The sequence below is a fragment of the Pirellulales bacterium genome, assembly GCA_035546535.1.
Lineage (GTDB): Bacteria > Planctomycetota > Planctomycetia > Pirellulales > JACPPG01 > JACPPG01.
On the sequence record DASZWQ010000185.1, the window covers coordinates 1 to 57671 of the forward strand.

At 62.5% G+C, this 57671-nt stretch carries 39 protein-coding genes (1 of these 39 running past the window's edge); 24 read left to right on the forward strand and 15 right to left on the reverse strand.

The window, feature by feature from the left end:
• From VHD36_21490 to mnmA, 4 genes are all read left to right on the forward strand, one after another.
• Window positions 1-317: archease (locus VHD36_21490; protein ID HVU89919.1), on the forward strand; the 317-nt coding region annotated here is incomplete at its 5' end.
• A 48-nt stretch (window positions 318-365) separates the two neighbouring features.
• Window positions 366-1826, forward strand: a complete 1461-nt coding sequence (locus VHD36_21495) for an RtcB family protein (GenBank protein HVU89920.1) — start codon at window positions 366-368, stop codon at window positions 1824-1826.
• Window positions 1827-1934: 108 nt separating this feature from the next.
• Window positions 1935-2573 carry a hypothetical protein gene (locus VHD36_21500; GenBank protein HVU89921.1) on the forward strand — a complete coding sequence of 213 codons (639 nt, stop codon included), beginning with the start codon at window positions 1935-1937 and terminating at the stop codon, window positions 2571-2573.
• Window positions 2574-2596: 23 nt separating this feature from the next.
• Complete coding sequence (gene mnmA / locus VHD36_21505) at window positions 2597-3724, forward strand: tRNA 2-thiouridine(34) synthase MnmA (protein ID HVU89922.1); 1128 nt, start codon at window positions 2597-2599, stop codon at window positions 3722-3724.
• Between the two features lie 240 nt (window positions 3725-3964).
• Here the strand turns inward: mnmA and VHD36_21510 are convergent, their stop codons facing one another.
• On the reverse strand, window positions 3965-6385 hold the full coding sequence (locus VHD36_21510; protein ID HVU89923.1) for an MMPL family transporter: 2421 nt from the start codon (window positions 6383-6385) through the stop codon (window positions 3965-3967).
• 150 nt (window positions 6386-6535) lie between these two features.
• Window positions 6536-7981 (reverse strand): excinuclease ABC subunit UvrC, encoded by a 1446-nt coding sequence (locus tag VHD36_21515; GenBank protein HVU89924.1) that lies wholly within the window; start codon window positions 7979-7981, stop codon window positions 6536-6538.
• Between the two features lie 320 nt (window positions 7982-8301).
• On the opposite strand from VHD36_21515, the gene VHD36_21520 reads away from it, so the two are divergent.
• The 3 genes from VHD36_21520 to VHD36_21530 all read left to right on the forward strand — a co-directional run bounded on the left by VHD36_21520 (window position 8302) and on the right by VHD36_21530 (window position 11034).
• Window positions 8302-8757: a hypothetical protein gene (locus tag VHD36_21520; protein ID HVU89925.1), complete on the forward strand. Its 456-nt coding sequence runs from the start codon at window positions 8302-8304 to the stop codon at window positions 8755-8757.
• 288 nt (window positions 8758-9045) lie between these two features.
• A complete protein-coding gene (locus tag VHD36_21525; protein ID HVU89926.1) occupies window positions 9046-10398 on the forward strand; it encodes a DUF1501 domain-containing protein in 1353 nt (450 codons plus the stop codon).
• Between the two features lie 225 nt (window positions 10399-10623).
• Window positions 10624-11034 (forward strand): hypothetical protein, encoded by a 411-nt coding sequence (locus tag VHD36_21530; GenBank protein ID HVU89927.1) that lies wholly within the window; start codon window positions 10624-10626, stop codon window positions 11032-11034.
• 272 nt (window positions 11035-11306) lie between these two features.
• On the opposite strand, the gene argS is transcribed toward VHD36_21530, so the two are convergent.
• The 5 genes from argS to VHD36_21555 all read right to left on the reverse strand — a co-directional run bounded on the left by argS (window position 11307) and on the right by VHD36_21555 (window position 19460).
• Entirely contained in the window at window positions 11307-13301 is a 1995-nt protein-coding gene (gene argS / locus VHD36_21535) for an arginine--tRNA ligase (GenBank protein ID HVU89928.1), read from the reverse strand.
• 220 nt (window positions 13302-13521) lie between these two features.
• Window positions 13522-13986, reverse strand: a complete 465-nt coding sequence (rsfS, locus tag VHD36_21540) for a ribosome silencing factor (protein ID HVU89929.1) — start codon at window positions 13984-13986, stop codon at window positions 13522-13524.
• 163 nt (window positions 13987-14149) lie between these two features.
• On the reverse strand, window positions 14150-15598 hold the full coding sequence (locus VHD36_21545) for a DUF1501 domain-containing protein (GenBank protein ID HVU89930.1): 1449 nt from the start codon (window positions 15596-15598) through the stop codon (window positions 14150-14152).
• Between the two features lie 119 nt (window positions 15599-15717).
• Window positions 15718-18804: a PSD1 and planctomycete cytochrome C domain-containing protein gene (locus VHD36_21550; GenBank protein HVU89931.1), complete on the reverse strand. Its 3087-nt coding sequence runs from the start codon at window positions 18802-18804 to the stop codon at window positions 15718-15720.
• A 305-nt stretch (window positions 18805-19109) separates the two neighbouring features.
• Window positions 19110-19460, reverse strand: coding sequence for an STAS domain-containing protein (locus VHD36_21555; protein ID HVU89932.1), 351 nt, complete (start codon window positions 19458-19460; stop codon window positions 19110-19112).
• A 447-nt stretch (window positions 19461-19907) separates the two neighbouring features.
• Between VHD36_21555 and VHD36_21560 the strand changes: the two genes are divergently transcribed.
• The 5 genes from VHD36_21560 (at window position 19908) to VHD36_21580 (ending at window position 32209) form a co-directional block, all read left to right on the forward strand.
• Entirely contained in the window at window positions 19908-20957 is a 1050-nt protein-coding gene (locus tag VHD36_21560) for an LOG family protein (protein HVU89933.1), read from the forward strand.
• 323 nt (window positions 20958-21280) lie between these two features.
• On the forward strand, window positions 21281-23746 hold the full coding sequence (locus tag VHD36_21565) for a DUF1549 domain-containing protein (protein HVU89934.1): 2466 nt from the start codon (window positions 21281-21283) through the stop codon (window positions 23744-23746).
• A 427-nt stretch (window positions 23747-24173) separates the two neighbouring features.
• Window positions 24174-27272, forward strand: a complete 3099-nt coding sequence (locus tag VHD36_21570; protein ID HVU89935.1) for a PPC domain-containing protein — start codon at window positions 24174-24176, stop codon at window positions 27270-27272.
• A gap of 41 nt (window positions 27273-27313) precedes the next feature.
• On the forward strand, window positions 27314-30391 hold the full coding sequence (locus VHD36_21575) for a c-type cytochrome domain-containing protein (GenBank protein HVU89936.1): 3078 nt from the start codon (window positions 27314-27316) through the stop codon (window positions 30389-30391).
• A gap of 351 nt (window positions 30392-30742) precedes the next feature.
• On the forward strand, window positions 30743-32209 hold the full coding sequence (locus tag VHD36_21580; GenBank protein ID HVU89937.1) for a BBP7 family outer membrane beta-barrel protein: 1467 nt from the start codon (window positions 30743-30745) through the stop codon (window positions 32207-32209).
• Window positions 32210-32231: 22 nt separating this feature from the next.
• On the opposite strand, the gene VHD36_21585 is transcribed toward VHD36_21580, so the two are convergent.
• The 3 genes from VHD36_21585 to VHD36_21595 all read right to left on the reverse strand — a co-directional run bounded on the left by VHD36_21585 (window position 32232) and on the right by VHD36_21595 (window position 36476).
• A complete protein-coding gene (locus VHD36_21585) occupies window positions 32232-32453 on the reverse strand; it encodes a hypothetical protein (protein HVU89938.1) in 222 nt (73 codons plus the stop codon).
• Window positions 32454-32538: 85 nt separating this feature from the next.
• Complete coding sequence (locus VHD36_21590; GenBank protein ID HVU89939.1) at window positions 32539-32721, reverse strand: hypothetical protein; 183 nt, start codon at window positions 32719-32721, stop codon at window positions 32539-32541.
• 176 nt (window positions 32722-32897) lie between these two features.
• A complete protein-coding gene (locus VHD36_21595; protein HVU89940.1) occupies window positions 32898-36476 on the reverse strand; it encodes an aminotransferase class I/II-fold pyridoxal phosphate-dependent enzyme in 3579 nt (1192 codons plus the stop codon).
• Between the two features lie 736 nt (window positions 36477-37212).
• Here VHD36_21595 and VHD36_21600 point away from each other — a divergent pair.
• The 3 genes from VHD36_21600 (at window position 37213) to VHD36_21610 (ending at window position 39938) form a co-directional block, all read left to right on the forward strand.
• Entirely contained in the window at window positions 37213-38562 is a 1350-nt protein-coding gene (locus VHD36_21600; protein ID HVU89941.1) for a PQQ-binding-like beta-propeller repeat protein, read from the forward strand.
• 113 nt (window positions 38563-38675) lie between these two features.
• A complete protein-coding gene (locus tag VHD36_21605; GenBank protein HVU89942.1) occupies window positions 38676-39128 on the forward strand; it encodes a hypothetical protein in 453 nt (150 codons plus the stop codon).
• Window positions 39129-39218: 90 nt separating this feature from the next.
• Window positions 39219-39938 carry a hypothetical protein gene (locus VHD36_21610; GenBank protein HVU89943.1) on the forward strand — a complete coding sequence of 240 codons (720 nt, stop codon included), beginning with the start codon at window positions 39219-39221 and terminating at the stop codon, window positions 39936-39938.
• 12 nt (window positions 39939-39950) lie between these two features.
• On the opposite strand, the gene VHD36_21615 is transcribed toward VHD36_21610, so the two are convergent.
• On the reverse strand, window positions 39951-40586 hold the full coding sequence (locus tag VHD36_21615; protein HVU89944.1) for a histidine phosphatase family protein: 636 nt from the start codon (window positions 40584-40586) through the stop codon (window positions 39951-39953).
• Between the two features lie 128 nt (window positions 40587-40714).
• Complete coding sequence (locus VHD36_21620; protein HVU89945.1) at window positions 40715-41092, reverse strand: STAS domain-containing protein; 378 nt, start codon at window positions 41090-41092, stop codon at window positions 40715-40717.
• A gap of 255 nt (window positions 41093-41347) precedes the next feature.
• Between VHD36_21620 and tpx the strand changes: the two genes are divergently transcribed.
• From tpx to VHD36_21635, 3 genes are all read left to right on the forward strand, one after another.
• Window positions 41348-41869 carry a thiol peroxidase gene (tpx, locus tag VHD36_21625; GenBank protein HVU89946.1) on the forward strand — a complete coding sequence of 174 codons (522 nt, stop codon included), beginning with the start codon at window positions 41348-41350 and terminating at the stop codon, window positions 41867-41869.
• Between the two features lie 514 nt (window positions 41870-42383).
• Window positions 42384-43946: a sigma-70 family RNA polymerase sigma factor gene (locus VHD36_21630; GenBank protein HVU89947.1), complete on the forward strand. Its 1563-nt coding sequence runs from the start codon at window positions 42384-42386 to the stop codon at window positions 43944-43946.
• Window positions 43947-44499: 553 nt separating this feature from the next.
• Window positions 44500-46146: a hypothetical protein gene (locus VHD36_21635; protein ID HVU89948.1), complete on the forward strand. Its 1647-nt coding sequence runs from the start codon at window positions 44500-44502 to the stop codon at window positions 46144-46146.
• Window positions 46147-46278: 132 nt separating this feature from the next.
• On the opposite strand, the gene VHD36_21640 is transcribed toward VHD36_21635, so the two are convergent.
• Window positions 46279-46788 (reverse strand): hypothetical protein, encoded by a 510-nt coding sequence (locus VHD36_21640; protein ID HVU89949.1) that lies wholly within the window; start codon window positions 46786-46788, stop codon window positions 46279-46281.
• Between the two features lie 521 nt (window positions 46789-47309).
• On the opposite strand from VHD36_21640, the gene VHD36_21645 reads away from it, so the two are divergent.
• The 3 genes from VHD36_21645 to VHD36_21655 all read left to right on the forward strand — a co-directional run bounded on the left by VHD36_21645 (window position 47310) and on the right by VHD36_21655 (window position 51980).
• Window positions 47310-49040: a M2 family metallopeptidase gene (locus VHD36_21645; GenBank protein ID HVU89950.1), complete on the forward strand. Its 1731-nt coding sequence runs from the start codon at window positions 47310-47312 to the stop codon at window positions 49038-49040.
• Between the two features lie 635 nt (window positions 49041-49675).
• A complete protein-coding gene (locus tag VHD36_21650) occupies window positions 49676-50716 on the forward strand; it encodes a hypothetical protein (protein HVU89951.1) in 1041 nt (346 codons plus the stop codon).
• Between the two features lie 4 nt (window positions 50717-50720).
• On the forward strand, window positions 50721-51980 hold the full coding sequence (locus tag VHD36_21655) for a hypothetical protein (protein ID HVU89952.1): 1260 nt from the start codon (window positions 50721-50723) through the stop codon (window positions 51978-51980).
• Between the two features lie 85 nt (window positions 51981-52065).
• Here the strand turns inward: VHD36_21655 and VHD36_21660 are convergent, their stop codons facing one another.
• Window positions 52066-53190, reverse strand: a complete 1125-nt coding sequence (locus VHD36_21660; GenBank protein HVU89953.1) for a DUF1559 domain-containing protein — start codon at window positions 53188-53190, stop codon at window positions 52066-52068.
• Window positions 53191-53452: 262 nt separating this feature from the next.
• Window positions 53453-54757: a dockerin type I domain-containing protein gene (locus VHD36_21665; protein ID HVU89954.1), complete on the reverse strand. Its 1305-nt coding sequence runs from the start codon at window positions 54755-54757 to the stop codon at window positions 53453-53455.
• Between the two features lie 619 nt (window positions 54758-55376).
• On the opposite strand from VHD36_21665, the gene VHD36_21670 reads away from it, so the two are divergent.
• The 3 genes from VHD36_21670 to VHD36_21680 form a co-directional block, all read left to right on the forward strand.
• A complete protein-coding gene (locus tag VHD36_21670; GenBank protein ID HVU89955.1) occupies window positions 55377-56525 on the forward strand; it encodes a PEP-CTERM sorting domain-containing protein in 1149 nt (382 codons plus the stop codon).
• 280 nt (window positions 56526-56805) lie between these two features.
• On the forward strand, window positions 56806-57492 hold the full coding sequence (locus tag VHD36_21675; GenBank protein ID HVU89956.1) for a response regulator: 687 nt from the start codon (window positions 56806-56808) through the stop codon (window positions 57490-57492).
• A 3-nt stretch (window positions 57493-57495) separates the two neighbouring features.
• Window positions 57496-57671, forward strand: the beginning of a protein-coding gene (locus tag VHD36_21680) for an ATP-binding protein (GenBank protein HVU89957.1). It continues 1570 nt past the right edge of the window; only the first 176 of its 1746 coding nucleotides appear in the window; the start codon lies at window positions 57496-57498; the stop codon falls past the right edge of the window.

Genomic DNA, 57671 nt, shown 5'->3' on the forward strand with positions numbered 1-57671 from the left:
TTTCGATCATCATCGCGAACCTGGACGAAGTGCGACTCATCCAGGAGAAGAAGATCGAAGTGTCGGCCGCTGCTCCGGATTATCTGCTGTTCGACTGGCTCGGCGAGCTTTTGTACCTCTTCGAGACCGAGCACCTGGTACTGGCCGATTTCGAAGTGAAAGTCACGAAGGAGGGGCTGTCGGCCGTCGCGCGCGGCGAATCGTTTGATCCCGCGCGCCACGTGCCGGCGCACGAGGTGAAGGCTATTACCTACCATGCGTTGAAGTGCGAGCCTATGGCCAACGGTTGGATGGCCGAAGTGATTGTCGATATTTAGCGATTGGATTTAGCGCCCGGAACCCGGCGCTTCAAGAGGTTACCGATTATGGCAGACGCCTATCGCGGACCGCTCGAGCGCGTCAACGATCATTGCTGGCGCATTCCGAAAAGCTATAAGCCGGGCATGCGCGTCGATGGGCTGATCTACGCCGATGACGCCATGATCGAGCTGATTCGCGGGGACTCTGCGCCCGAACAGGTGGCGAACGTCGCCTTTTTGCCCGGCATTCAGCTCGCCAGCCTGGCCATGCCCGACATTCACTGGGGTTATGGTTTTTGCATCGGCGGTGTGTGCGCGACGGATCCCGAGGAGGGGGGCGTGATTTCGCCGGGCGGGGTCGGTTACGACATCAATTGCGGCGTGCGGTTGATGCGCACCAGTCTCAGCTTCGCCGATGTGCAGCCCCGGTTGCAGCCGCTGGTCGAAGAGCTGTTCCGGCAGATTCCGGCCGGCGTCGGCGGTGAGGGGCGCTATCGTTACAGCCCACAGGAATTGCGGCAGTTGATGGCGGAAGGTCCGCGCTGGCTCATTCCGCGCGGCCTGGCGACCGAAAGCGATATCGACCATACCGAGGCGCATGGTTGCCTGGAGGGCGCTCGCTCCGACCTGGTCAGCGCCCGGGCGATCGAGCGCGGCCGTTCGCAGTGCGGAACGTTGGGCGCGGGAAATCACTTTCTGGAAGTGCAGGTCGTCGACGAAGTGTTCGACGAGCAAGCCGCCGAGACGATGGGACTCGCCCAAGACCAGGTGTGCGTGATGATTCACTCGGGGTCACGCGGCTTGGGCTACCAGGTGTGCGACGATGCGCTGCGCGACTTGCGCGGCGCGCCTGAAAAGTACGGTATCGCGCTACCGGACCGGCAGCTTGTGTGCGCCCCGATCGACAGTCCCGAGGGAGAACATTACCTGGGCGCGATGCGCGCCGCGGCCAATTACGCCTGGTGCAATCGGCAATTGCTCATGCAGCAGGCCCGCGAGGTCTTTCAAACCGTCTTCGGGCGTTCGTGGGAATCGCTGCGCATGAGCCTGGTCTATGACGTGGCGCACAACATCGCGAAATTCGAGCAGCATCACGTCGGCGGCAAGACCAAGCGCGTGTGGGTCCATCGCAAGGGAGCAACCCGGGCGTTTCCACCGGGCCATGCCGAAGTGCCGGACATGTACCGCGCCATCGGCCAGCCGGTGATCATTCCCGGCGACATGGGGCGGGCCAGTTGGGTGCTGGCGGGGCAGGATGGTAGTATGCAGCAGACGTTCGGTTCGGCCTGCCACGGCGCCGGCCGGATGCTGAGCCGCACGGCCGCGGCGAAGCTGGCACAAGGCCGCCGCATCGACGCCGAACTGGCCGAGCGCGGCGTCATCGCCCGGGCACGCAGTTGGAAAGGACTGGCCGAGGAACAGCCCGCGGCCTACAAGGACGTGAACCACGTCGTCGACGTCGTACACCGTGCGCAGCTGGCGAAGAAGGTCGCCCGCATGCGGCCGATCGGCGTGATCAAAGGCTGAGCGCGAAGCGATGAGTGATGAGTGCGGAGTGATGAGTGATGAGTGCGGAGTGATGAGTGATGAGTGATGAGTGATGAGTGATGAGTGAGGAGTGATGAGTGATGAGTGATGAGTGATGAGCGGAACGAACGGCGCGACGACGTTGCGCTGCAATTAGGAGGGGCGAGGGCCACCATGCGATCCTTGCGTTGCGTCTTGGTGCTTAGTGGCGTTGTATTGGTGTTTGGCGGTCGCGTGCGCGCGGAAGAAGCGGACGCTGCTCTTCAGCAGGAGGCCAAAGTGGAAGCCGCACTGCGGACGTTCTATAGCGGGATCGCAAACCGTGATGCGGATGCGGTGCGGTCGGTGATCGATCCGTCGAACATCATGATCGACCATCTCGTCGAGGGGGGTGCGCCGTCGGTTAGGCTGGAAAAGATTGACATTGCTGATCCCAAGTCTTTATTGCCCCCAGAGGGCAATCACGACTGGGAAAACGTGCAAATCAAGGATGTCAAAGTCGCTATCGCCAGGCCCATGGGGGCTGTCGCGCATGCGAGTTTGATCCTGTTCACCCCCGTGGACGACGAGCAGATTGCGACGTGGAAATCGATACTGGATCGCGAGGGCAAGGAGATGCGTCCCACGGATCGAGAGGAACTGAACTGGTTTATCACCGAGCGCGCCATAAGCTTCGAAATCTTTGCCACGCTTGTCAAAAAGGGGGACGGCAAGTGGCGGATCATCTGTCTTTCGTTTCCGAGATAGCATCATTCTGTTAGGGCAAAGATTTGGCACGTGTCGTTTTAGCAATGTCGGGCGGGGTCGATTCCAGTGTGGCTGCGCACTTGCTGCGCGCGGCCGGGCACGAGGTGATCGGCGTCTTCATGCGGCATGGCGAAACCGCCGAAGCGTCGTGCGCGACTGATGCGGTCAGCGCGGGCGCTCAAACCGGCGGGCAGTTGCCGATTCTCTCCACACGCCTTGGCCACAAGCAGGGGTGCTGCACAGCGAGCGACGCTGCCGACGCGCGCCGCGTGGCCGATCGGCTGGACATTCCCTTCTATGCGCTCGACTTTCGCGACGACTTCGGCCGGATCATGGACTATTTCGTCGACGAGTACACCGCCGGCCGCACGCCCAACCCGTGCGTGATGTGCAACAACTGGCTGAAGTTCGGCACGCTGGCCGATTACGCCGATAGTGTCAGCGCCGATTTCATCGCCACCGGGCATTACGCGCGGCTGATTCGCACCGATGAGGACGCCCTGCCGGCGCTCGTGCGCGCGGTCGACCCGAGCAAGGATCAGTCGTACGTGCTGTTCGGCATCAATCGCGAGATTCTCCGCCGCGTGCTCTTGCCGGTCGGCGATTTTCCCAAGAGCGAGATTCGCGCCCGGGCGCGTGAGCTGGGCCTGCGCGTGGCCGACAAACAAGACAGCCAGGAAATCTGCTTCGTCACCGACGACTATGCCGACTTCGTCCGCCGCCGGCGCGGCGACGTCGATCTGTCGGGCGAAATCGTTACGACCGACGGCCAGGTCGTCGGCCGGCACGAGGGGATCGAAAACTTCACGATCGGGCAGCGCAAGGGGTTGGGCATCGCGTTTGGCACGCCGCGGTACGTCGTGCGGCTGGAACGAGACTCGCGCCGCGTCGTGATCGGGACGCACGAAGAATTGGCCTGCCGAAGCCTGGCGGCGCGTGACGTGAACTGGCTTATCGAGGCGCCGCGCGCGCCCTTCCGCTGCCACGTGAAGATTCGCTATCTCAGCCAGCCGGTGGCCGCCACGGTCGAACCATGCGGCGACGATCGCTTCACCGCGCTACTTGATGAGCCGAAGCATGGCGTCGCCCCGGGACAGGCGGCCGTTTGCTACGACGGCGACCGCGTGCTCGGTGGCGGCTGGATCGAATAGCTGCTGATTTGCAGCCGATGAAAAGACAATGCCACAGAGGTCTCCGAGGGCACCAAGAGAAGATGGCAGAGTTTCAGCTTGAAAGTGATGAACGATGAGTGCTAAGTCATGAGCGAAAGACATTCGTCTGGTCGCCCAAGCCGTCGGCATTCGGAGCTTTTCCGAGTCCAACATTCACCATTCATTTTTGCATTCATCATTTCTTCTCGGTGATCTCTGTGCCCTCGGTGGCAAATCTTCTCAGCTATCCACGGCGGCCAGCGACTTCTCTTCGGCCGGCACTTGCTCCGGCTGCCGGCGGATGCCGTGCGTGAAGAAGCGCCCCAATGGCCCCGCCAGGATCGCGGGCATCAGCACCAGGTCCGCGAATAGACCCCACGAGAGCAAAAGCAGCATCAAGAGGCCGAACATACGTGTCGGCACGAACGAGCTCAGCCCGAAGACCGATAGCCCGAGGCCGACGATGATGGAACTTTGCGCCATAGCCACAGCGGCGTTGCGGTAGGCGTAAATCGCGGCGGTGCGGCGGTCGTATCCTTTGGCGATGCCGAAGCGAAACCACGTGATGTAATGCGCGGCATCATCGACCGAGACGCCCATCGCGACGCTGGCCGTCATCATGGTGCCGATGTCGACCACCACGCCGCCGTATCCCAAGATTCCGAATACCAGCGCCATCGGCCAGACGTTGGGAAACATCACGAGCAAGCCGGCGGGCAGGCTGCGATAGACGACCGCCATCACGGCCGCCATGATCACGAAGGCCATGAAGAAGCTTTCGACCAGCCCTTCCAGCAGCGACCGCTCGGCCTTGTAGACGACGGGCGTTACGCCGGTGACCACGGCCGAGATGCCGTCGACCTTGGCTTCTTTCTCTGCATCGAGGTAGGGCTGCACCTCGCGATCGATGACGTGGACGAACTGGCCGTAATCGATATCCTCGCTGCCCACCAGGCGCAGGCTGATGCGCCACAGATCTTCATCCAAGCCGTCGGCTTTTTCATGGCTCAGATAATCGCCTAACTCGTACTCGCGGCGATGCTCGGCGAGCTGCTTGTTGAAGACGTCGCGGCGGACGTACTCGGGATTGCGCATCAGCAGTCGGCCGAAGGCCCCCCCCGTGGTGCGGCGCGACGTCTGCGCGGCCGACTCGTTCTCGGGCAGTGGAGGCGTAAACGTGGCCGCCGACATGGTGCTCGACACCTCGGGCAGCGATTGCAGATGTTGCTGGATGCGATCGACCAGTTCCAGCCGCTCGAGAAAGCTGAGCTTGTTGGTGTGGTTGTCGAATACCAGCACCACCTCGGTCGGTACCAGCCCGCCCAAATGCTGCTCGAGCCAATCGTAGTGCTTGACCACTTCGGCATCGGGCGAGAACAGATTGGCAATGCTCACCGAGGTGCGGATCCACCAGGCGCCGATGCCAAAGCCGACCAGCGTCACGGCAAACGCTACGCAGACCCAACCGTTGTGCCGGACGATACCCCAGGCCATCCGCAGGCCGACGCGATTTAAAAACTTCGGGTGTCGCGACATTTCCAACGGATCCGCCGGCGGAGGGGGCGCGAGCCTTGGGGGCCACAGCTGCAACGCGGACGGTACGCACGAGAACAACAACGTCAGCGTGGCCATCACGCCGATCGAGGCGTAAAAGCCGAACGACCGAATCGGCACGAGCTCGCTGGTGCACAGCGAAGCCAGGCCGATGGCCGTCGTGCCGGCCGACAGGGTGCAAGGAACCCAGGCACGCTTGACGGCGCGTTCGGCGGCGCCGGCCAGCCCACCGTCGTGCACCGCGTTGCGGTAGTAATTGATGATGTGGATCGCGCCCGAGAGCGACGCCGTATAAACCACCGGCGGCATCGTGTACAGGATCGCGTCCATCGAGCTGCCGGTGAAGTACACCAGCGACAGCGAAATCACGGCGCTGTACACGGCGCAGGCGATAATCAGCACCGTCAGATACATTTGCCGCATGCACCAGTACGAAAGTCCCAGGCCGACCAGCGCCGAGAACAGCGCGAGTTGTCGCAGAGTCTTCTGTCCTTCCAGGTCGATGGCCACGTTATCGACCGGCGGTCCGCCCATGTAGATTTCGCTGCGTGGCAGGCCCGTAGCCAACTCGGCGGCGCGATAGAGCTCGTCGAGCGTGTAGTGCAGCTTGTCCTGGGCGTGTTGCGTGAGCGATACGACGGCACTGGTCTGTTTTCCATCCTTACCGACCAGCAAACCTGACAGACGCTTGATGGCTTCGGAACGCGGCAGATTAGTGGGGGGATCGGTCAACCGCCGCACCAGTTCGGGCCCGGTGAGAACGCTGGAAAAGAGCGAAGTGTCGATCGGCGTCTGGTCCTGCTCGGACCGCGGCGCGACGAGCCGGGCGAATTTTTCGACGCGCGGATCGTCGAGCGTTGCGCCCTGCCAACTGACGAGGACCTGCGTCTCGTTTTCGAAATGCGCTTGGAACCAGCGATAATCCTTGGTTTCGGAGAACGTGGCGGGCAGCCAATCCTTGACGTCGTTGCGATTGGTCTGCGCAGCCCGATTGGCCCCAAAAATGAGCACCGGGAAGACGACCAGGACCGTGGCGAGAATCGCCCGGCTATAGCGCTGATAAAAGGTAGGTTTCGCGGCGGATGCAAGCTGTTGCGGCCGATTCATGCGCGCACTTTTGGCCAAGCGTGAAAGAAAACGAGCCCGGGCGTCAATGTTCCCGCTGCAATCGTCGCGCCAGGCAGCCACGAATTTCGACGGTCAGCTTAGCAAATCCGGCCTGCGGCGAATAACCCAAGTCCGCTGTGCCCCGACGATTCACTCGCCGAGAGTGCTTTTGCGCCGCAGAATGTGATGATAATGCTGGGCGAAGCGGTGCGCCTCGTCGCGCACGTATTGCAGAAGGCGCAGCGCGTAAGAATGGCGGCTTAGCCGTAGCGGATCAGGGGCGTCACCCAGGTAGATTTCTTCCTCGCGCTTGGCCAGCGAGATGACTACCGGCGGTTCGATCGACAGCTCGCGAAACGCGGCCAGGGCCGCGTTGAGCTGGCCGCGGCCGCCATCGACCAGGAGCAGATCGGGAAATACTTCGCCCTCGTCTTCCAAGCGCTTAAAGCGGCGCGCGACCACCTCGTGAATGCTGGCAAAGTCGTCGATGCCCCCCACGCCGCGGATCTTGTAGCGCTTGTAGCCCGGCTTGAACGGCAGGCCATCGATGAATTGCACGAGGCTGGCCACGGTCTCGCCGCCGCCGAGGTGCGCGATGTCCACGCCTTCGATCGTGCGCAGCGTCTCGTCCAGCTTCAGTACTTTCTTCAGGCCCGCCAACCCCTTCTTCGGGTCGATGTAAAAGACCTCGGGCTGCACGTGCGTATCGAGCTCGCCGCGGCGGTCGAGCGTTTCCAGCGCAAAGATCTCGTCGCGCAGGCGAGCCGCCTTCTCGAATTTCAATTCCGTGGCGGCGGCCGCCATCTCGGCCCGCATCTCTTTCAAGAGCGATGCCTTTTTCCCTTCCAGGAACATCCGCAGCCGGGCGATGTCGCGACGATATTCTTCCTTCGAGATGCGCAGGTTGCACGGTGCCGTACATTGTTGAATGCTGTGCAACAGGCAGGGCCGGAACCAGCGCCATTTGTCGTCGCCGTCTTCGATGTCCAGGCTGCAAGTGCGGAACTTGAAAATCTTCTGCAATACCTGGATCGCGCCGCGCAGGCTGCCGGCGCTGGCGAACGGGCCGTACAGCTTGGTGCCCCGGTCCTGCGGCTCGCGCGTGAATTCGACGCGTGGGAAATCCTCGCGAATGAAGATTTCCAGATAGGGAAAGCTTTTGTCATCCTTCAGGTCGCGGTTGTATTTCGGCTGCACGTCCTTGATCAGCCGCGATTCGATCAACAGCGCGTCGACCTCGCTGTCGGCCTCGAGGAAATCGATATCCGCGATCTCGCGCACGAGATCCGCCGTGCGCTGGTCCTCGGCGGCCGCCTTCAGAAAGTAACTGCTGGCGCGCGAGCGCAAATTGACCGCTTTGCCGACGTAGATCACGACGCCGGCCGCATCCTTCATCAGGTAGACGCCAGGCGTTTGCGGGAACTCGCGCACCTTGCCGGCGGCATAGGCGAAACCAAGCGGCTCACTCGGCGCGGCCGCTTCCTGCTCAGGCTCATTGCCGGCCGAAGGCGCGTTCTCCCGGCGCTCGACGGGCTCGGGAGTGCCGTCGGCGGGTACGTCGTCAAGCGGCGGTGTATTTCCCCCGGGCCTGGCCATGCCTGATGTTTCAACTCCGGTCGTCGAACGGTGCAGAAGGGAATCCTATGCGGCGCATCCATTATATCCGGTCAGCGAATTGTCGCATTTCCGATCGATCTGGGGAGGCATGCTTGATGGATTGCTCGCGCCGGCTTCGAGCGTGCTTTTGCGCACGCCGTTTGCAGTGACGTCGGAAAAATCCGTTATACTTGAGGTATCGAAGTATGTTCTCAAATAGCTATCGCGATAGTGCGTCGGGGCGATCAAGCGGGCATTCGGTCGAAGACCAGCGCGGTGGTCAGCCATCCACCAGCGCCGTACTGGAAGAAGGTGCACCGATGAATCAACGCGACATCGCTCAACAGACCCTGCTCGAACAGAATCTTTTGACCAACATCACCCAGGCCATTCGCACGACGATCGCTTGGGAGCCGCGCGGTACCGACCTGGGCGGCAAGCTGCGCAGCTTGCGGTTCATCACGGCCTCGCTGGAAAGACATCTCGACCACCTGATGGACCTGGAAGAGTACGACGGCTACATGTCGGCGGCGCAAGAGTCGAGCCCGAACCTGGCCGAGAAGATCACCGCGCTGCGTGATGAGCACGAGCACTTCCGTGACGGCGTACACCGCCTGGTCGCCAAGCTGGACCGCATCGACAACGACGATCGGACCGGCCTGGAAAAAGTGTGTGTCGAGGTGGGCGATCTGCTCAGCCGCATCGACGAGCACACCCGTCGCGAGGCCGACCTCTTGCAGGAGGCCTTCCTGCGCGACGAGGGGGGCGAGGGCTAACCGCCGCCGCTCCTGCGAACCGGACAATTTGGCAGGCACAGCCTAGCTCGGGCATGTTCCCCTCCAGGAGAGGTCGGACGCCGGCCGATGAACCGGTTAGCCAGACGCTAGCCGGGCCGGAGCGCAAACCGCTCGTTTTTCGCTGCGCGCCACGTAGACTCGGCCGACACGCTTTGGCTACAATTCGTCCTAGCGGGGGTTATCGTTTCCCACCAGGGTGCCTGCCTCCCTCGAAAGCCCCACCGCTCGCTGGCGCAACCATCCACCGGCACGATCAGGAGCGTTACGATGCTCACCCTCTTTGGCCGCGCGTCACGATACTGCGATGGGGTCGACCGCCGCAGCTTCTTGCGCGCGGGAGCCTTGGCAATCGGTGGTCTGTCATTAGCTGACCTATTGCGATTGCAGGCCACGGCAGAAACCAATCGTAGCCTGGCGACCGATCCGCATGAAAAATCCCAAGCGCGATCCGGCAAGGCGGTGATCTTCGTCGAACTCGGTGGCGGCCCGTCGCACTTCGAAACCTATGACCCGAAGCCGAATGCTCCGGTCGAATTCCGCGGTCCGCTCGACGCCGTCGGAACCAACGTGCCCGGCGTTTTCCTCAGCCAGTACATGAGCGAACAAGCGAAGCTGCTCGACAAGCTGGCCATCGTCCGCTCGGTGCGGCATACGTCCAACGCCCACGATCCGTCGAGCCACCTGACGCAGACCGGCTATCTGAAGCGCGGGCAAAAAGCCGGCTTGAACGAGATGCCGTGCTTCGGTTCGGTCGCCGCGCGCGTCGTTGGAGCGAACGCCCCCGGTCTGCCCGCTTATGTCGCCCTGCCACGTCTGATGCGAAATGGCGGCGCGGCCTACCTGGGCACGGCTTACAACCCGTTCGAGACCATTACCGACCCGGGCAAGAAGAATTTTTCGGTCCGCAACCTGGCCCTATCGACTGGCCTGAGCGTTGACCGGCTGGAAGATCGCCGCACGCTGCTGACGGCGCTCGATTCGCAGCGCCAGCTGATGGATCTGGAACGGTCGAGCGAAGCGATCGACGATTTCACGCGTCAGGCACTGGAAATGGTCACCGGCCCACGAGCCCAGGCTGCCTTCGACATTAAGCGCGAGAAGGACAGCGTCCGCGAGAAATATGGTCTGACCGAGATCGGACAGTCGCTGCTTCTGGCGCGACGCCTGGTCGAGGCCGGCGTTACTTGCGTCACCGTACGATTCCCCGGCTGGGACAACCACCAGCGGATCGCCAAGGCGATTTCAGACCGCGGACCCATGTACGACGCCGCGATGGCGGCCCTGATCCGCGATCTCTTTAAGCGCGGGCTTGACCGGGACGTGCTGCTCGTGGCGATGGGAGAATTCGGCCGCACGCCGCGCGTAAATCGCAACGCCGGCCGCGACCACTGGGGATCGGCCATGAGTGTTCTCTTGGCCGGCGGCGGATTGAAGACGGGTATCGTCGGCGCCACCAACAGCAAGGGCGAGCTGCCCGTCGAGGCGCCGTACGGTCCGGAAAACATCCTGGCCACGATCTACCGGCATCTGGGGATCGATGCCTCGCAGACGTTCGTCGATCTCTCCGGCCGCCCACGCTACGTGCTGGAAGAGCGGCGCCCGATCGAAGAGCTGATCTAGCACGCGGCAGCTTGCGTTAGATTGGTGCCATGGTTTTTCGGCGCAGCCGAATAAGCATGGCCGTTTCGGTAAGCATGTCGTTCGACTGTGGGCCCGGCTTATTGCACCTTGACGAACAGGTTCATCGCTATGGGCACGGCTTCCCATGTTTTACTAGCTTTGCTTTGCACTATCGTAGTCTCTTCTGCCGAGGAGCCCAAAAAGTTCGACGGCAGCAAGCCTGAAGTGGTTACGCCGGCGGCTGACCGGTCGCTGACCCTGCCGGCCAGCAAGTGCGAAGTGTACGGCAAGACGCTCCAGTACATGCCCGAGGATCGAGCGCTGGGCTGGTGGAACAGCCCGAACGATCATGCCGTGTGGAAACTCGCGGGCCTGACCTCCGGCAAATACGAGGTGTGGTTCGAGTGGTCGTGCGCCGACAAATCGGCCGACAACACGTTCGTCGTCGCGGTCGGAAAGCACGAACTGAAAGGCAAGATTCCCTCAACCGGCTCTTGGCAGACGCACAAGAAAGCCAAATTCGGCACGATCGAGCTACCCGAGGGGGGAGCCAATCTCGAACTTCGCTCCGAGGGGAAGATCAAGGAGGCGCTAGGTGATTTTCGGGAGGTACGCCTGGTGCCGGTGCGACGGTAGCCGAACGAGCGCGCTTGTTTGCGGACGGCGCGCTGCAGGAACCCTCTCCCTTCCAGGGAGAGGGCAGGGTGAGGGTGAAGACCCCAATTCCCAATGCCGTGGCGAACGTCAATGTCGCTGAAGAACACCACCCTCCCTTAATCCCTCCCTAAAAGGGAGGGAGATTCGAGCAGGTGCATCGGCACCTTCCTGCATCGATCGTTGATTCTACTTCAGTGTCTGCTGTGGCAGATTGTGCCGGCAGCGAAATAGCGGCCGGCATCCTGCCGCGTTTACATCTGTTCGACCACGTCGATCCCCAAGAGCGCCAGTCCCTGCTTGAGCGTGCGCGCGGTCAAATCGCAAAGCAGCAACCGGCTCGTGCGCAGCTCGGGCGTTTCGGCCTTGAGAACCGGGCATTGATCGAAGAAGGTCGAATATCGGTTGGCGAGCGCGAACAGGTAGGCTGTTAGTTGATTCGGTCGGTAATCGACCAGCACCGCATCGAGCGCTTCGGCGAAGCGCAGGATTTCCAATCCCAGCGACCGTTCGGCCGGGGTAGATAGGAGAATCGGCGCCTGCTCGCGTCGCAGCTTTTCGATGTCGATGTTGCCGCGCCGGAAAATGCTTCGCACCCGGGCGTAGGCGTACTGCATGTACGTGGCCGTGTTGCCGTTCATGGCCAGCATCTTGTCGTAGCTAAAGACGTAATCGCTGGTGCGATTCTGCGACAAATCGGCATATTTCAAGGCGGCGATGCCCACCGTTTCGGCGATCGCTTGTCGCTGCTCGTCCGCAAGTTCGCGACCGTCCGGCTTGGCATCGTCGTTCTCGGCCACGATCTTATACGCCCGCTCGACCGCTTCGTTGAGCAGCCCCTCGAGGCCCACGGTATCGCCCGAGCGCGTTTTGAACGGGCGGCCGTCATCCCCCAGCACCGTGCCGAAGCTGACGTGGGCGAACTCGACGTTTTCGTAGCCCCACCGCCGCGCGGTGGCGAACAGTTGTTCGAAGTGCAGACTTTGCCGATGATCGACCACGTACAGAAGCGCGTCGGGATTCCACTTCTCACGGCGATAAGCGATCGTGGCCAGGTCGGTGGTGGCGTACAGAAAGGCGCCGTCCTTTTTGCGCACGATCATCGGCGCCGGCTGCCCTTCCAGAAACACGCAGGTGGCTCCGTCGCTCTCGCGGGCGATCTGTTTGGCGAGCAAGTCGTCGACGACCGGCTGCAATCGGTCGTGATAGAAGCTTTCGCCCAGCGTTTCGTCGAACGACACGCCCAGCCGGTCGTAAATATGTTGAATGGCTGCCATGCAGGCGGGCATGAACTCGCGCCATAGAGCCAGATTCTCGGCATCGCCCGCGTGGAGCTTGGCCGTTTCGGCCAGTACGGCAGCGCCGATTTCGGGATGTTCTTTGGCCAGCGGGCCCAGCTTGGGATCGGCTTCGAGCGCCGCCAGCTTGCGCTCGAGATCCGCGAGCGCCGCTTTCGTCTCGCCGACGTCGGCTTCCGCTTTGCGAACGGCCTGGGCCTGCTTCTTGTCGGCCTTGGCATCGCCGCTGGCGGGTACCGCCTTCGCCACGGCCAGGCGTTCTTCGGCGGCATGAATCTTCTTTTCCAGCTCCGCCAGTTGCGGCCGGCTATCGTGATAATCGACCAACTGGTTGACCATTCGATAGAGCCGCGCCAGCTCGTCGACGCGCGAGCGCTCGTAGGCCGCCGCGTCGCGGAAATGCTTGTACCCGTAAATGATCATCCCGAACTGCGTGCCCCAATCGCCGATGTGGTTATCGCCGATCGCGCGATGGCCCAGGAATTTGAGCGTGCGATAGATACTGTCGCCGATCACGGTCGAGCGGATGTGGCCGACGTGCATCGGTTTGGCCACGTTCGGCGCCGAATAATCGACGATCACGGTACGCGGACGCGCGACCGGCGGAATGCCAAGGCGCGGATCCTCCACCGCTTCGCGCAATCGCGCGGCCAGCCAATCATCGCGCAGCGCGAGATTGATAAAGCCTGGTCCGGCGATTTCGGGCGACTGGCACAAATCAGCGACGTCGAGCCGCGCCTGGATCGCCGCCGCCACGTCGCGCGGCGGCTGGCTTAGCTGCTTGCCCATCGGCATCGCCATGTTGGCCTGATAGTCGCCGAACTTGGCGTCCTGGCTTTGCCGCACCATGTCGACCAGCTCGGTCGTGGCGAGGTTTGCCAGGCTCTGTTCGGCCGCCAGTTTCGCAAGCGCCGTGGCAAAGCGATCTCGCAATTCGCGTAGGATGTTCATCAAACAAATCGATGGGCCAAGGAACCGAAGAGCATTCCGCGGAGCCGCGGTCATTTCGGCGGCTCAGGCGCTTGCGAGATAGTGTAGCGGGCCGGTGGGAAAGCCTGTAGGGTGCCCTGTGGGCACCATAACCCGAACAATTCGTTCGTGGTGCGCAAAGCGCACCCTACAACCCCGGGCTCATAGAGCCCGGCTACAGAAAACGGGAGCGTCGAAGCAATTACTTGCTCAAGCGCAGCGAGCTGCGTCGGCCATCCTCACCGTCGTCGCTTTTCCCCTTGTCGGGCTGCGACAGCTCGGTCGGCACGCGCTTGGCCGTACACCACAGCTTTTCCAGCGAGTAGTAATCGCGAGCTTCGTCATCGAACAGATGGATCACGATGTTGCCGTAATCGAGGAGGATCCACCGGCTCTCGACGTAACCTTCGACCCCCAGGCGATGCTCACCCATCTCGTCTTCAAGGCGATGGTCGATCTCCTCGCTCATGGCGTGGAGCTGACGCCGGCTGGTGCCGGTGGCGACGACGAAGTAGTCGAATTCCGGAGTCACTTCCCGCATGTCGAGGACCAGGATGTCACGTCCTCGATTGTCAGCCGCGGTTTGGGCTGCTGCCAGAGCAAGCTGCAAAGCCCGATTGGAGTCACGAGATGTTTCCACGTACCGGCTGACGCTGGATGTCGCCACGTGTGTGCTTCTCCGGATGAGTGAACCGTCCGACGCGCCTTTATTCTACACCCGAACAGACGCCGGAGCCAACGGCAGGGTTCGGCCGACGGTCCGAATTTCGGCCAGCGGGGGCCCTCATATCGAATGTTTGCATTCGAAGGTCGAAAGAAGCCCGAACCGGCTAGCCCAAGAGCGGCCGGATCAACTGACCGCCGACGTCGGTCAGGCGGAAGTCCCGGCCCTGGAACCGGTAGGTCAGCCTTAGGTGGTCAAGCCCCAACAGGTGCAGAATCGTGGCCTGCAGATCGTGGACGTGGATTTGCTCGTGCGGCTCGGCAGCGCCAAAGCCGAGTTCATCGGTCGTGCCGATCGTTTGCCCGGCGCGGATACCACCGCCCGCCAGCCACATGGTATAGGCTTCGATGTGATGATCCCGGCCCAGCGAGCCGCGGTCTTCGCCCATCGGCGTGCGGCCGAATTCTCCGCCCCACACGACCAACGTATCGTCGAGCATGCCGCGCCGCTTGAGGTCAGACACCAGGGCCGCCGTGGGTCGATCGGTCTCCTGGCAGATATTTTCCAGCGACTCTTCCAGGTTTTCGGTGCCGCCGTGATGGTCCCACTCCGTGTGAAAAAGCGTCACGAAGCGGACGCCCCGCTCAACCAGCCGCCGCGCCAGCAGGCAGTTGTTGGCGAACGAGGCCTTGCCAGGCTCAGCGCCGTACAGGGCCAGCGTCTCGGCCGACTCGCCGGCCAGATCGACCAGCTCCGGCGCGCTTCCCTGCATCCGCTCGGCCATTTCGTACGAAGCGATGCGGGTCGCGATCTCGTCATCGCCGGTCGCGGCCAGCCGCTCGCGATTCAACCGGCCGATGGCCTCGATCGTGCGTCGCTGCTGGGCACTGGTCACGCCTGGGGGCGTTGTCAGGTTGAGTATCGGGTCACCGGAATTTCGTAGCGGCACGCCCTGGTAAACGCTCGACAAGAAAGCGTTCCCCCATAGCGCCGCACCGGAGCGCGGCCCGCGCGGCCCGGATTTCAACACCACGAAGCCCGGCAGGTCGTGCGACTCGTTCCCCAGGGCGTACAGTACCCAGGAGCCCATGCTCGGCCGGCCGAACTGCGGCGTACCGGTGGCCAGCATCATCTTGGCCGGACCGTGATTGAAAACGTCGGTCTTCATCGTCCGCAGGATGGCCAGGTCGTCAGCCAATGCGGCGGTGTGCGGCAATAGCTCCGAGATCTCGTTGCCTGACTGGCCGTGCCGCGTGAACTTCCGCCGGCAGCCGAGCAATTTGGCGTCGGGCTTGATGAAGGCGAACCGCTTGCCGTCGGTGTACGACGGCGGGATCGACTGGCCGTTCAGCTCATTGAGTTTTGGTTTATTGTCGAACAATTCCAACTGACTAGGCCCGCCGGCCATGAAGAGTTGAATGACCGCCTTGGCCCGCGGCGCGAAGTGCGGCGGCCGGACGGCCAGCGGATCGGTACGCGGCGGCTGTGGCGCGGCGGCGCGACCCTGGTTCTCCATGAGCGCGGCCAAGGCAATGCCCCCCAGGCTCAACCCGCAATCGCTAAAGAACTGCCGGCGGCTGGCCAGGTTGCTCTGACTGTTGCGTGGCTGCGTCATGTGATTTTTGCAGGGTGCCCTGTGGGCACCTGGGAAGTTTTACAGCGGCCAATCTGCGGATATTTTTGCTCGGGCGCCGCTGGTGTCCCTGGTGGCTTGTCCCCCAGTGCAGCGATGCGTCACTCGCGGGTCATAAACTCGTCAAGGTTCAATAGCGCGCGGGAAACCGTGGTCCAGGCCGCGAGCAAGCGCGGATTGCGAAAGGCCGGCACCGGTTGGCCGGTCGATTCTGCGTCAGCCGGCGCCGCATCACTGGCCAACTCGTCGGCCAATAGCTCCGCGAGGCACGCACGCTCTTCACCGTCCGGCTCGCGCGCTAGCGCCAGGCGAAACGCATAGCGGATACGCTCGGCGGTCGGCTGGTCCTTGCACACCGCCAGCACGCGCGTCGCCATCGCCTGGGCCGCTTCGTAGCAGGTGTCGTCGTTCAATAGCGTCAGCGCCTGCAGCGGCGTATTGGCGCGCTCGCGCCGCGTGCAACTGGTGATGCCGTCCGGCGCGTCGAGCACCTTGAGGAACGGATTGGGCGTCGAACGCCAATAGTACGTGTACATGCCGCGGCGATAGGCATCCTCGCCGGGGCTGACGTTCCAGGGGCGCGGGCTGCGCGTCAGCGCCATCACGCCGTCGGGCTGGCGCGGAAAAACGCTCGGCCCGCCAACCTTGTACGACAGCAATCCGCTCGAAGCCAGCATGCAGTCGCGCACGATCTCGGCCTCGACCCTCAAGCGCGACTGCCGGGCGAGCAACCGGTTATCCGGATCGATCACGCCCAGTTCCGGCCGCGTGTGCGACGACTGCCGGTACGTGCCCGAGGTGACGATCAGCCGGTGCATCGCCTTCAGGCTCCAGCCGCGAGCCATGAATTCGGCCGCCAGCCAATCGAGCAGTTCGGGATGTGTCGGCGCCGCGCCTTGCACGCCGAAATCGTTCGACGTTTCAACGATTCCCCGCCCGAAGAACTGTTGCCACATGCGATTCACGGTCACCCGCGCCGTCAGCGGATTGGCCGGGTCGACCAACCAGCGGGCGAGGTCGACGCGCGAAGGATTCTTCACCTCGGCGGGCAGCGGCGGCAGCACGCTCGGCACGTCGGGCGACACGACGGGGCCGTTGCGCAAATACTCGCCGCGCACCAGGATGTGCGTCTCGCGCGGCTGCGAGCGTTCGTGCATGACAAGCGTCGTGGGAACCGTGGTCGAGAACTTATCGAGCCGGGCCCGGCTTTGCGCCAGCTTTTTCGTCAGTGCTTGCCGCGCTGGATCGGTTTTTTCGTATTCGGCCAGCAGCGTTTCTTGCTGAGCAGGAGTCCGCTTGTCGGCCGGCACGGCCAGCGCGGCGCGAACCGGCTCGGGCAAAGCCAGCACGTCGCGCGCCGCCTCGGTCACCGCCAGGCGGAAACGCCCCAGCAGCATGTGCGGCTTCGCGTGTTGCTGGGCCAGCGAAACCACCATCTTCCGGCCGGCTACCTGGCAATCGTCGCGCGCCACGAGCACGGCCGTGCGATTCAAGTGCGGCGAAGTATCGACCACGAAGATCGACCAGCCGGTCTTGTCATTGCCGTCGATCAAGTGCGAGGCGGGAAACTTCTCTTGCGCGTAATCAGCCGTCGCCAGTTGCCACGCCACGCGCTCGAACGTCGCGTCGCCACCACCGACGGGTTGCGCGGCCAGATCGAGCGTTATCTCGCTCAACACGAAATTGCCGTTGTCGGCACGCCCTGGCCCACGCCGCGGCAGGCTGTCGTCGACCAGGGCTTCGAGGCGCAATCCGCGAACCGTCTCGACCGGCGCCGCCGCGGTCACCGTATACGTGTCGGTCGCGGCCCGTCCGCCGCCGGGCAAAACCGACTGATCTTCGAGCCGCGTAAACGTCGTCCCGGTGGCCGAGGCCACTTCGGTAGGTTCGACGACATGCCACCTGATGTCCAGCCGCCCAGCGTACTGCTTTTCCCACGCCGCACGCTTGTCGGCGCTCGCTACGTCGTATGCCGCCAGCTCATCTTTGGCCGCGGTTATCTGCGCGTTCAACCTGGCCAGTTCGACAGCCTGGGCTTCGTCCGGCACCGGTAAAATCGGCTCGTCGGCGCCATTGAGCAGCGCGAAGAACTGGTAGAAATCGCGTTGCGATACGGGATCGTACTTATGGTCGTGGCAACGGGCACAGCCGAGCGACAGCCCGAGGAACACCGTGCCGGTCGTGGCCACGCGATCGACCACCGATTCGATGCGGAACTCCTCGGGGTCGGTGCCCCCTTCTTCATTCTGCAGCGTGTTGCGGTGAAAGCCGGTGGCGATCTGCTGGTCGATCGTGGCGTCGGGAAGCATATCGCCGGCGAACTGCTCGATCGTGAACCGATCGAACGGCATGTCGGCGTTCAAGGCGTTGATCACCCAATCGCGATACTTCCAGATCGTGCGCGGGTTGTCGTTCGTGTAGCCGTTGCTGTCGGCGTAACGAGCCAGGTCAAGCCAGTGACGCGCCTGCCGCTCGCCATAATGCGGCGAAGCGAGCATCCGGTCGACCAAGCGCTCGTAAGCCCCTTCGCTCTGGTCGGCTAGAAATGCGTCGATGTCGTCGACCTTGGGCGGGATGCCCAGGAGGTCCAAGCTCAGGCGGCGGATTAACGTCACGCGGTCGGCTTCGGGCGAGGGATGAATGCCATCCCGCGCGAGCCGGCCAAGAATGAACGCGTCGATCGGGTTTCTGACGAATGTGGCGTCCGCCGCGTCGGCCACCGGCGGCTCGGGATGCGCGACCGGCTGAAACGACCAGTGATCGCTTTTGCGCCGACCCGATGAGGGAAGCGGCTGATCGTCGGCCGGCGCGGGGGCGCCTGCGTCGATCCAGCGGCGGATCGTGGCGATTTGCTCGGCCGATAGCCGCGGCCCCGCGTCGTCGGGGGGCATGGACGAGACGTCGTCGGCGCCCGTGATCGCTTTGACGAGCGCGCTCTCGGCGCTTTTGCCCCGCACGATCGCAGCGCCGCTATTTCCCCCTTCGACGGCCAGCGACACCGCATCGAGCCGCAGTCCCGACTTTTGTTCGTCCGGACCATGACATTTGAAGCAGTGGGCCGCCAGGATCGGCCGCACGTCGCGCGTGTAATCGACCGCATCGTCAGCCCTACCATTGCGCGCGGCGCCAGCCACGAGCAGGCCCAGGGCCAGCCACCAGGGTCGAACGGCGAGGGAGAACCGCGTCATAGTTTCGCGCTACTCGGTCGTGCGGGCTTTGCGAGCGGAGGAGCCAGGCAGGATGGATCCGCGCCGCCTCCGAGGCTTCCTTCCGGGGCCGGCTTTGCGAACCAAACGTCGATCTTAGGCCTGCCGCCCCCGGGCTGCAAGAAAATCGCCAAACCGGTCAATTTGACGCCAGGAGACGGCGCGGGCAGGGCGCATTTTTGCCGTTCCTTATGGCGATCGCCTGGGTGGCCATGCCGCACGGACAAGCGGGTTGAGCCTGTCCGGGAATTCCATCGCTCTGCTGACGCGTCAAACGATGCGAGCGCTTAGCCGGTGCGCAAGCCCTGCACGGCGTCATCGACGTTGGCGAAGCTCTGCACCATCGAATCCAACCGGGTCGTGTGCAGCACTTCCTTGCACAACGGCTGCACGCCGCAAAGCACCAGTTTCCCGTCACGGTCGGCGACGCGTTTCCAGGCCCGGAACATGACTTCGATGAAGGCCGAGCCCATATACGCGGTCTGGGAAAGATCGAGCACCACGAGCGGCGGCTCGGCGGTTTGGGCGTGGCCCAGCAGTAGTTGCTGCGCCGCTTCGAACTTGGCCTGATCGAGGGCCTCGTACGCCGCGTCCAGGTGAATGACGGTTACATCGTCGCAGCGCTCGACCTGGGCCATGCAAGGATCTCGAAAAAAGCTGAGTTTTTGCCTGCCCACCGCAGGCGACAGGCCGGAGCGAATCGAGTTTTGAGTCTAAGCCGCGCCGGTGACCGCGACAAGCCAAGGGGGCAACGGGACTCGCCAAGTGAATGCCACCCCGTCGAGCACAAAAACGGAAGAAGCAATTCATCCACAGATCACGCAGATGAACGCAGATTTTAAGAATCCCTGGCGAGGGAACCTGGTAGCTGTCGCGTTTGTCTCATCAATCGGTGAAATTTGCGAAATTTGTGGATGGATTCGCCGATGGACGGATCGATGCGAACGCCCGAGCATGCCCCATACGTGCTTTGGCCCTGCGGAGTGTATAATCGAAGCTCAGGCAGGCGGACCTCGGCCGTGCTTCGCTTGAAGTAAGCCGTCAATCACCTGCACGGATTTCGCACGTTCTCCATAGGCATTGCCTTGAGCGATACGGCCCCGCATCGCGAACCACCTGCACTCGATACCGTCGCAGGCATTACCGATACTTGGAACGCCGACCGGGTCAGCGACTTGATCGCCATGATCAAGGAGTCGGCCGATAAGCTGGCCGCCGATCGCACCAGCCGCGGCGACCTGAAGATTCTCAGCCGGGCGCTGCGCGAACTGCGCTGGGCCTTCAAGGTTTTCTCGCCTTACCGATCGCGGCGCAAAGTCACGGTGTTCGGGTCGGCACGGACCCGCCCTCACGAAGCCACGTTCCAGCAGGCCGTCGAGTTCGGCCGCGAGATGGCAGCCCGCAGTTGGCTGGTCGTCACCGGGGCCGCCAGCGGCATCATGGAAGCCGGCCACCTGGGCGCGGGCCGCGAGAACTCGATGGGCCTGAACATCATGCTTCCCTTCGAGCAGGATGCGAATCCCGTGATCGCGGGCGATCCGAAGCTCGTCTACATGAAGTACTTTTTCACGCGCAAGCTGATGTTCGTGAAGGAGTGCGACGCGGTGTGCCTGCTGCCCGGTGGATTTGGCACGCTCGACGAAGGATTCGAAGTTCTCACCCTGCTGCAAACCGGCAAGCGTGACATCGTACCTGTCGTCTTTCTCGACGAACCCGGCGGCAGCTTCTGGAAGGATTTCGAACACTACATCAACCACCGATTGCTCGGGCATGGCATGATCTCGCCCGAGGATCTGTCGCTGTACACCATGACCGACGACGTGAACGCCGCGGTCCGCGAGATCGACCAGTTCTACCGCATCTATCACAGCATGCGGTACGTGAAGAACAAGTTGGTCGTACGTCTGAGCGAGGCGCCCAGCCCCGATTTCCTGGCCGCGATCAACGAGAACTTCAGCGACATCCTGACCGAGGGGAAATTCACGGTCGAAAGCGCGCTGGCGGACGAAAAAGACGAGCCGCAGCTAGCGCCGCTCCCCCGCCTGGTCTTTCGCTTCAACCGTCGCAGCCTCGGGCGCCTCCGGCAGCTTCTCGACGCGCTGAACCGGGGCAGCATCGATTCGCCCAAGGCCTGAGCCCGATTCGTCCCCCGATTGACGGGGAGAATTGGCGTGCGTTTCCGACGAAGTGTGCTTTTTCCGCAGCCACGGAAGCCCACGATTGCTCGATTCGGGCAGGCGATATCTTGCATCAACGCATAAAGGCGCGTTGAAAAATCATTGCAATGCCCTTCCGGGAATGCGATAATCCGGACACCTGCTACCTACCCGCCTTCGTCCCGCCCCAAACTGCTCACGGAAGGAGCCTTATGACTCCCGCGACCGTGTTTTCTCACGCTGTGTTTTCTCACGCTGCGTTCTCCCGCGTGGTGATTTCCCGCTTGGCATTGGTTGCCGTAATGGTTGGGCTCTGGTCGCCCGTTGGCCGTGGTGAAGAGGTCGCCACCGCCGCCTCGGCAAAGCCCTCGGTGCCCGCGGCCTCGGCAGCCGGCCTGGGCCCCGCCACGGAACTGACCTTCAGCACCGGCAACAACCTGTTGCTGCGCGGGCGCGATGCGCAGCGGCAACTGGCGCTCACGGCCAAATACGCCGGCGGCCAATCTCGGGATGTGAGTCGGCAGGTGACTTACACGACTGTCCCGGCCGGCATCGTCCAGGTTGATAGCACGGGCCTGGCCACACCGCTGGCCGACGGCCAGGCGAAGATCATCGCCCAGGCCGGCGGCGTACAGGCCACGGCCGATGTGACCGTTGACCATTTCGTCGACGATCCGCAAATCAACTTCCCCAACCAGATCGTGCCGATCTTCACCAAGCTCGGCTGCAATAGCGGCGGCTGCCACGGCAAGGCCAGCGGTCAGAACGGCTTCAAGCTGTCGTTGCTCGGTTTCGAGCCGGGCGAGGATTACGAACACCTGGTGATGGAGGCCCGCGGCCGGCGGCTATTCCCGGCGGCGCCCGATCGCAGCCTGCTGTTGACCAAGCCGATCAACGCCATCCCGCACGGCGGCGGCCAGCGGCTCGATCATGATTCACTCGAGTACCGGCTGCTGAAGCGGTGGATTTCGCAAGGCATGCCGTATGGCAAGGACACCGATCCCAAGGTGGCCAGCATCGAGGTGCTGCCGGCTCACGCCGTGATGACGCGCAGTGGCGAGCAGCAGATCGCCGTGCTGGCGCACTACACCGACGGGACGATCGAGGACGTGACCCGCCTGGCGCAGTTCGACCCGAATGACGGCGAAATGGCCGAGGTTTCGGCCCAAGGCCTGGTCAAAACGCTCGACCTGACGGGCGACGTCGCGATCATGGCCCGCTATCAAGGGCACGTGGGCGTGTTCCGCGCCAATATTCCGCTGGGGGCGAGCGTCGATGGATTGCCGCCGGCGAAGAACCTTGTCGACGATGCCGTCTTCGCCAAGCTGAAGACGTTGGGTGTGCCTCCATCGCCGGTCTGCGACGATGCCACGTTCTTGCGCCGCGTCTCGGTCGATATCGCGGGCCGATTGCCGACCTTGGACGAAGCCCGGGCCTTCCTCGCCGATCCGGATCCGGCCAAGCGCGACCGGGCAATCGATCGGCTGCTGGATAGCGCCGAATACGCCGACTACTTCGCCAACAAATGGACGGCCGTGCTGCGGAATCGCCGCCAGAACCCCAACTACATGCGGGGCACCTACGCCTTCCACGATTGGATTCGCGAAAGCTTGTACACGAACAAACCCTACGACCAGTTCGTGCGCGACATCCTGACCGCCTCGGGCGACGTGGGCGAGAACCCGCCCGTGGCCTGGTATCGCGAGGTGAAGGACACCAACCAGCAGGTCGAAGACGCCGCGCAGTTGTTCCTGGGCCTGCGCATTCAATGTGCCCGTTGCCACCACCATCCGTTCGAGGCTTGGAGCCAGCGCGATTATTACGGCTTCTCCGCGTTCTTCGCACAGGTGGCGCGCAAGCCGGGTGATGCGCCCGACGAGTTCCGCATTTACAGCAAGCGGGGGCTGGCACGGGCCACGAACCCGAAGACGAACGAAAGCCTGGCGCCGACCGGTCTGGGTGCGAAGCCGAGCGAGGTCTCGGCCGAGCGCGATCCGCGCGAGGCACTCGTGGATTGGATGGCCGATCCGCAAAATCCGTTCTTCGCCCGTTCACTCGTGAACCGCTATTGGAAGCACTTCTTCAGCCGCGGCATCGTCGATCCCGAGGACGATATGCGCGTGACGAACCCTGCTTCGAACCCGGCGCTCTTGGATGCGCTGGCGAGCCATTTCGTCAGTTCCCGTTTCGACCTGAAGGAACTGGTGCGCACGATCTGCCGCTCGAATGTTTATCAATTGAGTGCGCTGCCGAACGACTACAACCTGAACGACAAGCAGAACTTTTCACGCTACTATCCCAAGCGGCTCACGGCCGAGGTTTTGCTCGATGCCCTGGATGGCGTGACCGCGGCCCCCAGCAGCTTTGCCGGGCTGCCAGCGGGCACGAAGGCGGTGCAGATCCCGGACACGGGCGTGAACTCGTACTTCCTCACCGTGTTCGGCAAGCCCGAGGCCGCCAGCGCCTGCGAATGCGAGCGGTCGCAAGAGGCCAACCTGGCGCAGAGCCTGCACCTGCTCAACTCGAGCGAGGTGCAAGGCAAACTGGCCAGCGGCACGGGCCGGGCCGCGCGGCTGGCCGCCGACACCTCGCGCGGCGACGAGGACAAGGTGCGCGAGCTGTACCTGTGCGTCTACGCCCGCGAGCCGGCTTCCGACGAGTTGGCGATCGCCACGGGCCACATCGCCAAGAACGAGAACAAGCAGCAAGCCTACGAAGACATCCTCTGGGCCCTCGTGAATACGAAGGAGTTCCTGTTCAACCACTAGCAAGCCCGTGATGCCTGACTCTGGGTACGGCGATTCCAGCACTAGCCCGAAGCGCCAGCGAGGGGACTTTGAATTATTCCGAATTCAACCCGTCCCTCGCTGGCGCTTCGGGCTAGTGTCGACGGTTGCAGAGTTGTTCGGCAGAATAGTGGATTTGCGCGGGTTCTTGAATCAGACTGAAACCATCGCGGGCACCCACCCCTGGCCCGCGATCGAAGTGCTCGTTTCCCCGATCGAGCACGGCTTGGCAATGGCGAAGCCCGGCACGCCTTGTGTCGGGGTGCTGACTGATGCGGTCGAACGAAGGGACGCCATGGCGGCTTGAAGAGCCGGTGGCGACATCTTTCGATTTCGGCGAGATGACCTCCCTGCAATTTACCTGCCCCAAAGCGACCTGCCCGATGGGCGGGTCTCGTGCGAGGACTCCATGCCGGAGAATGTTCGAACGTCGTTATTCATGATGCGCATGCGGCGCAAGGCTCGCTTGCTCGCGGGCCTGTTCCTTGTGGTCACCTTGGCCGGCTCGTTCGCGCCAACCACCCATGCCCAGTTGCCGGCCGCGCAATTGCACGCACTGTTTCCCAGCGGCGGCCGACAAGGCACGATCGTCGATGTGAAGCTCGCCGCGGGCGCCGATACCGAGGGGGCCGATCGCCTGGTCTTTTCGCATCCGCATATCACGGCGGTGCAGAAGACGCGACCGGCCACGCCCTTCGAGCAGGGGCCGCAGCCGGTACCGAACGAATTCACCGTCGCCATCCACCCCGACGTGCCGCCGGGCATTTACGAAGCGCGGTACGCCGGCCGCTTCGGCGTTTCGAACCCGCGGGCGTTCGTCGTCGGCACCCTGCCCGAACGCAACGAGCCGGCCGACAATCACGCGCCGGACAAGGCCGCCACGATCCCGACGAACACGATCATCAACGGCACGGCCGACGCCACGAGCAACGATTATTTCAAAATCGCCTTGAAAAAAGACGAGCAAATCGTCATCGACGTGTGGGCCGAGCGCCTTGATTCGCGCATGGATGCCACGCTCGCCATTTACGATGCTACGGGCCGGGAACTGGCCAACGATCGCGACACGAACCGCCGCGATCCGCTGTTGGCGTTCACGGCACCCGCCGACGGCGAATACACGATCCGCCTGTTCGATTTCTTGTACCGCGGCGGCGCCGACTACTTTTACCGACTGGTTGCCTCGACCGAGCCCTATATCGATTTCGTTCTGCCGCCGGTCGCCGTGCCTGGCACCAAAAGTTCGTTCACGCTGTACGGGAGCCATTTGCCGGGCGGGACCAAGGTCGAAGGGCTCTCGTCACGCGGCCGCCCGCTGGAGAAGGTCACGGTCGAGATCGAGGTGCCCGCCGGCCGCGCCGTGGAAGAATTAACGATCAGTAACTTGTCGCGCGCACAGGACGCCAACTTCGATGGTTTCGAATACCGGCTCGTGACGCCTTCGGGCAGCTCGAACCCGTGCCTGATCGGTTTCACTTCGGCGCCGGTCGTCATGGAACAGGAGCCGAATAACGATCCCAACCAACCGCAGCAGATCAGCGTGCCCGCGACGTACATCGGCCAGTTTGCGCCGCGCGGCGATTACGATTGGGTATCGTTCGACGCCAAAAAAGGGGACGCGTACTGGATCGAAACCGTTTCGCAGCGGTTGGGTCTGCCGACCGACCCGTATCTGCTCATTCAGCGAGTCAGCCGTAACGACAAGGGCGAGGTGCAAGTCACCGACGTCCAGGAGTTGGACGACTCGGCAAAGGGCGCCGGCATCACGACGTTCAAGCCGGACAGCGACGATCCGATTTATCGATTCGCCGCGCCCGAAGATGGCACGTATCGAATTCTGATTCGCGATTTGTACGCCGGCTCGCGCGGCGATCCGCGCCTGGCTTATGCACTTGCGATTCGCACGGCGGCGCCCGATTTCCGCCTGGTCGCTGTGCCGGCCCATCACGCCAATTTGACGGCGCCGGCCGATTCGCAGCCGGTGAACCCGCTCTTGCGGCGCGGCGGCACGGAAATGATCAACATCGTGGCCCTGCGGCGCGATAGCTTCGACGGCGAGATTTCGCTTTCGGTCGAAGGACTGCCGCCGGGCGTGATTGCCAGCCAAACCATTATTCCCGCGGGTCAGAATTCCACGACCTTGGTACTACGCGCCGGCGACGAGCAGCCCGCCTGGCTGGGCCCGATTCGCATCGTGGGAAAGGCCGCGATCGATGGCAAGGAAGTCGCGCGGACGGCGCGCGGGGCCTCGACGCAATGGCCCACGGCCGTGAACACGTCGCCCGACTCGCGCCTGAGCCGGGACCTGTGGCTTTCGGTGATCGATCGCGACGTCTCTCCGGTGTTGGTGGAGCTTGGTGAAAGCAAAACGTGGGAGATGTCGCGGGCCGGCAAGCTCGAAATCCCCATCAAGGTCACCCGTCGCGGCGACATGAAGCAGCCCGTCACGCTCACCGCGATCGGCCTGCCGGGCAACGTCAAGGCGGCGCCGGTCACGGTTGCGCCCGAGGCGAACGAAGGCAAGCTGGTGCTCGAGATCGCCGAGAAGGCGGCTCCGGTCTTGCAGAACTTGCGATTGCAGGTGCAGGCCAGCGTTTCGTATCGCCGCAATCCGGAAGCGGCCGATGCGGCGGCCGCGGCGCAAAAGGAAATCGATCGGCTGGCCGGCGAACTGACCGCCGTGTCGCAAGCGGCCGAGCAGGCGCGGCAGGCGGCCGAAAAAACGGCCGCTGATTCCGCCGCCGCCGCGAAGCAGGCGACCGAACTCGCCATGGCCGAAGGGCAAAAGCTCAACGCTGCCACCGAAGCGGCCAAGGCCGCGGTGACGAAGGCCGCGGCAGCCGGCGAGGCCGTCAACAAAGATTCGACGAATCAGGACCTTGTGCAGGCCAAAGAGGCGGCAGACAAGGCTGCTGCTGACGCCAACGCGCAGTTGCAAGCTGCCACCGCGGCCAATGAATCGGCGCAGAAAGCCGCCGCCGCGGCCAACGCCAGGTCCCAGGCCGCCGCGGCCGACAAAGCAGCGCGCGATAAGCTGGCCGCCGACGCCGCGGCGAAAGCCAAGGCCGCCGCCGACGCCAAGGCGGCCGCCGACAAACGAGCCGCCGACCTGGCCAAGGCCGCCGAGGCCAAGAATGTGAACATCTTCGAGACCTCGACGTCCACGCTCATTCGCATCACGAATGCTCCGCTGACACTGGCCGTGACGCCCCCCGCTGCGCCTATTAAGCCTGGTGCAACTGTCGAGATACCTGTCACGGCGGGGCGTTTGTATGGCTTCGCCGAAGCGCTCGAAGTCGAATTGATCGTCCCGGAAGCGGCCAAGGGACTGTCAGCGGCGAAAGTCGCGATCCCCGGCGACAAGGCCGAGGGCAAGTTCTCGCTCGTCGCGGCGGCCGATGCCGCGCCCGGCAAGCACGCACTCGTCGCGCGCACGAAATTCAAATTCGGCGGCGCGGATTTCCAAATCGACGCGCCGGTCGCGGTGGAAGTCGAAGCCGCGAAATGACACCGTCATCAACGATTTCAAGATATCACTCGGTGAAGAGTATGAGTCTAAGCAGCCTGCGATTCGTGCTGGTCTTTGTAATCATCGCCGTCAGCGGCGCGGTGCGCGACGTTCGCGCCGACGACGCTCCGCAAACGATCGCCATCGCCGAGATCAAGCGCGACGCACCGGTCGATTTCGCCAAGGAAGTGCAGCCCCTGTTCAAGAAGCACTGCGTGGCGTGCCACAATTCGACCACGCACGAAGGGGGCCTGAATCTCGAAAGCCCTCAGTCGATGCTCAAAGGAGGCGATAGCGGTCCGGCCCTCGTGGCGAGTAAAGCCGCGGAAAGCCTGCTGTTGGAGCGCGCCACAGGTAAAACCGAACCGCTGATGCCGCCGCCGGGCAACAAGGCCAATGCCCAGCCTTTCACAAGCGAAGAGTTGGGCCTCGTCAAGCTGTGGATCGATCAAGGCGCCACCGGCACGGCTTCGACGGCGGAAACGATCGAGTGGCAGCCGCTTCCCAGCGGCGTCAACCCGATCTATGCCGTGGCGATCACCCCCGATGGGCAGTACGCCGCCTGCGGTCGCGCGAACCAGATCTTCCTTTATCACGCACCGACCGGCCGCCTGGTGGGCCGGCTGACCGATCCTGAATTGCTGAAGGCTGGCATTTATCAAAAGCCGGGCGTAGCCGATCTCGACATCGTGCAATCGCTTGCCGTCAGCCCCGACGGAAACACCCTGGCCTCGGGCGGCTATCGCACCATCAAGTTGTGGAGCCGGCCACGCAATGTCCGGCCCTTTACGCTGGAAGCCGTCGCGCCGGAATCGGTCAACGCTGTTGCCGTCAGCCCCGATGGCAAGCTGCTGGCCACCGGCGGCAATGACGGGCAAGTGAAATTGTGGGACGCTGCGGCCGGCGCACCGGCACGCGCGATCATGGCGCACACGGCGCCGGTAACGGGCCTGGTGTTCTCGCCGGACAACAGTCGGCTCTACACCAGTTCGCACGACAAGACGATTCGCGCCTGGCAAGTGGCCGACGGCGCGGCGCTGGGCGGTATCAACACGCCTGCCGCGGTGAACGCGCTTGCGCTTGCGACCGAGGGAGCTCAATTGGCCGCCGGCGGTGCCGACCATTTGATCCGCGTGTGGGATGTCGGCACGGCGACGGGCCAGCAGGTTGCCGAGGCCCCACCGATCGCGACGCTCGCCGGACACGAGCAACCGCTTACTTCGCTAGCCAGCGTGCCGGGCATGCCGGCGCGCATTCTTTCGGGAAGCGCCGACGGTTCGGCGCGATTGTGGAACCTGGCCGACGGCAAGGTGCTGCACAAGCTCGATCATGGTAGCGCCGTGACGGCCGTGGCCGTGCGACCTGATGGGACCCGTTTCGCGACGGCTGGCGCTGGCGGCGTGGCCAAGCTGTGGAACGCCGCGGACGGAAAGATGCTTGCCGAGATGCGTGGCGACGTGGGCTCGCAATTGCAGGTGGCCGCTGTCGAGCGCGCGATCGCCGGCCGGCAGCGCGACGTCGCCTACCTGACGGCCGCGGTCGGTACGGCCGAAAAAGCCGCGACTTCGGAAGCCGAAGGCGTGAAGAAAAGCATGGAAGCCGTAACCGCGGCGGAAAAAGCGCTCGGCGAGAAGACCGAAGCCGCCAAGAAGGCTGAAGAAGAGAAGGTCGCCGCCGACAAAGCCTCGACCGAAGCCGTGGCGGCGGCAAAAGCCGCCGAAGAGGCCAAGGCCGGATCCGACAAAGTGATTGCCGACGCCGAAGCCGCGGCCAAATCGATCATGGAAATGGCCGTGCAGGCAAAAGCCGCCGCCGACGCGGCCCCGCAGAATAAATTCCTGGCCGACGCCAAGGCCGCCGGCGAAAAAGCAACCGCCGAAGCCACGGCGAAGATCGCCAGCGCCAAGGAAGCAAAAGTTGCGAACGAAAAGGCTGTCGCCGAATCGCCTGCCAAGGTAAAAGCCGCCGCGGACGCACTGGCCACCAAAGTGAAAGCCGCCACAGATGCCGAGGCCGCGCGGAAGCAGGCCGAAACGTCGAAGACGGCCGCCGAGCAGGCGGTTGTCGCCGCCAACGCCGCGGCCAAGCGCGCAGCCGACGCTGTCCCGCTCGCGAAGAACGCACAGGCGGCGGGCGAAGCGGCCCTCAAGCAGGCGCAGACCGAACTGGAAACCGCCAGGCAAGCGGCCACGGCCACCGAGCAGCCAATCCGCGCGATTGCCTTTGCACCTGACAATCAGCAGCTGGCCACCGGCGGCGACGATCGCAAGGTTCACTTGTGGAGTGCCGAAACCGGCGTGCCCTTTGAAACCTATGCCGGTCATGCGGCGCCGATTCTCAGCGTGGCCTTTGTCGGCGACGGACGCCTGGTGTCAGGTGCCGCAGACAAAATGGCGGCCGCCTGGGAATTGCATCCGGCCTGGACCTGGCAGCGTACGATCGGCGGGCCAGACAGCCCGCTTCTGGCCGACCGGGTTACCGCGCTCGACTTCAGTCCCGACAGCAAGTTGCTAGCAAGCGGCAGCGGTGAACCGTCGCGCAGCGGCGAGTTGAAGATCTGGAACGTGGCCGACGGGACGCTGGCACGCGACATCCCCGAAGCCCACAGCGACTCGATCTTCGGCGTGGATTTTGCGCCCGACGGTAAGTACCTGGCTTCCTGCGGGGCCGACAAGTTCGTCAAGGTCTTTGACCTGTCGACCGGCAAGCTGGCCAAGTCGTTCGAAGGGCATACCCATCACGTGCTGTCAGTCGCCTGGCAGGCCCAGGGGCGCACGTTGGCCAGCGGAGGCGCGGACAACGTGATCAAGGTCTGGAACTTCGAGACTGGCGAACAGCAACGGACGATCGCCGGCTTTGCCAAGGAGGTGACCGCGGTCGCCTTCATTGGTCCGGGCGACGAAGCCATCTCGTGCGCCGGCGACAAGCTGGTTCGCATGTACCAGGTCGACAACGGGAAGAAGGTCCGCGACTTCGGCGGCGGCTCAGACTATATGTATGCCGCCGCCATCACGCCCGACGGCAAGTTCCTCGTGGCCGGCGGTCAGGATAGCGTGCTGCGGGCCTGGAATGCGGCGGACGCCAAGAGCATCTACACGCTTGACGCGAAACAGCCGTAAGCCTGGACGACGAGCAAGGTGCCGTTTGGCCCGGGCGATCGCGGATTCCCGCGGCGATGTTGACGCGTGCGCCCCGCTAGCAAGTGTGGCGGCAAAATTCACGCATTTACCGCAAACAGCCATCCCGCGGCCATCTAGCGGCGTCAATCTTTTCTCAGATTATCCATTCGACCAAGCCCCGCGCCGGAAGACTTTTTGGGATCGGAAAGGACAGCTTTTCCGTCAAAGTCTTCCTTTCTTACTCAACTGACGCGATAGGCACCGCCGATACTACCGGCACGAACGCCTACAGCGGAGTTCTCCGTTGTACGAGTGCGCGGAACGGTCGTGGACCTTATGTGGATTCCGACGATGTCGATCAGCCGCTTCAAAGCATCACTGCTAGCACTGGCCCTGCAGATGCTGTTGGTATCGTTGGCACTGGGCATCGAGCCCGGTGTCGACCCTTACCCCAACGTGCATCCGCCGGTGCCTCAACAGCCGAGTGGACCTCCGCAGCCGGCGCGTGACCGGCCGGGACCTGGGCCGACGGTCGGGGATGAGCCGCCCAGCGGTATTGATGCTTCGGGGCCCGAGTTTGTCAACATCGCGGACATGGAGGTATTCGCGCCGGCCGACATCAGCACCTATGGAGCGGGAATTGCACCGAACACCGGGTGGTGGCTTTCGTGGGATTATCTGCGCTATACCGTGACCGCACCGCATCGCACCTTGATTGGCAACCCGGATATTGCCACCGGCTACTCGACGGGGTCGTCGGTTTTCTACGGTGCCACGCCCGGCATCTCCTCCGACCGCACGACGGGAGGCAGCATTGCCGGACCGCAATTGGCCCCCATGGACACCGGCTGGATCGGCCAAGGCCCTTCGAACGGCTACCGTTGGGAGGGCGGCTGGATGGACCAGGACCACGGCTTCCTGCTCAGCGCTTTCAAGTTGTACGATAACGACCAGAACGCCTTCGCGAACAATGTGGGTGTACCGTTTTACGCTCCTCCACAGGGCCCCTTGGGCATCTCGCTGTTGCAAGGCTTTGTGGATCCCAACGGCACCGGGCATGACGCGGACCTGAACGGCAACGGCATTTTCGGCCGCTATGGAGCGAACCCGGTGAGCGGTGCCGTACCGTCCAACGCCGGAGCCCCGGATTTCGGCGACTTGGCGACTTTGCCCGTCAACTTCACCTCGTTGATTGCTTACGACCATCGGGCCCTGTGGGGTGCAGAGGCCGACTACGTGTGGCGTCTGCGGCCGGCCTTTCACCCGGTGACCTGGGAAGTGTTGGCCGGTGCGCGCTACTTCCGCTTCGACGAGAGCTTCGCAGTGATCGGCCAGGGCGGCGTGCTGGATTCGAGCTTCTGGAATACCCGTTCGATCAATAACATGGGTGGTGGCCAGATCGGCTTGCGATTTGCCCACAAGCGCAACCGCCTGATGTTCACGAGCGAAGGTCGCTTTGCCGCTTTGGCGAACTGGCAAAACAACCTGCAGCAAGGCGAAATCGCCTCGAACACGGTGGCCGGCGGCGTGTCGACGGTGCAGGGCCGGTCGCTGAATCTGGTCCCCACCGGCTGGAACACGGCCGTGCAGAAGACCGAGTTCTCGCCCTTGGGTGAATTGCGGTTCAACCTGCAATACCAGGTCTTCAACAAGGCCTCGGTCAATGTCGGCTGGACCGGCATCATCGTGGGCAGCGTCGCCCGGCCGGCGGACATGATCAACTACCAGTTGCCGAACATGGGCATCCTGGTGCATGGGAACAACAAGCAGACCGTGTTCATGCAAGGCTTGACGCTGGGCTTCATCTTCAACCGGTAGGCGTCGGCATCGGCCGCGCCGATCAGACCTGTTTGCCGCTCGAACGATGAATGGTGTCGAGCAGCAACCGGATGGCCAGTTGGACAAAGCGAATCGCAGCGACGGCCAGGAAGACGATGGCCCAGGCGAACCAGAAGTGCCGCGCACGGTTGGCGATCGGCAGATGGTTCCAGGCAGCGAAGAACAGGGCCGCCAGCAGCACTGCCCGGAAAACCTCTCGAAGCCCGAATCGAAACGGTCTCATCCCACCCCGATATCCGCTGTGGACGTGCGGCGGGTATGACGCCCTGCCAAAAAGCCTGGCCTGAATGTCAGAGCGTAACCGCTCTTCAGACGGCATCGGCGCTGCGGAGCTTGCGAAGCTCGTCCAACTCGGTCATCAGTCGATGACGCAAGGGACTCTCGCCGCGCAACTCGTCAAGCAGAGCTTCAGCCCGGGCAAAGGCGGATTCGTCGTACTGGCCCTTGAACAGCTTCCGCCAACTGCGGATTACTTCCTGCTCGGTTAGCACGCTGGGCACCTTTTTGGAAAAATGGTCGCTTACGGATGTTGTCCTCGTCGTTCTTGACCCATCCTACTACGGTACGATGGCTGTAACAAGCGCGCCGTATTCACTTGCAATTTGTCATTCACCGGTTGTCGGCACCCCCCGCGGAAAACACTCGTTGCGGATGGTCTGCGCTTGTGTCACACGGCGAACGACGACGCGTTCTCGATGCGTTCTTCCCGCGGCGCGGTCGGCTGCTGACCGACGTATGCGGGATCGAGTTTCATCAATTCCTCGGCCAGCACCTGCACGGTATAGCGAATCTGCTCCTCCGTATGGTTCGAGGTGATGAAGAACCGCAAGCGGGCTGCCTTTTCCTCGACCGCCGGATGAAGGATCGGCTGCACGTTGACGCCGCGCCGGGCCATCGCCTGGGAAGCCTCGAGGCAGTGCAGCGAGTTACCCAGGATCACCGGCACGACCGGTGAATCCTTGCTGTTGCCGGTATTCATCTTCCACGACTTGGCCAGGTTGAGGAACAACTGCGAGCGCTCGCGCAGACGGGCTACGCGTTCGGGCTCGTCTTCCAATAACTGAATGGCCGCGAGAGCCGCTGCCGCATTGCTGGGCGGAATGCCCACGCTGAAAACAAAACCGGGGGCCGTGTACTTCAAGTACTGGATCAGCGCCTGGCTGCCGGCGATGTAACCACCACAACTGCCGAACGCTTTGCTGACCGTACCCATCCACAGGTCGACATCCGACGGATGGACGTCGAAATGCTCACCAATGCCGCGTCCGCGCCGTCCCAGCACGCCCACGGAGTGGGCTTCGTCGATCATGAGGAACGCCTTGTGCCGCTTCTTCACCTCGATCAAGCGCGGCAGGTCCGGGATGTCGCCGTCCATGCTGTACACGCCCTCGGTGGCGATCAGCACACGGCGGTAGTCGCCACGATGTTCTTCCAACAGCCGATCGACGGCGCGCCAGTCGTTGTGCGGGAACGGCCTTCGGCGCGCTCCCGATAGGATCGATCCCTGGACGATGCTGTTGTGAGCCAACGCGTCGTGCAGGATCAAGTCACCGGGACCGAACAGGTGGCCAATGATCGTCTCATTGGTCCCATGACCGCTCACGAGCACGATGGCATCCTCGCTGCCGATCAGATCGGCGATGGCCAACTCGAGATCGCGATGGATCACTTTGTTGCCCGACACCAGTCGGCTGGCCGAGACCGACGTTCCGTAACGATCGATCGCGTCCTTGGCCGCCTTGGCGACCGTCGGATCGCCCGACATGCCAATGTAATTGAAGCTCGAAAAATTGATCAGCTCGCGTCCGCCGATCACGGTCGTGTCGGTGGCGACTTGCTCGTGCAGGTGGAAGAACGGATTCGCCAGCCCGGACTCGTTCAACATGTCCAGGCTCTGCTTGAGCTGGGCGATTTCGGGGAACTTGTCGAAGTTGTAGTTCTCGGCAGGAATCTCGCTCGTCTCGAGATGCTGCGCCTTCTTCTGGCCGCTGCCCAGGTAGCTTTCGACCGCCTCGAGAACTTGCCGGCAGGTTTCCAGCTCGGGCATGACATCCTCGGGGAAGCGTCCGCCGAATCGCTCTTCGAGCGAGGCGAGGATTTCCATGCGTTCGAGCGAATCGAGTCCCATATCCGCGATGGTCGAATCGAGCGTCAGGTTCCCGGCGCGATCCTTGGCAATGCGGCGCACTTCGTCGAGAACGACACTCTCTTTTTCCGCTTTGGAGATCGCCGAAGAATGACCGTTGCCGGCCCCATTACCGTTTGTCCCGTTGCCGCCAGCGCCGTTTCCGCTTGTGCCGTTTCCGCTTGTGCCATTGCCACCTGTGGCACTTTGAGCCCCGCCACGCGCGGCGGGGCTGGCGGCCGATCGGGGCAACTCATTGCCCGCGCCGGCGCCTTGGCGATTGTCGTTGTCATGCGTGGTGGAGTGGCGGCGCTGCTTGAGCGTCGCCCGGCCGCTGTGCCGGCTCGTCAAAAGCAGATTCGGTTCCACGATCGTCTCGTCACGCGACTGCGAATCCCAGCGTGCCACGGCGTCGAGCTCGTCGGTCAAGAATGCCGCCCGGCAAGCATGACGCTGAATCTTGCCGCTCGAGGTCTTGGGAATCGCTCCCGACTTCAACAACACGATCGAATCGGCCATAAGCTCGTGCTCGCGCGAGATCTCGCGACGAATGGCCTCGATAATGGCGTCGGCCTGGGACCGCGCACTCCGCTCGACTTCGGCCACGATGATCAACCGCGTCACTTCGTCGTCGTCGGTCGTGACCGCCGCCACGCAACTGGGGCGAACCGCGGCGTGTGCCTTTTCGACGGTCAGCTCGATATCGTGCGGATAGTGATTCAGCCCGCGAATGATGATCAGGTCTTTCAAACGGCCGGTGATGAACAATTCGCCGCGATCGAGAAAGCCGAGGTCACCGGTGCGCAGGAACGGTCCCTCGCCGGTGTCGGCGAGCTGGGCGCGGAAGACGTGCCCGGTCTCTTCGGGACGATTCCAATATCCTTGGGCGACGCTGCCCCCTTTCACCCATACCTCGCCGATCGTGCCGTCGGCACAGGTACGAATCGTTTCAGGATCGACGATGGCGATTTGCTGGCCGATCGCGTTTTCGCCGGAGCCGACCAGGCGGCGACCTGCGCCACCGCCGGGCATGGCATGCCCTGTCTCGAGGTGATCGGGCAGATAATCGCGGACGACGGGCGCGGCATCTTTGTAGCCGCCCGTAACGATCAACGTGGCCTCGGCCAAACCGTAGCAAGGGTAGAAGGCCTCGCGCCGGAAACCGCACGGCTCGAACGCTTCACAAAAGCGATCGATCGTTTCGGCACGCACCGGCTCGGCGCCGTTAAACGCCAGCGTCCACTGGCTGAGGTCCAGTTCGGCGCGCTGTTCAGGCGTGGTTTTACGCACGCACAAATCGTAGGCGAAATTCGGTCCGCCGCTGATCGTGGCCCGATACTTCGAGATCGCTTGCAGCCAGCGAATGGGCCGCTGCAAAAAGGCAACCGGCGACATCAATACGTTCGGCCGGGCGATGAACATGGGCTGCAAAATGCCGCCGATCAGCCCCATGTCGTGATAACTGGGCAACCAGAACACGCCACGGCCGGTGCGCTGGCTCTGCTCGAACAAATGCTTGATGACCCCCGAATTGTGGACCAGGTTGCCGTGCGTCAGCATGACGCCCTTGGGCCGGCCGGTCGAACCCGAGGTGTATTGCAGAAAGGCGAGCGTGCCGGTGCCGATGTCGGGGTATTCCCAATTCGCTTCGATGCCGGCGTGCGATTGATCGGTAGCGCGCCAGCGCACTCGCAACAAGTCGCGGCTCGCGCCCAGCAACGGTTGCACGCGCTCGAGCACGGCGCCTGTCGTCAATGCGACGCGGGCATCACAATCGGCCGCAATGGCCTGAATGCGCCCCAGCGAACGATTCATGCGGGGCGGGTACGCCGGCACGGCCACCACGCCCGCGTACAGGCAGCCAAAAAAGGCCGCAATGAACTCCAATCCGGGCGGGTACAAGAGCAAGGCACGCTGACCCTGCAAGCCGTACGCTTGCAACCAGGCGGCGATTCCCCGTGCCTGCCGATCCAACTCGGCGTAAGTCATCGAGATTTCTTCGTTTTCGCCGTCCACCAGATAGGCAAATGCCTGCTCATCCCCTTTATGAGCGGCCAGGTGCCGGAGCAGATCCACGAGGTTCGGCGGCCCAAAGAACAATCCACGAGTTTGATCAGACACTGATTGGACTCCCCGCATTACAATAGGCAGATTGCGTCAACACGACGGCGGAAAACCCCGCGAGGGATTGGTAGCGCGCTCACTCGTCGCCCGCATCGGCCAGCGATCACGGCCAAAGCCGGCTGGCTCTACCACGATCGTTGGTCGGCCCGCGCAGACGGGCACGTACTCTCTATCCATGAAAGTGGGCGGATTATGGGTGAGGGGACGCCGTTCGGCAGCGATGCAGGTAGGAATAACGCCAAGAAGTATCCGTTCTTAGCAATCGCTCCGAACCCTAGCTAGCGACCGCTTCGCGATTGCTCGACAGATCCCGCGATCCGCGAGCCCCATCGCAAAATTCAACTAGCTAACCGTCAGAAAAAGAGTACCACGTTGGGGATGGGTATTCAAACAACTTTCCCCCAGCAAGCACGCCTAAACCCAAGCGCTGCACGGCCAACTCGGAAAATGAAGACCTCACCGAATGGCGTGCAGACTCTTCGAGGCGATAATACTTCATCAGATCAGCTTATTTTACGTATCTTGACAAAAGCCCGCGTGGGGGATCAGGCCACCAGAAAGCACCAATTCCGCCCCGCGCCGCACGGCCAATCCAAGGAGTCTGGCGAACGTATATCTTTCACAGTTCGGGGGAACGGCATCGCGATCGAATCATTACAAGGGGCCCCGGAAGTTCGAAGTCTGGTTGCTCAAAGCCCACAGGCCGTTTCGTAACCATGATCCAAGGAAACAAATGAATCCCAAGGCGACTTGGATTTCCGTCGTTGCCGTTCTGGTCGCGGTTAGCTCCGTGCGCGCCGCGGAGGATCACTGGCCACAGTTTCGCGGGCCAGCCGCGCTGGGCACGGCCGATAACGCCGATCTGCCCGATACCTGGAGCGCCACGGAGAACGTCGCGTGGAAACACGACATTCCAGGCCGCGGCTGGTCGTCGCCAATCGTGTGGGGAAACCGTGTCTTCGTGACGACGGTGACCAATGACGAAGATTTAAAGGACAAGGATCGGAAACGCGGACTCTATCTCGGCGGCAATCGCAATGAACCACCTAAGAACGTTCATGAGTGGCGCGTGCAGTGCCTCGATCTCGACGACGGCAAACTCTTGTGGGAACAAGTCGCGCATAAAGGCGTGCCGCCCGAGAGTTCGCATTTGAAAAACAGCTACGCCTCGGAAACCCCCGTCACCGATGGCGAGCGCGTGTACGTCTACTTCGGCAACCTGGGCGTCTTCTGCTACTCGCTGGACGGCAAACCGCTCTGGTCGCGCACGCTCGGCGCCTTCAGAACGGCCGCCGGCTGGGGCACCGGCGGGTCGCCGACGCTGCATCGCGATCGCTTATACGTTCTGAACGACAACGAAGATCAATCGTTCCTACTGGCGCTCGATACGAAAACCGGCGCCGACGTGTGGCGCACCGAACGACCCGAAAAGAGCAGTTGGTCGACTCCTTACGTCTGGGAGAACGGCAAGCGAACGGAAATCGTCGTCTCCGGCTCGGGCGCCGTGCGCTCCTACGATCTCGACGGCAAACCGCTGTGGGAACTCGGCGACATGTCAGGCAACGCCATTCCCACGCCCATGGCAGGACCGAATCTGCTGTACGTCAGTTCGGGCTATTTCATGGGCAATAAGAAACCGATCATGGCCGTGCGCCCGGGCGCCAGCGGCGACATCACGCTCGGCGCCAATGAGACGAGCAACGATTTCGTCGCCTGGTGCCAGCGCAAGGCCGCTCCGTACAACCCCTCGATCCTGCTCTACAAGGGATTGATTTATTCCGTGACCGACCTGGGGCTGACCTCGTGCTTCGACGCGCAGAGCGGCGCCACGATCTACGAGAAGAAGCGACTGCCGAACGCCAAAGCCGTGACGGCATCGCCCTGGGCGTACAACGGTCATGTTTTCTGCTTGAGCGAATATGGCGAGACGTTCGTGATCAAGGCCGGACCCGATTTCGAAGTCGTTCGCACGAATTCTTTGGCGGACGACGACATGTGCCTGGCCACGCCGGCGATCGTTGGCGACAAGCTGCTCGTGCGCAGCGATCGGCGCCTGTACGCGATTCAGAATCTCAAGAAGTGAGCCCGCACGTACCAACCCGAGGCGCCAGCGAGGGTGGATTGGCACTGAACTCCTCGTTCGCGCTTCGGGCTGGTGTTCCACCCAACGTGCTCGATACGGACTGAGGATGGCGCATGGATGAGTGGAGGGACGTTAGAACTCAGGCGGACGCGAACGTCCTCTTAGAAGTATTTGGACGTTTTCACGACTCTTGCATTCGTGAAGCGCATCTTACAGCAGGGCACTGGGTTTCTTCGGACCTCTGCATGTCGTGTCCGCCCTCCCTCGACAACAAAATTCAGTTTTTGGTTCAGCGACAATTCAAGAATCCCTCGGCCATAGAATTGCAATTTGACGAGGTCACCCGATTCAACTTCGTTCCAACGCCCGAAGGCTCGGACTCCATAATCTTGGAGGCGACGCTTCTGGTGCAGGATGCCAATATCTTTTGGTCGGTCCAAGGCGATTGGAACCCCGACCGTGCCAACAGAGATGAAGGTACGTGGGTATCCGCCAAGAAACTTCGTTGGCGCGCCGTTGATTGGCTTGGCGAGGAGCTTCGCTACGGACCGAAGCCATATGAGTGACCGCTCAGAAAAAATCGCCGCGGATTCAGAATCTCAAGGGTAAGCGAGCTCGCCTATACTAGCCCGAAGCGCCAGCGAGGGTGATGTACCGTGACGCTTGAATCCCTCGCTGGCGCTTCGGGCTGGTATTCCGCTTCATGTTTTTCGGCCGGGCGCTCCCACACGCTTGCGCAATTTTCCAACGGCTCTCATCCGGAGCGATCGCTTATGCGAGGAATCGAAGTACCGCTCGGACAGGACGATGAAAAGGCACGGACACTCATGCTGTCAAGCTTGACGATTTGTGCCCACAACCACATCATTTCGCGAATGCTCTTGGAACGGTTTGCAGGTGCCAAGGGCCCGTACACAGCAATCGTTGGGGACTGGTACAACCTCAGCGCAATGAGGCATTATGACTCGACCGTGCAACCAGCAGCTACCCCACTGCCCGCACATCGGACCCATCGAGTACTCGTGTACTTTGTTCGGCGCTACCTTGACGAAACAAAAGATGCGGTTGTGGTGTCCGAAAATTGGGCCGCAGAACGTGCGGATAATTGGTTGTGTCCACCGCCGCGGCTTGCATTTCTGGGAGACAACGAGGTCTACCATATTCTGACGCCGGAAGTTTCCGATCCAGAATTGATCGAGGACTCAATTACTAGCAGACATCATTGGCAAACCGGCGTGTGTTCGTCATCAACACGTGTGCCGACTGGTGACGACGTTACGATTGAATGGGTCGGGGAAATAGTCGCTAATGCGCGGCACATCTTTGTGCCGGCGTTTGACGGAAGCGGATACTTGGTTTGGTCGCCAGAGGCTTGAGCGAACGCTGGCCTAGAAAAAATCGCCGCGATTGGCGATCCATTCGATGCCCGCGGCGCGCAAGTGGTCCACTTCGTTGATCGTGAGCAGCTTCGGTTCGTGCTTCCATATCAGCCGACTGACTGAAGCGTTGTAGAGCGTGAACGGATTGCGCCCGGCGGGAACTTCCAGCAACGATTTGAACGCCGCCGCCAATAATCCGCCGTGCGACACGACGGCCACTTCCTCGTGTCCCGCGGCGCGAATCTCGTCGAACGCCGCGCGGGCGCGCACCATCAGATCGCGACGGCTTTCGCCACCCGGCAATCGATAATCGGGATCCGAAGCGCGCCACGCGGCGGTTACTTCCGGGTGCCGGTCGGCAATCTCGTGGTGCAACAGCTCTTGCAGGATGCCGACGTTGATTTCCATGAGGCGGGCATCGGGCGTCACAGCGATTCTCAGCTCGCGGCCCACTGCTTCGGCCGTTTGCAGGGCCCGCGGCAACGGGCTGGCGTAGATCGCCGTGATCGCATGCGCGTGCATCGCTTCGGCCAGCGCTTCGGCCTGACGCAATCCTAGGGGCGACAGTGGCGTGGCCGATTGCCCCTGCAATCGCCCTTCGGCGTTGTAGCAGCTTTCGCCGTGGCGAATGCAGTAGAAGATCATTGCTTGCGGGCTCGATCAAGGTGCATGTGGCGCGCAGAGTTTCCCATCTTTAACGAGCGAAGAGCGCGCGAGCAAGCGGCGCGGGAACGGCGTCGTGACAACGGTCGATCGCTGCCACAGCGGATTGGCTAGCGCGGCTGCGTGGGGCGATGCGCCAACACGGCGTCTTCACGGCCGTCGTAGTGAGGTAGCACCTGGCTCATGCCGCAGTTTTCGATCGTGTCGACGCACGTTGGTGACAAGCCGCACAGTCGCATGACGCCACCATGAGCGTCGAGACGGTCACGCAATTCGCCAAGCTCGTCGACTTCGACCTGCGTAAGGCGCTGTACGTCGTCGCATTCCAGCACGATGCGATAGACGAAATGCTGCTCGGCCAGATTCCAAATGCTGTCGGCCAGGGTGGGCGCGCCGCCCTTTGCTTTCGGCGCGGCGTTCAATCGAATGAAGAGCCAGCCCGGCCCGCGCTCGACACCGTGAATCCAACCGTTCGCCACGTCGATCATGGCCGTGACTCCTTTATACGACCGAGGACCGAAACCCCCACAAATTGTTGGTGCAACGACAATCATATCCATGCCGCAAAACGTGGCAACTAAGTTGCTATCGAGCGCGCAGCCAACGGGCGGCAGGCCCTTGTAGCCGCTAGCAAAAATACGATACTACGGTGGCTGATAACCAGCCCTGCTTGCTAGCGGGCACCACGCCGTCCCTGTTACCAACCTACGACCCACACAAGAAGCCCCTCGGAGGAATCTACGATGTCGCGAACCGGAGCCGTAACGTTCAAAGGGAATCCGATGACGCTCGTCGGGAACGAGGTCAAGGTCGGTCAGGCTGCGCCCGAGTTCACGATGCATCGCTTCGCCGACGGTGCGTTGCAGAAGGTGACGCTAGCGGATTTGAAGGGCAAGCCGACGATCATCAGTGTCGTTCCCTCGCTCGACACGCCGGTATGCCAGAAGCAGACCAGGACGTTCAACCAGGATTTGGGCGCCCTCGGCGACAAGATCAACGCGTTGACCGTGAGCCTGGACCTGCCGTTTGCGCAGAATCGCTTTTGCGGCGCCGAGGGAATCACGAACATCAAGAGCGTGAGCGACTATCAAGACCGCACTTTCGGCCGCAATTGGGGGATGCTCATCGACGAGCTGAAGATCCTCGCCCGCGGCACCTTCGTACTCGATAAGGACGGCAAGGTCGTGTATGCCGAGACGGTCAAAGAAGTGGCTCAAGAGCCCAACTACGAGGCGGCGCTCAGCGCTCTGAAAGCGCAGCTGTAACGAGCGGCCGCCGGTACGGCGAAGCGTCGGGCGCAGGTCGCTGCCGCCTGACGAGCGGCGAACCTTGAAGGGAGCTGCGCGCCAGGGGCTAAGTGTCCAGCTCAGTCCCCATTGGTGGTATAAAGACCAGAGCGCTCACTTGCTGCGCTAGCTGGGGGGTGAACTGCCGCGCGGATGTTAATATGGGTAATTTGATTCGCGAATTGAGTGATCAGATTCCGTTCTCCGCGGCCTCAATCTCAACGCGAGCGTGATCTTTTTCCAAGCGCGCTCGCGATAGCAGGCTCGAAGCAAATTGGTGTTAGAATTTGGTGGCTTTTTCGGGTCTGGCTTGAGATAATTGTGCCGATCGAGGGTTCTGCCGCATCATAGACGTCGTAGCCTCAGCAGCCGGCGCGCGCTTTTAACTGCGCGTTCGCGACACGAACCACCCCTAGGGTAACGGCCAGGCGCGGTCCTAAGCGCCCCGTCCTGAGCACCCACCACCCAGCCTCAGCTTGTAGGAGTTTTTGCATTGTACGACGCACTGTTGGACGATTTGGAGGATGATCGCACGCCCAACACGGACGAAGCCGTGGAGCTCGCCGACAAAACCGTGGAGACCGACGACGAGGTCCCCGATGATGTCGCCTGCGAGCTCGATGTCGACGAAGATGGTGAGGCCAAAGCAGAGGATCTGCTGATAGCGGTGGGCGAAGACCACGAGTCGTGGTCCGATGACCCTGTGCGCATGTATTTGACGCAGATGGGCGAGATTCCGCTGCTCACCCGGCAGCAAGAAATCTCGCTCGCCAAAGAAATCGAAATCACCCGCGCACGCTTCCGCCGCAAGCTGCTGGAATGCGATTACGTCATTCAGTATGCGGTCAAGGTGCTGAAGCGCGTGTATCTGGGCGAATTGCCCTTTGATCGCACCGTGCAAGTCTCGGTGACCGATCGTTTGGAAAAAGACCAGATTCTCGGCCGCTTTCCCCACAATCTGAAGACGGTCGAAACGCTCCTGGCACGCAACAAGCGAGATTATGGCCTGGCCACCAGGAAGTCGTTGCGCATGAGCGAGCGTCGCGAGGCGTGGCGCCGTCTGGGGCGCCGTCGCCTGCGGGCTGTGCGCCTGGTCGAAGAGCTTGGTTTGCGCACACAGCGCATCGAGTCGAGCATCAAGACCCTGGAAGAGTTCAGCCGCCGCGCCGATGAGCTGAAGGCCCAGATCGAAGCCAGCCGCAAGGCGCGCCAGCCCGCCTCCGAACGGCAGCAGATCATCGAGGACTTCCGCTCGATCCTGCGGGCTACGCAGGAATCGCCGACCAGTCTGCGGCGCCGCGTCGCTTATCTGAAGACCGTCTACTCGCAATATCAGCGGGCCAAGCGGGGACTCTCCGAAGGCAACCTCCGCCTGGTCGTGTCGATCGCCAAGAAGTATCGCAACCGCGGCTTGAGCTTCCTGGATCTGATCCAGGAAGGGAACGCCGGCCTGATGCGGGCGGTCGACAAGTTCGAGTACCGCCGCGGCTTCAAATTCTGCACGTACGCCACGTGGTGGATTCGCCAGGCGATCACCCGCGCCGTGGCCGATCAAAGCCGCACGATTCGCATTCCCGTACACATGGTCGAGACCATGTCCAAGGTGCGCAACGTGTCGCGGCAACTGCTGCAGGAGCTGGGGCGCGAGCCGACGATCGAAGAGACCGCCAAGGCCGCCGGCACCGCCGTCGACGAAGCGCGGCGCGTGATGGCCATGAGCCGTTACCCGATCAGCCTCGATCGCCCGGTAGGCAACAGCGAAGACAGCCACTTCGGCGACCTGCTTCCCGACTCGGGCGTCGAAAGCCCGGCGATCGGCGCCGCGCAAGAGATGCTTCGCGGCCGCATCAACAAGGTCTTGAAGACGCTCAGCTATCGCGAGCGCGAGATCATCAAGCTCCGTTACGGCCTCGGCGACGGCTACAGCTATACGCTGGAAGAAGTCGGCCACATCTTCAAGGTGACGCGCGAGCGTATTCGCCAAATCGAGGCCAAGGCCGTCCGCAAGCTGCAGCAACCCAGCCGCAGCCAGGAATTGGCCGGGTTCCTCGATTAGTTCTTTGAACGGCCGCACGGCCGAAACAGATGAAAAAATTCTTCGGGCCGGACAGTGCAAGCTGTCCGGCTCTTTTCATTGCGCCGCAAGGAGCCAGGAGTTCGGTGCTGACCGAGGACGTGCCGACCGCCCTCACACGAGATTCTCACAATCTGCTGATCGTTTTCAAACAGGCACCTACTATAGTCGCCGCACATCCTTGGCGATCGTCACCCTCGATTTTGCCATTGGATATGGTGGCCGGACGTCGAGCTTTGGCTTCCCGCCTGGCACCTTGTGCGATGCACCTCGCGGTGGGGAGCCGCACCAGGCTCGGCCCTCTTGCCCCATGTCCCTTCGCGCTGCCACCAGGCCAACTTGCGATTGGCCTGGTGGCTTTTTTGTTTGGTCGCCACCATTCTCGGCGATCCCAGACTTTCCGATTCTTGTCCTGGGGCTAGCATGGCGCCATCCATCGGCACGCTTGACCCGGTCCGATAAATGCCCCATCGTGGTCGGCGGGGGATCGCGGGAAAGTCAGGGCACCGCACGATCAATCTAGGGGGAGGACGTCATGCGCGTGAAACAACATTTCGGCGCCGCGCTTGTCATGGCGCTGGTCCCGGCCACGCTCGTCTCGGCACAGCACGCCGCGGAGGAAGAACGCGAAAAGTTCGTCATCATCGAGGGGCTTGGCGATCATCACCATCAGATCACGACCGCCGCGCCGCAGTCGCAACGATTTTTCGACCAAGGGCTGCGGCTGCTCTACGCCTTCAATCACAGCGAGGCGATCCGCGCCTTCCGCGCCGTCGAGGACGTCGATCCGCACTGCGCCATGGCCCAATGGGGTATCGCTTATGCGCTGGGGCCAAACTACAACCTGCCGGCCGAACCCGAGCGCGATAAGGAGGCCTTCGCGGCTTTAGAAAAAGCGCAGCGCTACGCCCGGCACGCCACGCCGCCTGAACAGGATTACATCGCCGCGCTCGCCAAACGTTACGCCCCCGATCCCGATACGGCCGATCGCGAGGCGCTCAATCAGGCCTATGCCGACGCCATGCGCGAGCTGACGAAAAAATACCCCGACGATATGGACGCACTCACGCTTTATGCCGAGGCGCTCATGGATCTGCGCCCCTGGGAACTGTGGGCGCGCGATGGCCGTCCGCAGCCGGGCACGGAAGAGATCGTCGCCACACTCGAAAAAGTCCTGGCGAAGGAGCCCAATCATCCTGGCGCCAATCATTTTTATATTCATGCCGTCGAAGCCTCGCCCTATCCCGAGCGCGGGCTGGCCAGCGCCGATCGGTTGCCAGGTATCATGCCCGGCGCGGGGCACATGGTCCACATGCCGGCGCACATCTATCTGCGCCTTGGCCGGTATGAAGCCGCCGCCGACAACAATCGCCGCGCCGTCACGGCCGATCGGGCCTATATCGCCAAGTGCAAGCCCGAGGGCATTTACCCCATGATGTACTATCCGCACAACATCCATTTCCTGTGGTCGTCGTTGTGCGTACTCGGGCATCGTGCCGAATCGTTGGCCGCGGCCGACGAGATCGGGGCACTCATGTCCGACGATCTCGTGCGACAGATGCCGATGATCGAAGGCTTCGTCCCTACTCGGCTGTTCACGCTCGTACAGTTCGGTATGTGGGATGAGGTCTTGAACGCACCGGCGCCGTCCGCGGACTTTTTCTATGCGACGTCGATGCGTCACTACGGGCGCGGCCTGGCCTTCGTGCATCAAAAGAAGCTCGACAACGCCCAGCAAGAACTGAAGTCGCTGCGTGAAGTGCAGGCCACGATTCCCGAAGAGAGTGTGGCTGGCCGGCACCCGATGGTGAAGCTCGTGGCCATCGCTGGCGACATCCTCGAAGGCAAACTGGCCGCCGCGCGAGGAAAAACGGCCGAGGCGGTCGCTAGCCTCGAGCGCGCCGTCGCCGCTCAAGATGAACTGCAATACGACGAGCCACCGCCGTGGTTCTATCCGATCCGGCAATCCTTGGGCGCGGTCCTCTTGGCCGCCGGTCGAGCGAAAGAGGCCGAGGCCGTCTATCGGGCCGACCTTAAAGAGCATCCTGAGAACGGCCGATCGCTGTTCGGCCTCGCGGCCAGCCTGAAAGCTCAGAACTCCCCGCAGGCGAAGGACGCGCAAGACCGCTTTGAAAAAGCATGGTCCTCGGCGGACGTGCGCTTGCAATCGTCGGAGTACTGACGAGCGCGGTGCTCTACGCGGGCGACAGGGCGGTCATTCGTGCGCGCGCCGTATCCGCGGCGCAAAAATCGGCCCTTCGTCCGACCCCGAGTCGGGCAAAGGGCCTCGTCGCCGGCACACAGGTGGGACGCTTTAGCGCCGGTGGCTGAAGTTTGCCAATTTCATGTGGCGCGTCGCGCTATGGGAAGATCGGGCTACGTGTCGGTTTGATGTCGGCGTAGCCTTGTGCTTGCCAGTCGGGTGCTTGTGGTGGGCACCGCCAGCCTTTTTCGCGGCGGTGCCTGCGTTGGTTGTTGCCGCGGCTGTTCCCTTCGCCGGGGCATTGGTCACCGCCGCAGCCGTCCCGGCCGGCATCTGTCCATTACCACTCCACGTACGATGGTTGCCGGTGTGCGTCCGCCCGTACCCGGCGCGATGGAATTGCCTGTTGCGCCAGGACGTGCCGCGCGTGGCCATGGGGCGGTTGCCCATCAGGTATCGGCTCGTGATTTTTCGCATGTTGCGCTGGGGGGCCGTGGCTTTGGGCGTGGCCGTTGGCGTCTTCGTCGTCGGCGTCGTGGCGTCCTGAGCCATGGCCACCAGAGGCACAAGCGCCGACAGAATCAGTGCCGCGGCAAACCTCTTGGCAAACGAGTTTCTCATGACTTGCTCCCTCGCACTTGATTGGCCGTCGCGTGAGTTTTCCGTGGCGCTCGCTTGCGCCGCGACTGGACCCACCACCCTGTGTCGAAACAAGCGGCCGCGTGCTGCGACGGTCAATTGTGGATCGTGCCGTGCCGCTCTGTTACCTGGAAGTTCCTACGGATCGCGCGGCGATCAGGGTGTGGTTACATTTCCGTCACTGGCCCCGCCTTGCAGTTCCGTTAGCCGCGTGCCAGCACGGTTGGGGTTTTCAACCCATATCGAGAATGGCGCACTCTGTAGCCGGGGTCTGCGACCCCGGAAGCCGCGCCCGGAAATCCCGGCCTCACAGAGGCCGCCCACAGTTCGTAGGGTGCACTGTGTGCACCATGAAGCCTGGGCTTGCCGCCGACATTGCCACGGCCGGTACCCGGCCGCTTGAATTCCCTCGAAACTCGCGTAAGGTACGCTTGGCTAGTGGGCCCCGAGCCCTACGGGGGCCTCCATTACCAGGGCACATTCATCCCACAGCGATATCCACCATGATGTTCGATCGATTCTGGCGACGACTTGTACTGGGCCCGACGTTCGTCTCCGTGTTCTTGGGGATCACGATGATCAACTCCGCTACGAAAACCGGCGCCGCGGAAGCCGCCGCTGCCACGGGCAACGAACTGGCCAAGAAGTTCATTACCTATCACGAGCGCGAGGTGCGGCCGCTCGACATTGCCGTCGGAAAGGCCTGGTGGACCGCCAACACCACGGGCCGCGACGAAGATTTCGCGGCCAAGGTCGAAGCGCAGAACAAGCTCGATCACGCCCTGGCCAGCGCCGATCGCTTCGCCGAGTTGAAAGCCGCCAAGGCGGCTCAGATCACTGATCCCCTGCTGCGGCGGCAGATCGACATCCTGTATCTCATCTATCTCGAGAAGCAGGTCGATCCGGGGCTCCTTCAGCGGATCACGGCCAAGTCGAACGACATCGAAAAAGCGTTCAACGTCTTTCGTGCCAAGGTCGGCGAGCGGCAACTCGTCGACAGCGAAGTCCGCAAGGTCCTCAAGGAATCAAAAGACTCCGCCGAGCGGCAGCGCGTGTGGGAAGCCAGCAAGCAGGTGGGCCGCGCCGTCGAGGCCGATCTGCGCCAGCTCGTGCTGTTGCGCAATGAAGCAGCGAAGAAGCTGGGCTTCAAGGACTATCACGCCATGCAATTGACCTTGAACGAGCAGAGCCAGGACGAGGTGCTCAAGCTGTTCGACAAGCTCGACGACCTCACGCGCGGGCCCTTCGCCGCGGCCAAGCAAGAAATCGACGCGTCGCTGTCGTTGAACTACGGCATCGACGTCGATGAGCTGCGTCCCTGGCACTACCACGATCCGTTCTTCCAGGAAAGTCCGGCGATCTTTACCGTCAGCCTCGATTCGCCGTTCGCCAGCGCCGACATTTTGAAATTGTGCCGCACGTTCTACGCCGCCATCGGCCTTCCGATCGACGACGTGATCGAGCGCAGCGACCTGTACGAGAAGCCGGGCAAAAGCCCGCACGCCTTCTGCACCGACATCGATCGCGAGGGGGACGTCCGCGTGCTGGCCAACATCGTGCCCAACGAATACTGGATGGGCACGATGCTGCACGAACTAGGCCATTCGGTCTACAGCAGCAAGAACATCCCCGAGAGCGTCCCTTACGTGCTGCGCACCGACGCCCACATCCTGTGTACCGAAGGCGTGGCGATGATGTTCGAGCGGTTCTCGAAGAATGGCGACTGGCTTGTGAAGATGGGCGTCGGCATGCCCGACCCGGCCAAGTACACCGAGACGGGCATGAAGATGCGGCGCAATCAGCTCTTGATCTTCTCGCGTTGGTGCCAGGTGATGCTGCGTTTCGAAAAGAGCATGTACGCCGATCCGCAGCAGGACCTGAACAAGCTGTGGTGGGACCTGGTCGAGAAGTATCAATTGCTCAAGCGCCCGAGCGGCCGCAACGAGCCTGACTTCGCCAGCAAGATCCACGTCGTGTCGGCGCCGGCCTACTACCACAACTACATGATGGGGCAGTTGTTCGCCTGCCAGGTACACAGCGCCATCTGTCGCGACGTGCTGAAGACCGACAACCCAGCCCGGGCCTTCTACACCGACAACAAACAGGTGGGCGAGTTCATGCGCACCCGCGTCTTCGCCCCTGGCCGCAGCCTGCCTTGGAACGAGCTGACGAAACACGCCACCGGGGAAGAGCTGAACCCGAATGCGTTTGCGGCCGAGTTTGGAGGGAAGTAGGGGCGCGACAAGCTGTCGAACGGGCGTCGTCTGTCGGAGGTTCTATTCAGCGTCCCATCCAGGCGGCCAAGGTGGCATCGAGCCACTACGAAAATTCGCAATCTCCGCCTCCGGAAAAAGCCCCACCAGTCTATCGAACTCTTCGTCCTTAAGATTGTGGCAGTGGATGCTCCCGACCCCGGGTTCCCCAAATATCCATAGGCCCGACGGAGCCTTACGTGCGTCCATAAATCCCGGGACGTCCATCGATCGGATTTCATATCGAGCAAACGCGTCACGACGCTGACGAATCCAGCTCAATTCGTAGGCTAGCCAACAACTCAAGACTGTGATGATGGCGAGCACTGTTCGAATCGAGAACTGAAGCGAACGTCGGCGGGTGGTCGGCGTCTCGGACATGACTTCATCTTACCGGCGGGGCCGCTCTTCCTCATCATTTCCTCACATTCGGCGGGTAGGCTGCGTGATTCGAGCCGGTGCCGCGGGGCCCTGGGCGAAGTTTTTCTGACGTGATTTATCGCGGGTAACCGCGGACACGACGCGCGATGGCCGGAACGACTGCCATTCTACCGCCGCAAGGCGCTGGCAGGATTGATTTACCTGCTGCTGTCCGGCCTGCGCGCTCGGCGTGGATCGTGTCGTCAGCGTTCGACCTCTTATTCTTCGCGAACGCCTGGTGGCTGGTGGCGCTACTGCCCGGCTTCTTGAGTGCCGAGCGGACGCCGCATCTCGAGTTCTGGCAGATTTATTTTTTGACCACGCCGCACCGCTGGATCACGTTGTTCCTGGTCGCGGCCGATCCGGATCGCCGCGCCGGGCGGAACGGACTCTTTGCGTTGATCGCGATCGTTACGCTGGCCGTCGTCGTGGCGGTGCGATTCGGTACGGGCGGATTCTTGTGCCTGCTGCTCGTGGATTACGTGTGGAATTCGTGGCACTTCGCGGCGCAGCACGCCGGCATCTTGCGGATGTACGCGCGCAAGACTCCGGATGCCTGGCCGCGGCTCGAAACGTGGGGGCTGCGCTCGATAGTGTTCTACACGAGCTTGCGCCTCGCCGGCTGGTCGACCGGCTGGACCGAGGATTGGCCGGCAGCACAGAGCATCCTCGCGGTGCTTGATGTCGCGATGACTTTGCCAGTGCTGACTTTGCTCGCCGTGGAACTTGCGAGCCGGCCCTGGGCGCGGCCAGGCAAGATCGCTTACCTGTCGAGCGTGGCCGCGCTATACCTCGCACTCTTGGCGTCCGTCGCGCTTGGCGAAACGACGCTCGTCTTGTCGCTGACCACGGCGGCGGCCGCGTTTCATGCCATCGAATACCTGGCCGTAGTGACCCACTACGCCCAGCGCCGCCGCACCCAAGGCTCGGCTGGCCTGATGCGCACGATGGCCGCGTCATGGGGTCTGATCCTCGCCGGCTACATCGTCGTCCTGGGACTGGTGGCGAACTTCGCCGACGCCTTCTGGCCGGAATTCTGGATCGGCATCAACCTGTGGGCCGCCGGACTGCACTACGCGTACGACGGATTGATCTGGAAACTGCGCACGCCACAAACCGCTGCGATCTTGAACGTCGAATTGCCGGGCAGCGCGCCCGTGTTGCAACCGCCCGGCTTGACGTCGCGCAAGGAGAGCCTTGCCCCGAGGCCCGAGCCCGTCGCGGTCGAGACTGTCTAAACCAATGCAGACCATCAATCCAACAGCCCGAGGCGCGATTCCAGCCCAGATCGCCGGCTACGCGGCCGCGGCGGGCGTGTCGTGGCACGCGCTCGGCGGCGCGATCGCCGATTCGGCAGCAGCGCCTCTTTTCGGCTGGCAGCGGCTGATCGTCGTCCACGTCTTGCTGGCACTACCACTGGCCGTCTTCGTCGCGGTGATCGTACGAAATTGCGTCGCCACGGCGCGGCCGCTGACACTCGCCCTGGCCGCCGCCGCGATCGGTCTCGCCGCTACCTTCGTCATGGCCCTGATCGTGCCGTTCATCGGTAACATCGTCGAAAGCGGCAGCCCGGGCGCGTGGATCCTGGCGCCCGTGCGCACGCTCCTCTGCCTGGCCGTCGAATTGCCGTGGTGCGTCGCCATCGCGTGTTCCTTCAAGCGGCATCTCGAATTGCAGAACAGATCGGCCCCCGCAACCTCATTCCGCGAACTGGTTCTGTGGACCAGTATCGCCGTGGGCGCCGCGATCGCGTTGCCGGCCGTTTTCATCAACGATTTGATCGGCAAGCAGACGGTCCTAGCGAGCGACTTGCTCGCGCGGCAACAGCTCGTGGCGGCCGATCGCGTGATCGCGCGGCTGTGCGCCGCCGGGAGCAACCGCCCGCTGCGCGGGGCGGAGCCAACGACGGTCCGCCGAAAGCTCGCGCGCACGATCAGGGCGCTCGAGCAGCGCGTCGACCGCGCCAACCCGGCGGCGTTCGATGCCCAGCAGACGATCGAGTTGGCCCGTACGCTGGCGATGCTCGACCGCGCGGCCGCCGCGCAAGAATTGCTCGAACCACTGGCCGGCGAGCGAGCCGACGCGGCGCTACTGCTGGCGGCAACGTTGCAGGAGCAGCAGATATGGGAAGCAAGCCTCGCGCAGTTTGCTAGCGCGGCCCGCTTGCTACGCGACATGCCTGACTCGGCGCAACGAACGGCCGGCCTGGTGCAGGCGATCGATGGAATCGCCTTTTGCGAGCGCGAGCTGGGGCGCTTTCGCCAGGCACAGCAAGCGTACGAAGCGGGCCTGCAGGAATTGCCCAACGCGGCGGCGCATTTTCATTTTCAGCTTGCGCGCCACCATCAGCTCGGTGGACGCCCGACAACGGCCATGGCGCATTTGCAACAGGCCGCGACGCTCGATCCGCAGGGATATGGTTCGCAGTCCGCAGCCCTGATCCGCCAATTGGCGGCTGGCTCGCCCGGCTGCTTGCTCGGGCCGTCGGCAGTCGGCAAATAGTATCGGCAAGTAGCAAATACTTGCGAGCGGCGGTCGGTATGTCCTATCGCACTGGTGCAGAGCGCGACCTTCGAACGCGCGCCCATTACGGCGTGGCAGCAATATCGCCGTTGGCGCGCGTGGCCAGGGCGTGCCACACGCCCAGGTCGATCGAATTGTTGAAGAATCGCACCGAGCCGTCCCCCATCGAAGCATTTACACCGCTGGGGTGCATGCTGCGGGCCGAGGCCCACACATTGCCGTCCGTCTGATGATTGCTGCCGCAATACAGAGGATGACCTTTGGGAATCGTGGGCCCGCAGCCGGGGATCTGGTCGTTGGTCGTCGAGTTGGGGCCATAGAGGGCCGTGAACGTCGAACCTCCCATACCTCCCCAGGCCCAAACGCCGCGGCCATCGTCCGCATCGTCGTAGCCCACCACTTCACTGATGAAGAGCGTGGTACTGGTGCCGTCTGTGATCTGGGCGATGCGGGTTCCCTGTCCCCAGCCGGCTTTCCAGGTCCCCTTAAGAAACGCCGCATTCACGGTTTGCCTGTTGTAGTTCGGCGTGCCGGAAGGAATGATGACGCCAAAGGCCCCGGCCGTGGTGTAATCGATCTGTCCGGTCGTGGTGTACGCCGAATAGGTTCCTGCGCCGAAGTTGGCGGCGTAGTTTCCTTTATCCAGGTCCTCGAGATTCCAAACGTTGTCGATCTCTGTTTCGATGACGTCGGCGCTGGGGCAGAGCATGAAAGGAAAAATCAAATCGCCGAAATCGCGCCACAACCCGTCTCCCGTTTTGTTACGGTCGCAATCGTCGGGCGCGCTACACTCATTGGTCAGGCAGCCGATCAGTTTGTCGTTCATGGCCGCTTGTTCCATCTGCGGCATGATGTTTGACAGCCAATTGGGTCCTTGGCAATAGACGCCGGTCTGCGTCCCGCCGGTCATCCACAGACCCATCCAACCCTTGGAATTCCAGCCCGGGTTCGGCGAGCAGTGCGGCAGTCCTGGCGGAAACGACTGCATCGTATCGTGATGATTCAACAGCGCGAGTGAAATCTGCTTGAGATTGTTCACGCATTGCGCGCGGCGGGCAGCCTCGCGCGCCATCTGCACGGCAGGCAGCACGAGCGCGATCAGGATGCCGATGATCGCAATCACCACCAGCAGCTCGACAAGCGTGAAACCGCGGCCAGGCGATTGTCTTGCCGGAAATCTACCAGCCATGGCGATGCATTTTCCTCTGACGCGTTGTCGTGTGCTGTGAACCATCATCCGCTTCCCGCCGAATTCTCTGCCGACAAGATCATGCGACGGCGACCGGTCTTACCACCACTTGCCGCGCTTGGCTTACAGTCCCCAGCACGAACCACCCCAGCAATCGCGACACGATACCGGACGATTGTGAGCGCATGATTAGCGCCACCCAGAGCGAGAAAATAAAAACTCGCTTGAACAATCGACGGCTATCGGCAAGCAGCGAAACGAGTTAGCTACCTAATCGTCGCCACAGCAATCCCACGACCATACCGATTGCGCAAAGCAGGTAGGAGGCCGGCTCAGGCACCGACGCGGCGTTGGCGGATGCCGGGGCAGGAGCTCCGCCGGTCTGCAGCCAATTGGACGAGATCGAAGCCAGGTCTTGGCTGTTGACGATGCCGTCGCCATTGATGTCGCCGCCCAAGAGACCGACACCGGTTTTCAACCAAGAGGACGACACCACGGCGAGGTCCTGGCTGTTGACGATTCCGTCCAGATTGGCGTCACCGACTTTAATGTTGTTGAACCAATCGCGCAGCGGGCTGAGGTCTTGCACTTCCGTTCCCGCACCGGTCCATTGCGTCGGCCCGCCGTAGCTGCTGCTGGAACCATCGGCATAGTTGGCGATGTTCACGTTTTGATAATTCGACAGCGTGGCACCCGTGCCCGTCGCGAATGCTTCGAGCTTAATGAGCTCTTGCGAGTTGACTCCGCCGGCAGCCCAGCCCGACACAGCCTCGCCCACCGGACCTTCAACGACATTGCCCTGCGCGTCCTTGATCGTGAACTGCCAGTTGTCGTTGTTGACGGTGAACAATCCGGCGGCGTCGGTGCCGATCGCGGAGGTGACGCCACCTGAAGTGACGCTGCCGCTGAAGCTGAAATACTGGAACTGGCCGCCGCTCTGTTGACCGGCCCAGACGTTGATATTCCAGTTCGGGCCGGGCTGCATGTTGCCGGTGGCCTGAGCGTAGGGGTTCCAGGCCGTGTTGGAGGAAAAATCAAGAAGCTTCTCCACGCTGGGATCCCCGGTATAGGGCGTGCCGTGCAGCACGCCGAGCCCGTCGATCTGGCCATCTCGTTGCATGCCGCCCTGGCCTGGCAGGTCGCCATCAGGATTGCCGGTCGACGAATCGGGCGTGTTGATCAGGTACCAGGCTTGTTGCGATTCATTGATCGTGATGGCCGTTCCCATCGGGACGCTTTGCCACACCGGGTCGTTGCTGAAGGTGATGACGCCGCTGCCGAAATCCTGAGCGTCCTTGTTGTACGACCAATCAATCTGGTAGCCCTGCAGATTCAGCGTGTTCTTGCCGGGATCGGTCTTGGTAACCAGCAGCTGCATCCAATTCTGACCGTTACCTTCGACGCGGCCGAACGAGTTGTCCGTCTTGCCGGCCGACAAATACTTGCTGCCACTTACGGCATTCGCCTGATTCAGGATCAGCGCATCGGTCGTGTCTGCCGCGGCATACGAGGCGATCGATGCGAACAGAGCCATGAACACGGTGAGTGCGACAACCTTCTTTTGCATTTCCGACCTTTCTCAAGAATTCCGTCAATCTGATAGCCGGCGTCTAGCCGGGAACGTAGTGCGACGCGATTTGATCCGGCGAAAGGGCCTTTACGCCTAATGCTCGCCCCCACGGCGGTGGCCCAAGAAAAATGGCGGTCGCACTCTACCGGCGCTGCGCTAGGATCGCGCTAGCAGATTGTTAGAAGAGCGTTAGTTTAAGGCGCGCCGCATTGAGCGAGAATGCAAACGAGGGGTGCGTCGATCGGCAATGCAGATTTCATCTGTTTTTCATCCGACGCTCATCTGTCTCAAACATTGTCCCGCTATCTTCCCGCCACGTTGAGCGTGCTTGCAGCGGTGTCATGAAACCTCGCCGCTCGCGCAAGATCCGGCAGCAGTTGCCGCGAATCGCGCACGCTTGATCTTTTTGGGCCATGGTGACGCTAGCCAACGAATCTCCAATTCGTCTGAGCCTTCTTTCGCGTCGCTAAGTTTGCGCACCCGGGCGTAATGCCCGGCCCTCGTTCGCGCCCTTCTTAGCCCCTTTTGTTGTTTTCGTCGCGAGACCCGACGCGTACGCGTCCATGGTCCGCACATTTGCCGCTTTTGAAATTTCTTACTTTGAGGAGTTGAGCCAATGCGTGTTCGTATCTCGAAAATTGCAGGGATTGTAGCTCTCGGTCTTCTTCCTTCGGTTGCTCAAGCCGCTCCCTTCACGGCGGGCGACCTGGTCGTCGAGCAAATCGGCGACGGCACGACCAGCCTGACCAGCGCCGCGGCGCCGGTCTTTGTCAACGAATACACGCCGACGGGCACGCTCGTTCAGTCGATTCCCATGCCGACTGCCGTCAACGGCTCGAATCTGCGCTTGACCGACAGCGGCAGCGCGACCTCGGACGGCTATTTGAATCTCTCGGCGGACGGAAAATATCTGACCCTGACCGGCTATAACGCCGCCGTCGGCACGGCCAGCGTCGCCAGCACCAGCACCACGGGCGGATCGGCCACGGTCCGCGTCGTCGGCGTCATCAACTCGAATGCAAACGTCGACACCACAACCTCGTTGACCTCCTACAGCGGCAACAACATCCGCAGCGCGGTCACGAGCAACGGCACGGATATCTGGACCTCGGGCGCTGGCACCCCCGGCGGCATCATCGCCACCACGCTCGGCGCGAGCGGCGCCGGCACGGCCTTGAGCACCACGGTCACCAACACGCGCGTCGTGGGGATCTTTGGCGGTCAACTGTATGCCACCAGTGGTTCGGGCTCCAACAAGGGCGTGAATACCGTCGGCACGGGGCTCCCCACCAGCAGTGGCACGCCCTTCGCGCTCGGTCCCGCGTCGGCTAGCCCCTACGGAATGTTCTTGACGCAGCTGAATCCCGCGAGCCCGGGTTTCGACACCGCTTACGTTGCTGACGATGGTGTGGGCATCGAGAAGTTCTCGCTCGTCTCCGGTAGCTGGGTTGCCAGTGGTGTCATCGGCACTGCGAGCGATGCCTACCGCGGTCTGACCGGCAGCGTCACCGCCAACGGCGTGCAACTCTACGCCACCCGCCAGGGCGGAAGCAGCCAAGGTGTCGTCAGCTTGCTCGACACCTCGGGTTACAACTCCACGATCACGGGTTCACCGAACTTGATCGTCGCCCTCAGCACCAACGAGGCCTTCCGCGGCATTGCTTATGCCCCCACGCCCGAGCCGGGCACCTTCGTGCTCGGCGGCATGGGCCTGGGCCTGCTGCTCGTGGCTCGCCGCCTCCGCGGTAAGTTGGCCAGCCGCTAAGCGCGCGACGGCGAATCTTGATGAGCGTGCACTCGATCCCCCTGCAAGGAGCGCTTGCAGGGGGATCTTTTTTTCGGCTAAATCGTCATGCTAGTGCGAATGTGCTCGCCGACAATTGAAGACCCACTAGGGCCTCGGGTAGAATGGCCCCCGGCCGAAGGAAATTCGGCGCACTCGCTGCTTGCATTGCGCGAAACGAACACGATCCTCACGGAATCCTAACAATCCCATGCTACGCATGATGCCCGGGATCACCGGCCACCAACCGACGAGTGTCGCAATGTCACGAGAGCGAGTCCTTGTTGTCGACGACGAGCAGGACCTTCTCGAATTGGTCAGCTACAACCTGAACAAGGAAGGCTATCGCGTCGTGGGCGTCGCGTCCGGCGAAGAAGCTTTGACTGCCGCGCGCCGCGACGTGCCCGACCTGATCTTGCTCGACCTGCTGCTACCGACGGTCGATGGCCTGGAAGTTTGCCGCCGCCTGAAGGCCGATCCGCGCACGCAGCACATCCCCGTGTTGATGCTCACCGCCAAAAGCGAAGAAGCAGACGTGGTGACCGGCCTGGAGCTGGGCGCCGAGGATTACGTCACCAAGCCCTTCAGTCCGCGGGTGCTCGTGGCGCGGGTGAAGGCTGTTCTGCGTCGCCGCTCCAAGGAATCGGCCGATGACGAGGGGGCGGTGACCGTGCACGACCTCGTAATTCATCCCGGCTGGCACGAAGTGCTGCTAGCTGGCAAACCGGTCGACCTGACCTTCACCGAGTTTCGGTTGCTGCACTTTCTGGCCCGCAAGCCCGGCTGGGCTTTCACCCGCGGGCAGATCGTCGATGCCGTCAAGGGCGAAGACTATCCGGTCACCGAGCGATCGGTCGACGTGCAGGTCGCCGGCCTGCGAAAGAAATTGGGCGATCACGGCGACTACATCGAAACGGTCCGTGGCATCGGCTATCGCTTCAAGGGGTAGTGGATGGCCCGCAAGCGTTTGCTGTGGCAGCTCTATCCGTCCTACGTTCTGGTTGCCGGCATCTCGCTGGTTTGCGTTGGCTGGTATGCCGCGCACCTGTTGGAGCAGGAACACGTTGCCGGGCTGGAAAGAGAATTGCGTCTCGCCGCGCAAGTGCTTGACGAGCACGTCGGCCGGAC

What these genes read in the sequence shown, in the direction of transcription:
- VHD36_21635 (HVU89948.1), top strand. Translation starts at nt 44,500, where the DNA reads ATGCGCGTGAAACAACATTTCGGCGCCGCGCTTGTCATGGCGCTGGTC.
- VHD36_21495 (HVU89920.1), top strand. Translation starts at nt 366, where the DNA reads ATGGCAGACGCCTATCGCGGACCGCTCGAGCGCGTCAACGATCATTGC.
- VHD36_21515 (HVU89924.1), bottom strand. Translation starts at nt 7,981, where the DNA reads ATGGCCAGGCCCGGGGGAAATACACCGCCGCTTGACGACGTACCCGCC.
- VHD36_21600 (HVU89941.1), top strand. Translation starts at nt 37,213, where the DNA reads ATGAATCCCAAGGCGACTTGGATTTCCGTCGTTGCCGTTCTGGTCGCG.
- VHD36_21525 (HVU89926.1), top strand. Translation starts at nt 9,046, where the DNA reads ATGCTCACCCTCTTTGGCCGCGCGTCACGATACTGCGATGGGGTCGAC.
- VHD36_21645 (HVU89950.1), top strand. Translation starts at nt 47,310, where the DNA reads ATGATGTTCGATCGATTCTGGCGACGACTTGTACTGGGCCCGACGTTC.
- VHD36_21510 (HVU89923.1), bottom strand. Translation starts at nt 6,385, where the DNA reads ATGAATCGGCCGCAACAGCTTGCATCCGCCGCGAAACCTACCTTTTAT.
- VHD36_21575 (HVU89936.1), top strand. Translation starts at nt 27,314, where the DNA reads ATGAGTCTAAGCAGCCTGCGATTCGTGCTGGTCTTTGTAATCATCGCC.
- VHD36_21545 (HVU89930.1), bottom strand. Translation starts at nt 15,598, where the DNA reads ATGACGCAGCCACGCAACAGTCAGAGCAACCTGGCCAGCCGCCGGCAG.
- VHD36_21605 (HVU89942.1), top strand. Translation starts at nt 38,676, where the DNA reads ATGGATGAGTGGAGGGACGTTAGAACTCAGGCGGACGCGAACGTCCTC.
- VHD36_21615 (HVU89944.1), bottom strand. Translation starts at nt 40,586, where the DNA reads ATGATCTTCTACTGCATTCGCCACGGCGAAAGCTGCTACAACGCCGAA.
- VHD36_21665 (HVU89954.1), bottom strand. Translation starts at nt 54,757, where the DNA reads ATGCAAAAGAAGGTTGTCGCACTCACCGTGTTCATGGCTCTGTTCGCA.
- VHD36_21660 (HVU89953.1), bottom strand. Translation starts at nt 53,190, where the DNA reads ATGGCTGGTAGATTTCCGGCAAGACAATCGCCTGGCCGCGGTTTCACG.
- VHD36_21570 (HVU89935.1), top strand. Translation starts at nt 24,174, where the DNA reads ATGCCGGAGAATGTTCGAACGTCGTTATTCATGATGCGCATGCGGCGC.
- VHD36_21585 (HVU89938.1), bottom strand. Translation starts at nt 32,453, where the DNA reads ATGAGACCGTTTCGATTCGGGCTTCGAGAGGTTTTCCGGGCAGTGCTG.
- argS (HVU89928.1), bottom strand. Translation starts at nt 13,301, where the DNA reads ATGAACATCCTACGCGAATTGCGAGATCGCTTTGCCACGGCGCTTGCG.
- VHD36_21555 (HVU89932.1), bottom strand. Translation starts at nt 19,460, where the DNA reads ATGGCCCAGGTCGAGCGCTGCGACGATGTAACCGTCATTCACCTGGAC.
- VHD36_21580 (HVU89937.1), top strand. Translation starts at nt 30,743, where the DNA reads ATGTCGATCAGCCGCTTCAAAGCATCACTGCTAGCACTGGCCCTGCAG.
- VHD36_21670 (HVU89955.1), top strand. Translation starts at nt 55,377, where the DNA reads ATGCGTGTTCGTATCTCGAAAATTGCAGGGATTGTAGCTCTCGGTCTT.
- VHD36_21500 (HVU89921.1), top strand. Translation starts at nt 1,935, where the DNA reads ATGAGTGATGAGCGGAACGAACGGCGCGACGACGTTGCGCTGCAATTA.
- VHD36_21620 (HVU89945.1), bottom strand. Translation starts at nt 41,092, where the DNA reads ATGATCGACGTGGCGAACGGTTGGATTCACGGTGTCGAGCGCGGGCCG.
- VHD36_21550 (HVU89931.1), bottom strand. Translation starts at nt 18,804, where the DNA reads ATGACGCGGTTCTCCCTCGCCGTTCGACCCTGGTGGCTGGCCCTGGGC.
- VHD36_21520 (HVU89925.1), top strand. Translation starts at nt 8,302, where the DNA reads ATGAATCAACGCGACATCGCTCAACAGACCCTGCTCGAACAGAATCTT.
- VHD36_21675 (HVU89956.1), top strand. Translation starts at nt 56,806, where the DNA reads ATGTCACGAGAGCGAGTCCTTGTTGTCGACGACGAGCAGGACCTTCTC.
- VHD36_21640 (HVU89949.1), bottom strand. Translation starts at nt 46,788, where the DNA reads ATGAGAAACTCGTTTGCCAAGAGGTTTGCCGCGGCACTGATTCTGTCG.
- VHD36_21565 (HVU89934.1), top strand. Translation starts at nt 21,281, where the DNA reads ATGGTTGGGCTCTGGTCGCCCGTTGGCCGTGGTGAAGAGGTCGCCACC.
- tpx (HVU89946.1), top strand. Translation starts at nt 41,348, where the DNA reads ATGTCGCGAACCGGAGCCGTAACGTTCAAAGGGAATCCGATGACGCTC.
- VHD36_21655 (HVU89952.1), top strand. Translation starts at nt 50,721, where the DNA reads ATGCAGACCATCAATCCAACAGCCCGAGGCGCGATTCCAGCCCAGATC.